The sequence below is a fragment of the Verrucosispora sioxanthis genome, assembly GCF_010560025.1.
Lineage (GTDB): Bacteria > Actinomycetota > Actinomycetes > Mycobacteriales > Micromonosporaceae > Micromonospora > Micromonospora palythoicola.
Window position 1 is genome coordinate 57,672 of record NZ_SAIY01000013.1, and the last position, 57,671, is coordinate 115,342.

The 57,671-nt window shown below is 70.9% G+C and carries 52 protein-coding genes and 2 pseudogenes (1 of these 54 only partly in view); 29 read left to right on the forward strand and 25 right to left on the reverse strand.

Annotated elements, in window-relative coordinates:
- On the forward strand, positions 1-135 hold the 3' end of the coding sequence (locus ENC19_RS27485) for an NAD(P)-dependent oxidoreductase (protein ID WP_164449962.1). Its footprint begins 765 nt before the window's first position; 135 of the gene's 900 nt are visible here — the last part of the coding sequence; the start codon falls outside the window, past its left edge; its stop codon occupies positions 133-135.
- Between the two features lie 87 nt (positions 136-222).
- On the opposite strand, the gene ENC19_RS27490 is transcribed toward ENC19_RS27485, so the two are convergent.
- Entirely contained in the window at positions 223-666 is a 444-nt protein-coding gene (locus ENC19_RS27490; protein ID WP_164449963.1) for a winged helix-turn-helix domain-containing protein, read from the reverse strand.
- A gap of 106 nt (positions 667-772) precedes the next feature.
- Here ENC19_RS27490 and ENC19_RS27495 point away from each other — a divergent pair.
- A pseudogene (locus tag ENC19_RS27495) lies at positions 773-2,003 on the forward strand (multidrug effflux MFS transporter).
- A gap of 85 nt (positions 2,004-2,088) precedes the next feature.
- Here the strand turns inward: ENC19_RS27495 and ENC19_RS27500 are convergent.
- From ENC19_RS27500 to ENC19_RS27515, 4 genes are all read right to left on the reverse strand, one after another.
- Complete coding sequence (locus tag ENC19_RS27500) at positions 2,089-2,889, reverse strand: hypothetical protein (RefSeq protein ID WP_164449964.1); 801 nt, start codon at positions 2,887-2,889, stop codon at positions 2,089-2,091.
- A 138-nt stretch (positions 2,890-3,027) separates the two neighbouring features.
- Positions 3,028-3,459 (reverse strand): VOC family protein, encoded by a 432-nt coding sequence (locus tag ENC19_RS27505; RefSeq protein ID WP_164449965.1) that lies wholly within the window; start codon positions 3,457-3,459, stop codon positions 3,028-3,030.
- 90 nt (positions 3,460-3,549) lie between these two features.
- Positions 3,550-5,766, reverse strand: a complete 2,217-nt coding sequence (locus ENC19_RS27510) for a choice-of-anchor J domain-containing protein (protein WP_309246186.1) — start codon at positions 5,764-5,766, stop codon at positions 3,550-3,552.
- Between the two features lie 215 nt (positions 5,767-5,981).
- Positions 5,982-6,962: an MBL fold metallo-hydrolase gene (locus ENC19_RS27515; RefSeq protein WP_208021038.1), complete on the reverse strand. Its 981-nt coding sequence runs from the start codon at positions 6,960-6,962 to the stop codon at positions 5,982-5,984.
- A gap of 194 nt (positions 6,963-7,156) precedes the next feature.
- On the opposite strand from ENC19_RS27515, the gene ENC19_RS27520 reads away from it, so the two are divergent.
- The 3 genes from ENC19_RS27520 to ENC19_RS27530 all read left to right on the forward strand — a co-directional run bounded on the left by ENC19_RS27520 (position 7,157) and on the right by ENC19_RS27530 (position 9,899).
- Entirely contained in the window at positions 7,157-8,197 is a 1,041-nt protein-coding gene (locus ENC19_RS27520; protein ID WP_164449967.1) for an ArsR/SmtB family transcription factor, read from the forward strand.
- A gap of 236 nt (positions 8,198-8,433) precedes the next feature.
- Entirely contained in the window at positions 8,434-9,327 is an 894-nt protein-coding gene (locus tag ENC19_RS27525) for a winged helix-turn-helix domain-containing protein (protein WP_164449968.1), read from the forward strand.
- A 14-nt stretch (positions 9,328-9,341) separates the two neighbouring features.
- Positions 9,342-9,899 carry a hypothetical protein gene (locus ENC19_RS27530; RefSeq protein ID WP_164449969.1) on the forward strand — a complete coding sequence of 186 codons (558 nt, stop codon included), beginning with the start codon at positions 9,342-9,344 and terminating at the stop codon, positions 9,897-9,899.
- A 238-nt stretch (positions 9,900-10,137) separates the two neighbouring features.
- On the opposite strand, the gene ENC19_RS27535 is transcribed toward ENC19_RS27530, so the two are convergent.
- Positions 10,138-13,206, reverse strand: coding sequence for a DUF3427 domain-containing protein (locus ENC19_RS27535; protein ID WP_164449970.1), 3,069 nt, complete (start codon positions 13,204-13,206; stop codon positions 10,138-10,140).
- A gap of 189 nt (positions 13,207-13,395) precedes the next feature.
- Here ENC19_RS27535 and ENC19_RS27540 point away from each other — a divergent pair, with 189 nt between their 5' ends.
- Complete coding sequence (locus tag ENC19_RS27540; protein WP_164449971.1) at positions 13,396-13,785, forward strand: nucleotide excision repair endonuclease; 390 nt, start codon at positions 13,396-13,398, stop codon at positions 13,783-13,785.
- A gap of 50 nt (positions 13,786-13,835) precedes the next feature.
- Here the strand turns inward: ENC19_RS27540 and ENC19_RS27545 are convergent, their stop codons facing one another.
- The 3 genes from ENC19_RS27545 to ENC19_RS27555 all read right to left on the reverse strand — a co-directional run bounded on the left by ENC19_RS27545 (position 13,836) and on the right by ENC19_RS27555 (position 16,000).
- The gene (locus ENC19_RS27545; protein ID WP_309246185.1) at positions 13,836-14,312 is read right to left on the reverse strand and encodes a flavoprotein; all 477 of its coding nucleotides are present in this window, start codon (positions 14,310-14,312) and stop codon (positions 13,836-13,838) included.
- Between the two features lie 75 nt (positions 14,313-14,387).
- Positions 14,388-15,194 carry an inositol monophosphatase family protein gene (locus ENC19_RS27550; RefSeq protein WP_309246184.1) on the reverse strand — a complete coding sequence of 269 codons (807 nt, stop codon included), beginning with the start codon at positions 15,192-15,194 and terminating at the stop codon, positions 14,388-14,390.
- Positions 15,191-16,000 carry a DUF5919 domain-containing protein gene (locus tag ENC19_RS27555; RefSeq protein ID WP_164449973.1) on the reverse strand — a complete coding sequence of 270 codons (810 nt, stop codon included), beginning with the start codon at positions 15,998-16,000 and terminating at the stop codon, positions 15,191-15,193. Before ENC19_RS27555 ends, ENC19_RS27550 begins: the two co-directional genes overlap by 4 nt.
- 223 nt (positions 16,001-16,223) lie before the next feature.
- Between ENC19_RS27555 and ENC19_RS27560 the strand changes: the two genes are divergently transcribed.
- The 5 genes from ENC19_RS27560 (at position 16,224) to ENC19_RS27580 (ending at position 18,773) form a co-directional block, all read left to right on the forward strand.
- Positions 16,224-16,478, forward strand: coding sequence for a hypothetical protein (locus ENC19_RS27560; RefSeq protein ID WP_164449974.1), 255 nt, complete (start codon positions 16,224-16,226; stop codon positions 16,476-16,478).
- The gene (locus tag ENC19_RS27565) at positions 16,475-16,759 is read left to right on the forward strand and encodes a DivIVA domain-containing protein (protein WP_164449975.1); all 285 of its coding nucleotides are present in this window, start codon (positions 16,475-16,477) and stop codon (positions 16,757-16,759) included. The genes ENC19_RS27560 and ENC19_RS27565 overlap by 4 nt, the downstream gene beginning before the upstream one ends.
- Positions 16,756-17,118: a hypothetical protein gene (locus ENC19_RS27570; protein ID WP_164449926.1), complete on the forward strand. Its 363-nt coding sequence runs from the start codon at positions 16,756-16,758 to the stop codon at positions 17,116-17,118. Before ENC19_RS27565 ends, ENC19_RS27570 begins: the two co-directional genes overlap by 4 nt.
- Positions 17,106-18,059, forward strand: coding sequence for an FAD-binding oxidoreductase (locus ENC19_RS27575; RefSeq protein ID WP_235945171.1), 954 nt, complete (start codon positions 17,106-17,108; stop codon positions 18,057-18,059). The genes ENC19_RS27570 and ENC19_RS27575 overlap by 13 nt, the downstream gene beginning before the upstream one ends.
- 87 nt (positions 18,060-18,146) lie before the next feature.
- Positions 18,147-18,773 carry a hypothetical protein gene (locus ENC19_RS27580; RefSeq protein WP_164449976.1) on the forward strand — a complete coding sequence of 209 codons (627 nt, stop codon included), beginning with the start codon at positions 18,147-18,149 and terminating at the stop codon, positions 18,771-18,773.
- Positions 18,774-18,813: 40 nt separating this feature from the next.
- Here ENC19_RS27580 and ENC19_RS27585 read toward each other — a convergent pair whose 3' ends face one another.
- Complete coding sequence (locus ENC19_RS27585; protein ID WP_164449977.1) at positions 18,814-19,701, reverse strand: cellulose binding domain-containing protein; 888 nt, start codon at positions 19,699-19,701, stop codon at positions 18,814-18,816.
- Positions 19,702-20,075: 374 nt separating this feature from the next.
- On the opposite strand from ENC19_RS27585, the gene ENC19_RS27590 reads away from it, so the two are divergent.
- Positions 20,076-20,588 (forward strand): peptidase inhibitor family I36 protein, encoded by a 513-nt coding sequence (locus tag ENC19_RS27590; protein WP_164449978.1) that lies wholly within the window; start codon positions 20,076-20,078, stop codon positions 20,586-20,588.
- A gap of 8 nt (positions 20,589-20,596) precedes the next feature.
- On the opposite strand, the gene ENC19_RS27595 is transcribed toward ENC19_RS27590, so the two are convergent.
- Positions 20,597-22,720, reverse strand: coding sequence for a hypothetical protein (locus tag ENC19_RS27595; RefSeq protein WP_164449979.1), 2,124 nt, complete (start codon positions 22,718-22,720; stop codon positions 20,597-20,599).
- Between the two features lie 612 nt (positions 22,721-23,332).
- On the opposite strand from ENC19_RS27595, the gene ENC19_RS27600 reads away from it, so the two are divergent.
- Entirely contained in the window at positions 23,333-24,274 is a 942-nt protein-coding gene (locus tag ENC19_RS27600) for an S-4TM family putative pore-forming effector (protein WP_164449980.1), read from the forward strand.
- 75 nt (positions 24,275-24,349) lie between these two features.
- On the opposite strand, the gene ENC19_RS27605 is transcribed toward ENC19_RS27600, so the two are convergent.
- Positions 24,350-25,252, reverse strand: a complete 903-nt coding sequence (locus ENC19_RS27605; RefSeq protein WP_164449981.1) for an alpha/beta hydrolase family protein — start codon at positions 25,250-25,252, stop codon at positions 24,350-24,352.
- 108 nt (positions 25,253-25,360) lie between these two features.
- On the opposite strand from ENC19_RS27605, the gene ENC19_RS27610 reads away from it, so the two are divergent.
- Positions 25,361-25,945: a TetR/AcrR family transcriptional regulator gene (locus ENC19_RS27610; protein WP_164449982.1), complete on the forward strand. Its 585-nt coding sequence runs from the start codon at positions 25,361-25,363 to the stop codon at positions 25,943-25,945.
- Between the two features lie 16 nt (positions 25,946-25,961).
- On the opposite strand, the gene ENC19_RS27615 is transcribed toward ENC19_RS27610, so the two are convergent.
- Entirely contained in the window at positions 25,962-28,613 is a 2,652-nt protein-coding gene (locus ENC19_RS27615; RefSeq protein WP_164449983.1) for an ATP-binding protein, read from the reverse strand.
- A 281-nt stretch (positions 28,614-28,894) separates the two neighbouring features.
- Here ENC19_RS27615 and ENC19_RS27620 point away from each other — a divergent pair, with 281 nt between their 5' ends.
- Entirely contained in the window at positions 28,895-31,303 is a 2,409-nt protein-coding gene (locus ENC19_RS27620; RefSeq protein ID WP_164449984.1) for an acylase, read from the forward strand.
- Here the strand turns inward: ENC19_RS27620 and ENC19_RS30735 are convergent.
- Entirely contained in the window at positions 31,282-31,602 is a 321-nt protein-coding gene (locus ENC19_RS30735; protein WP_164449985.1) for a GYD domain-containing protein, read from the reverse strand. The genes ENC19_RS27620 and ENC19_RS30735 overlap by 22 nt on opposite strands.
- A gap of 261 nt (positions 31,603-31,863) precedes the next feature.
- Here ENC19_RS30735 and ENC19_RS27630 point away from each other — a divergent pair, with 261 nt between their 5' ends.
- From ENC19_RS27630 to ENC19_RS27640, 4 genes are all read left to right on the forward strand, one after another.
- Entirely contained in the window at positions 31,864-33,474 is a 1,611-nt protein-coding gene (locus tag ENC19_RS27630; protein ID WP_164449986.1) for a DHA2 family efflux MFS transporter permease subunit, read from the forward strand.
- Between the two features lie 154 nt (positions 33,475-33,628).
- A complete protein-coding gene (locus ENC19_RS27635; protein ID WP_408058118.1) occupies positions 33,629-34,801 on the forward strand; it encodes a helicase in 1,173 nt (390 codons plus the stop codon).
- On the forward strand, positions 34,720-35,058 hold the full coding sequence (locus tag ENC19_RS31990) for a hypothetical protein (protein ID WP_408058120.1): 339 nt from the start codon (positions 34,720-34,722) through the stop codon (positions 35,056-35,058). The genes ENC19_RS27635 and ENC19_RS31990 overlap by 82 nt, the downstream gene beginning before the upstream one ends.
- Positions 35,059-35,220: 162 nt before the next feature.
- Positions 35,221-38,553, forward strand: a complete 3,333-nt coding sequence (locus ENC19_RS27640) for an ATP-binding protein (RefSeq protein WP_164449987.1) — start codon at positions 35,221-35,223, stop codon at positions 38,551-38,553.
- A gap of 73 nt (positions 38,554-38,626) precedes the next feature.
- Here ENC19_RS27640 and ENC19_RS27645 read toward each other — a convergent pair whose 3' ends face one another.
- The 3 genes from ENC19_RS27645 to ENC19_RS27655 form a co-directional block, all read right to left on the reverse strand.
- On the reverse strand, positions 38,627-39,484 hold the full coding sequence (locus ENC19_RS27645; protein ID WP_164449988.1) for an ABC transporter permease: 858 nt from the start codon (positions 39,482-39,484) through the stop codon (positions 38,627-38,629).
- Positions 39,481-40,497 carry an ATP-binding cassette domain-containing protein gene (locus ENC19_RS27650; RefSeq protein ID WP_164449989.1) on the reverse strand — a complete coding sequence of 339 codons (1,017 nt, stop codon included), beginning with the start codon at positions 40,495-40,497 and terminating at the stop codon, positions 39,481-39,483. The genes ENC19_RS27645 and ENC19_RS27650 overlap by 4 nt, the downstream gene beginning before the upstream one ends.
- 267 nt (positions 40,498-40,764) lie before the next feature.
- Positions 40,765-41,751 carry an aldo/keto reductase gene (locus tag ENC19_RS27655; protein WP_164449990.1) on the reverse strand — a complete coding sequence of 329 codons (987 nt, stop codon included), beginning with the start codon at positions 41,749-41,751 and terminating at the stop codon, positions 40,765-40,767.
- A gap of 194 nt (positions 41,752-41,945) precedes the next feature.
- On the opposite strand from ENC19_RS27655, the gene ENC19_RS27660 reads away from it, so the two are divergent.
- A complete protein-coding gene (locus ENC19_RS27660; RefSeq protein WP_164449991.1) occupies positions 41,946-44,078 on the forward strand; it encodes an NACHT domain-containing protein in 2,133 nt (710 codons plus the stop codon).
- The gene (locus ENC19_RS27665) at positions 44,054-45,121 is read left to right on the forward strand and encodes a hypothetical protein (protein ID WP_164449992.1); all 1,068 of its coding nucleotides are present in this window, start codon (positions 44,054-44,056) and stop codon (positions 45,119-45,121) included. The genes ENC19_RS27660 and ENC19_RS27665 overlap by 25 nt, the downstream gene beginning before the upstream one ends.
- 16 nt (positions 45,122-45,137) lie before the next feature.
- On the opposite strand, the gene ENC19_RS27670 is transcribed toward ENC19_RS27665, so the two are convergent.
- Both ENC19_RS27670 and ENC19_RS27675 read right to left on the reverse strand, forming a co-directional pair.
- A complete protein-coding gene (locus ENC19_RS27670) occupies positions 45,138-45,368 on the reverse strand; it encodes a Rho termination factor N-terminal domain-containing protein (protein ID WP_164449993.1) in 231 nt (76 codons plus the stop codon).
- A gap of 236 nt (positions 45,369-45,604) precedes the next feature.
- Positions 45,605-46,525 (reverse strand): ParA family protein, encoded by a 921-nt coding sequence (locus tag ENC19_RS27675; protein ID WP_164449994.1) that lies wholly within the window; start codon positions 46,523-46,525, stop codon positions 45,605-45,607.
- A 100-nt stretch (positions 46,526-46,625) separates the two neighbouring features.
- Between ENC19_RS27675 and ENC19_RS27680 the strand changes: the two genes are divergently transcribed.
- Positions 46,626-47,129, forward strand: coding sequence for an ArsR/SmtB family transcription factor (locus ENC19_RS27680; RefSeq protein WP_164449995.1), 504 nt, complete (start codon positions 46,626-46,628; stop codon positions 47,127-47,129).
- 87 nt (positions 47,130-47,216) lie between these two features.
- Entirely contained in the window at positions 47,217-48,689 is a 1,473-nt protein-coding gene (locus tag ENC19_RS27685) for a serine hydrolase domain-containing protein (protein WP_164449996.1), read from the forward strand.
- Between the two features lie 11 nt (positions 48,690-48,700).
- Here the strand turns inward: ENC19_RS27685 and ENC19_RS27690 are convergent, their stop codons facing one another.
- From ENC19_RS27690 to ENC19_RS27700, 3 genes are read right to left on the reverse strand one after another with little or no spacing between them, the layout of a single operon-like run.
- A complete protein-coding gene (locus ENC19_RS27690; protein ID WP_164449997.1) occupies positions 48,701-49,402 on the reverse strand; it encodes a YqeB family protein in 702 nt (233 codons plus the stop codon).
- Positions 49,399-50,187, reverse strand: a complete 789-nt coding sequence (locus ENC19_RS27695; RefSeq protein WP_164449998.1) for an ABC transporter permease — start codon at positions 50,185-50,187, stop codon at positions 49,399-49,401. The genes ENC19_RS27690 and ENC19_RS27695 overlap by 4 nt, the downstream gene beginning before the upstream one ends.
- Positions 50,184-51,113, reverse strand: a complete 930-nt coding sequence (locus ENC19_RS27700; RefSeq protein WP_164449999.1) for an ABC transporter ATP-binding protein — start codon at positions 51,111-51,113, stop codon at positions 50,184-50,186. The genes ENC19_RS27695 and ENC19_RS27700 overlap by 4 nt, the downstream gene beginning before the upstream one ends.
- Before the next feature lie 133 nt (positions 51,114-51,246).
- Here ENC19_RS27700 and ENC19_RS27705 point away from each other — a divergent pair, with 133 nt between their 5' ends.
- The 4 genes and pseudogenes from ENC19_RS27705 to ENC19_RS27715 all read left to right on the forward strand — a co-directional run bounded on the left by ENC19_RS27705 (position 51,247) and on the right by ENC19_RS27715 (position 53,989).
- A complete protein-coding gene (locus ENC19_RS27705) occupies positions 51,247-52,491 on the forward strand; it encodes a sensor histidine kinase (RefSeq protein WP_164450000.1) in 1,245 nt (414 codons plus the stop codon).
- The gene (locus tag ENC19_RS31150) at positions 52,467-52,592 is read left to right on the forward strand and encodes a hypothetical protein (RefSeq protein WP_268968104.1); all 126 of its coding nucleotides are present in this window, start codon (positions 52,467-52,469) and stop codon (positions 52,590-52,592) included. Before ENC19_RS27705 ends, ENC19_RS31150 begins: the two co-directional genes overlap by 25 nt.
- Positions 52,577-53,227: pseudogene (locus ENC19_RS27710) on the forward strand (response regulator transcription factor). Before ENC19_RS31150 ends, ENC19_RS27710 begins: the two are co-directional and overlap by 16 nt.
- Positions 53,228-53,320: 93 nt before the next feature.
- Positions 53,321-53,989: a hypothetical protein gene (locus tag ENC19_RS27715; protein ID WP_235945172.1), complete on the forward strand. Its 669-nt coding sequence runs from the start codon at positions 53,321-53,323 to the stop codon at positions 53,987-53,989.
- On the opposite strand, the gene ENC19_RS27720 is transcribed toward ENC19_RS27715, so the two are convergent.
- Positions 53,944-54,732: a D-Ala-D-Ala carboxypeptidase family metallohydrolase gene (locus ENC19_RS27720; protein WP_164450001.1), complete on the reverse strand. Its 789-nt coding sequence runs from the start codon at positions 54,730-54,732 to the stop codon at positions 53,944-53,946. The two genes, ENC19_RS27715 and ENC19_RS27720, sit on opposite strands and share 46 nt — an antisense overlap.
- Before the next feature lie 300 nt (positions 54,733-55,032).
- On the opposite strand from ENC19_RS27720, the gene ENC19_RS27725 reads away from it, so the two are divergent.
- Together ENC19_RS27725 and ENC19_RS27730 are read left to right on the forward strand one after the other, a co-directional pair.
- Positions 55,033-55,662: a DUF6642 family protein gene (locus tag ENC19_RS27725; RefSeq protein ID WP_164450002.1), complete on the forward strand. Its 630-nt coding sequence runs from the start codon at positions 55,033-55,035 to the stop codon at positions 55,660-55,662.
- Between the two features lie 19 nt (positions 55,663-55,681).
- The gene (locus ENC19_RS27730) at positions 55,682-56,146 is read left to right on the forward strand and encodes a PPOX class F420-dependent oxidoreductase (protein WP_164450003.1); all 465 of its coding nucleotides are present in this window, start codon (positions 55,682-55,684) and stop codon (positions 56,144-56,146) included.
- Between the two features lie 44 nt (positions 56,147-56,190).
- Here ENC19_RS27730 and ENC19_RS29690 read toward each other — a convergent pair whose 3' ends face one another.
- Positions 56,191-56,916: a M20/M25/M40 family metallo-hydrolase gene (locus ENC19_RS29690; RefSeq protein ID WP_208021039.1), complete on the reverse strand. Its 726-nt coding sequence runs from the start codon at positions 56,914-56,916 to the stop codon at positions 56,191-56,193.
- On the reverse strand, positions 56,856-57,551 hold the full coding sequence (locus tag ENC19_RS29695) for a PA domain-containing protein (protein ID WP_208021040.1): 696 nt from the start codon (positions 57,549-57,551) through the stop codon (positions 56,856-56,858). The genes ENC19_RS29690 and ENC19_RS29695 overlap by 61 nt, the downstream gene beginning before the upstream one ends.
- Positions 57,552-57,671: the final 120 nt, after the last annotated feature.

Below are 57,671 nucleotides of genomic sequence, written 5' to 3' on the forward strand. Positions count from 1 at the left end.
CGGACCAGCGAAGCGCTGGGTGTCGACGTCGCGCTGCCGAAGGCGGTCAGGTCGCACTACGAGCGGGCGGTGGCGGCCGGCCACGGCGACCAGGACTGGACCGCCCTGTACGAGGTGATCCGGGCCCAGGGCTGACGGGTACCGCTTCATCCGGCTGCCGTCCCGGCGCGCTCACCGCGCCGGTCCGCCACCCACCCGTCCCGTGGCGGGGACCGGCGTCGCTCAGGGCAGCTCGGCGGCGTGGTCGGCCAGGCGGGACAGGGCGGGCACGGCGGTGCGCAGCCGCTCCCGGTCGGTCGCGTCGAGGTCGGCCAGGGCGGCGGCGAGCAGCTCGCGGCGGTAGCGCCCGTAGGCGGCGATGCGCTCGTACGCCACCTCGGTCAACGCCAACCGGACGGTACGCCGGTCGGCCGGATCCCGGTCCCGGCGCAGCAGGCCCGCGGTGGTCAGCTCGCCGACCAGGGTGCTCACCGTGTTCGCGGCGGTGCCCAGACGCGCGGCGGCCTCCCGGACGCTGATCCCGGGCTGGCGCTGCACCAGCCGCAGCACCTCGACCTGCGCGTCCGGCAGGGCGGCCCGGCCGGTCCGCTGGAGGGCCCGGCGACGGAGCACCCGATGCAGGTCGCTGAGGGCGTCGCCGAGCTGGTCGAGCGTTTCGTCGGTCACAGTGCCGCCCCTTCACGCTGCAACACCTCTGTAGGCAGAGCTATCGTAGCCGGACGCCCCCGGCAGCCGGCCACGCCGTGGTGGCACCGACCGCCGAGGGGAACCGATGCCGCAGACCGACGTGCCCGTACGCCCGGCGGAGCGGATCACCCCACCCACCGGCCGCGCCGCGCTCGGGCTGCTGGTGCTGCTCGGCTCCCTCACCGCGATCGGCCCGCTGTCGCTGGACACCTACCTGCCGGCGTTTCCCGGGATGACCCGCGACCTGGCCGCCAGCCAGGCGCAGATCCAGCTCTCCCTGACCACCTGCCTGATCGGCATGGCGCTGGGCCAACTCGTCACCGGCCCGCTCAGCGACCGCTGGGGCCGGCGCCGCCCGGTGCTGGTCGGGGTCGCCGCGTACGCCCTGTTGTCGCTGGTCTGTGCCCTCGCGCCGTCGGCGGAGACGCTCGCGGTGGCCCGCTTCGCGCAGGGCTTCGCCGGCGGCATGGGCACGGTCGTCGCCCGGGCGGTGGTGCGTGACCTGTACTCCGGCCGGGCCGCCGCCAAGTACTTCTCCCGACTCGTCCTGATCTTCGGCATCGCGCCGATGGTCGCTCCCGCCCTCGGCAGCCTGGTGCTCAACGTCGGCGACTGGCGCACCATCTTCGTCGCGCTCGCCCTGGTGGGTGCCCTGCTCGCCACCACCGTCGCGCTGCGGCTGCCGGAGACCCTGCCCGCCACCCGACGCAACGCCGGCGGCCTGGCCACGACCGCCGCCGCCGGGCGCACGCTGCTCACCGACCGCATCTACCTCGGGTACGCGCTGACCCAGGGCCTCGCCTTCGCCGGCCTCTTCGCCTACCTGTCCGGTTCGTCGTTCGTCCTCCAGGACGTCTTCGGCCTCTCCGCCGGCACGTTCAGCATCCTGTTCGGCGCCAACGCGCTCTCCTTCGTCGCCGTCGGCCAGCTCAACGCCCGCCTCCTCGACCGTCACGATCCCCGGCCCCTGCTGGTCACCGGCCTCGGCCTCGGCCTGCTCGCCGCCCTCGCCGTGCTCGCCGGTGCGCTGCTGAACAACCTGCCCGTGGTCGTCGCCGCGCTCTTCGTCTTCCTCGGCTCGCTCGGCCTGGTGATGCCCAACGGGACCGCCCTCGCCCTGGACCGGCACGCCTCCCGCGCCGGCACCGCCGCGGCGCTGCTCGGCGGCATCCAGGCCGGTCGCGGCAAGCGCCGCCCCACTTGTCGGGCTCGGCGGAGAGGGCAGCGCGCTCCCGATGGCCGTGGTGCTCAGCGCCGCGGCCGCCGCCTCCCTGCTGATGCTGCTGACCCTCGCCCGCCCGGCCCGCGCCCGATAGCTCCGGTCGTCTCAAGGCTGCACGGCTCTTCCGACTCCGCCCGGACGCTGACCCTGCCGGCATCGTCACCACGGATCCCTGACACTCAGCCGGGCGGGGTGCTCTGGTCGCTCGGGTTGCACGGGTCGTGCTGGTTGGGCGGGACGGCCTCGTCAGGCCGGCGGGCGATCAGGCTCGACAGCTCGTCCAGCATCGAGTCCACCTCGGCGCGGTCGTAGCCCAGCTCGCTGGTGGGCAGCTCCGCCCGAGCGCGATCGAACATCGTCTTGGCTTCCGACCGCACCACCGACTGTTCGAGGAGAAGCACATCCTGTCCAATCTGGATCAGCTGGTTGACCCGCGCGGGCTCGTACCCTTCCGGCCGCATGGTGAACTGCGGCGAGTCGAAACGGGCACGGTGTAGTTGGCGGACGTCTGTGAAGCGGCTCCCGGCGAAGCGGGCCAGCACCGCCGCCACCTCTTTCACCGGCTGCCTGACATCGACGAGGTCGACCAGGACCAACGCCGGCCGACCGTCGAGCGGGCTCCGACCGTCGAACGGGCCGCCGATCGTCGAGCCCGCCGCCGGCACCAGCAGCAGAAAGGTGGAGATCCGGTGCTTCTCGCCCACCGTCGGCACCTGCGGGTCGAGGATGATCGCGTCGACCTCGGCCCATGGCACCGCCCGGCTGAACCCGGTCACCTGGACGACCAGCCCGTTCGGCCCGATGTGAAACTTGAACGGCCGGCGATGGGCGAGGACCATACCGCCGCCGGTCAGCAGGGTCATGAAGCCGAGGATCCACCCGAACACGGTGAGACCCTCGATGCAGCCCAGCACGAGCGCGCCGGTAACGAAGAGGAACAGGCCGAGCACCAACAGGGTGCGGTGTCTACGCAACTCCACATCGATCCCCTCGGATGCGAGTCGTTGGGGAGAGCATGGCACGGTGGATAGCCGGGCGGCGGCCCAGCGACGGGTAGGCGACCGTCGCGGACGGCGGCTGCCCGGCCCACCGTGCTGTCCGGGTGAAGCCAGGTCGGGTCAGGGTGCGCCGAAGTCCGGGACGGTGATGGTGCCGTCCGCGGCGATCGGGAAGCCGGGGTTCCAGGCGATCTCCCAGAGGTGACCGTCCGGGTCGGTGAAGTAGCCGGCGTACCCGCCGTAGGAGGTGTCGCGGGCCGGTTGGGTGACCACGGCACCAGCTTGGGCGGCGGCCATCAGATGATCCACCTCGGCGCGCTCGCGGACGTTGTGTGCCAGCGCGACCCCGGCAAAACCGCCCGCGGCCCGGTCTTCGACACCGGCGTCCTCGGCCAGTGACCGGCGCGACCACAGCACGACGGCGAGCCCGCCGGCCTGGAAGAAGACGGTGTGCTCGACCTCCTGGCCCTGCCAGCCGAGCTGCCGGTAGAAGTCGCGGGACCGGGCCAGGTCGGCGACGCCGAGCGTGATCAGGCTGAGACGCTGCTCCATGACCGCAACCTAGCCCGGGGCTGCGACAGCTTCCGAAACAGAAGAACTCCCGGTGCCGCGCCGGGCGGCACCGGGAGTTCTCTGCTCAGGTCAGCTCAGCGGAGCGCCGCCGGGCTGCGCCACGTTGTTCACCGTGAGGGTGTACGGGGCGTACTGCGTGACCTGCTCGGTCGGCTCGTCGTAGGCGACGATGGCGACCACCTTCGGGAAGGCGGACAGCAGCGCCGTCTGGATCAGACCGAGGGTGAAGTTCGACTTGCCGTCGACCTCCACCTGGTAGGCCAGCTTCAGCTTCTCGTTGATGCCGACGAAGCGGACGTTCCAGTTCGCCACCGGCGTCGGGTTGACCTCCGACGGCGAGTCGAACGGCTCCAGGCTCGAACCGTCGCTGACCAGCGTGCCGCCGACCGCGATGTCGTCGATCAGCAGACCACCCTCGTTGACACCGCCGTCGCTGACGTACCGGAAGCTGACCAGCACGTCCTGCCCGGCGTACGCGGACAGGTCGAACGAGTGCGGCTGGAAGCCGTCGGTGGTGCCGTTCAGCGCCGGGCCGAGCGGACCGGCGACCGTCTCCTCACCGGGGATGACGGTCCAGGTCTCGCCGCCGTCGGTGGAGATGCTCACGTAGCCGTAGTCGTAGCCGGCCTCGGCACCGTACTTCGCCAGGAAGGTCAGCGTCGGGTCGGCCGCCGGCACGGTCACCGGGGTGACCGCCGCGACGTCCAGGCTGTTGCCGTTGCCGGACCACAACACCGGGTTTCCACTGCGATCCGGGTCGTCGTTGACGATCTGCCAGGCCAGCGGGACCGGCGGCAGCGTCTTCGCGCCCTGGAACTTGATCGAACGCAGGTCGCCCAGGCCCAGCGGCTTGCCGTTGGCCTTCTGCAGGGTCACGTAGTCGGCGCCGTTGGGTGCCGCGCCGGCAGCCGCGTACGAGGCCGGGTTGGCCAGGTTCACCGTGGCGTCGAGGCTGGCCGTGGTGACCCGGCGCTTGTCCACCCCGAGCATGATGCCCAGCTTGGAGTTCCCGACGATCCGGTCCACCAGGTTCATCGTCTGGTAGTCGTGGATCACCTTGTACATGTCCTTGACGCCCTCGGCCTCCAGCGCCGCCTCAAGGCTGGCGAAGCCCTGCAGCTCACCGTCGCGGTGCAGCCGCGAGATGAAGTCCAGGCCGTAGCGGTCGTACAGGAACAGCACGAACGAGTAGACGTTGCCGTAGTCGGCCAGCACGCCACTCGACGTACTGCCCTCGTTCCACAGGTTTATCGAGTTCTCCGGACCACCACAGTCCCGTGGATTCGTGTTGTAGTCCGTCTGGACGGTGCCGAAGCCCTGGAAGCAGTAGAGGTGGCTGTCGGTGCCGGGCTCGTCGACCCGGGCGGTGGCGTCGACGTACCCGGCGAGCGTCTGCACGAAGTCGGAGAGACCCTCGTTCAGCCAGGTCGTCTCGAACGGGTCGGTGTAGTAGTGCGCCAGGTGCTGCCACTCGTGGATGAACGTGCCCTCGTACAGCTGCGGGCGCGCCGGCCGGCTGGTGCACAGGTCGTCGGTCGGCTCGTTCGGCGGGTTCGCGCCGGTGCGGTGCGCCCAGTCGAACGCGTCGACAGTCATGATGTTGCGGTCGAGCAGCTCGTTGAAGAGCGAGAAGTGGAACCCGGCGATGTAGCTGGGGGCGGCCGGGAAGTCGTAGAAGTTGTCGTCGCGTACGTTGTCGACGAGGGTGACCGTCCGGTTACCGGCACCGGTGAAGTCCCCGCCGATCTGCGCGTTGCTGCCGTCCCGCTCCGGCGGGGTGCTGAACGCGGCGGTCGACTTCGGGTACATGTTGGTGTCGAACTCGTTGACCAGGCCCGTGACCTGCTCGTCGGTGACCACCGTGGAGTTCGGGATCTGCCGGCGGCAGTCACCCTCCGGGAACTCCGTGTCGTTGGCGACCCACACCTCGATGTTGTCGCCCACGCCGCGCAGCGTGTAGTCCTTCAGGTAGATGATGCCCTGGTAGTCGTCCAGCGCCAGCCACTGCCGGACCGTGCCGACCGGCGGCGTGTCGGCCGCCGCAGCCTTCGAGCGGGCCTGGGTACGCGGCTGATACTGGGTCGGCGCCTCCAGGCGCTGCCCGTTGAAGGTGAAGTCCTTGCGGGTCAGCTCCCGCACATCACTGGCAAGCCCCGTGGCCGGTGCCGGCACCGGCTTGACGGTCGCGGCCTCCGGGGTGGCCGAGGCGGCGGTCGGCTGAGCGATGACGAGTAACGGTAGGACGATGGCGCTGGCTGCTATCCCCGCGAAGCGGCGTCGTGCCACGAAACCTCCTCATAGGTGGAAGACCACCGGCCCGGGGTGGCCCAGGCGCCGGTGGATCTACGCACGCTGATCGAGCGTCCCCGTATCCTGTGCACGTCGCTACCGATCAGGCAACCCTCTACCGCCATCGATCAGCAAGAACGAGTCGATCGACCACCTTTTGCGGAATTCGAGACCGGGTACTGCGGCGGGTGCCGATCCGGATGGTCGTCGACTCAATGGAGTTCGACGAAGGGGCGGTTGAGGTGCGCGGTGGCGAGGACCGCGCGCTCGCGACGGGCCGTGTCGAGCAGGCCGCGGCGGGTCAGCCGGGCCAGGTCCGGATCTGCCTCGTACCGGTAGGCCACGTCCGGGTCGGCGACCTGGACGGCGTGGACGAGCACGTCGCCGGTGACCACCACCTGGTCGTGACGGCCACCCTCCACCAGCACCGACTGGTGCCCCGGGGTGTGGCCGGGAGTGGGCACCACCCGGATGCGGTCACCACGTCGGCCGGCGAGGGTACGACGGCCAGCCTTCGCCGGGTCGCCGCTCAGCACCACCGGACCGTCCACCGGGTGCAGTTGCCCCGCCGCGCGCAATGGCCGCACCACGTACCCCAGCATCTCGCTGCCGCCCGCTTCCAGCGCGTCGAGTTCACGCTGCTGCACCACGTACCGTGCGTGCGGGAACATCGGCACGCCCTCGGCCGTGACCGCCCAGCCGGCGTGGTCCTCGTGCAGGTGCGTCAGCACCACCGTGTCCACCCGCCGCACGTCGATCCCGTTGCCGGCCAACACGTGTGGCAGCGCGCCCGGCACCGGCGCCCAGGCCGAGGCCGGGCTGCCCTCCGGCCCGACACCGGTGTCCACAAGCGTGTACCGGTCGCCGGGACGGCGAATGGCGTAGCAGCGGAAGTCCAGGTGCCACGTCCGGTCCGGCCCGAATGCGGCCGGGTCGATGCGCCGCGCCGCCGCCCAGTCGTTTCCCGACGCCCCGGAGAAGGCGTCGTCGTAGCTGAGGAAGAACGGGCCGGCAGCGTCGCGCAACGCGAGCACCTCGAAGCAGCCCACCGAGCGGACAGCCGGCTGGCCCACCCGCGCCTGCGCCGGCCGGGCTGCTGGATGCGCGGGCGGCGCCTCCGCCTGCGCGGGCCGGGCGGCGAGGACACCGCCGCCCACGGCCGCCGCCCCCAGCAGCAACGTCCGCCGCCTCACCAATCCTTCGGAGTACGACACAGAGATCCCCTTTCCACATTCCACGCCGACCGCTGTGGCAGGGCCGGCTGAGTGCAACTTCGGGGAAGGTGCCCCCTCGCCGCGACGGGAGGCGACTCTTTCCCCGTAGTTGTCAGGAGATCAGCGGCGCGAGGACGGGTGCCAAGGATTCGAGGGGGTTCTAATGTTGGCGAGTGTTGACTCTGCACGTCGACGCGGAGCGGCTCGTCCGGTCACGGTTCGCGCTGTCGCGGCTGACGGAAGTCACAAACGCGCTGGAGGTGCTCGCCCACCCCGAGCGGGCGCCGTACGCCCGCAGCTGGGTGACCCAGACCCGGCGTACCCTCGACCCGGGCTCGGTCGACGTGCTGTTCGCGCTGGTCAACGGGGCCACCGCGTACATCCCCGACTTCCTGTCCCCGCTGCCCGGCAGCTACCAGCCCACCCTCGACGAGGAACTCGCGGCCGTGGCGACGACCACCGCCGAGGACGTCCACCGACAGCTACGGACGGCGTTCCGGATCGGCCCGCCCCCACCAGCTCTGCTGGAATACAGCCTGACCGGACGCGACCCCCGCCCACCACTGCCGGCCACGGTCGCCCGGTTCCTTGCCCGACGCGGCGAGACAGCACTGATCACCCGGGTTATCGACCAGCTCGCCCGCTGCTGGCGACACACCCAGGCCGAGCTTTGGCCGACCCTGCACCGGGTGCTCGACGAGGACATCCGGCACCGCGCCACACTGGCCACCCGGACCGGCCTCGCCGACATCGTCCGTACCCTCGACCCGAGGCTGACCTGGGACGGCCGCCAGCTCACCCTCGACTCACCCGCCGACCTGTCCCTCGACGCGGCGCGGGGGCTCATCCTGTCCCCGTCGGCGTTCCTGCCCCGCCCAGCGGTGTACCTGGGCGCCCCCGGCCTGGTCATGGTCGGCTACCCGGCGCGGGGGCGAGGTCAGGTGTGGTCGCTGCCCGCGCAGGCCAGCGAGGAGACCGGCATTCTCGGTGCGCGTCGGGCCGCTCTGCTGACCGATCTGGCTACGCCGCTGACCACCACCGAACTGGCGGCGCGGCACGGGATCAGCCCGGCCACCGTCTCGTACCACCTGGGGCGGCTGCGCCGGGCCGGGCTCGTCGTGTCCCGGCGGGAAGGGCATGAGGTCCGGTACGAGCGGACGAGAGCAGCGGTGGAACTGCTGCGGGCGCTGCGCGGTGACGGCCGGCGCGGCTGACGACCGGTGAAACTCGCCCGCTCCGTCAGCCTGACCTAGCACGCACCGATACTTGCGAACTCGCCACTGCAACTTGGTGGAGACGCAGGTGAGCAGGGTGTATAAGTATTAACCAAGGGGGTTGGGTAATGCTTATATCGTCGTCCGTCTGGCGCGCTCTGGCTGAAGCGGGGGTCACGCTCGTGCCACGCGGAGCCGACCGGGCTGAGCTGGGCTACGTCGATGCCCGAGTCACGGTGACCGTCATCGCCTCCCCGGTTCCGCTGACCCCGCGCGACATCGCCACGACGATCGACCGCCACCCCGGACCGTGCCTGTTCATCATGCCGACGGCGACGGCCGCAGTTCGGGAAGCAGTCGAGGCCGCCGGCTGGTCCTGGCTGATCGACGGCGAGCGGCAGGTCACGGGTGTGCTGCGCCTCGGCGGAGAACAGGTCACGCTGCGACCCCCAACGGAGGCGGTAAGGCGATGGGCCAAGCGCGGCCGGGTGCCGTGGGGCACCTTCACCCTGGTTCGCCGGCTGATTCAACAGCCGTACGCAACCCAGCAGGAACTGGCCGCCCTTGTCGGCGTCTCCCAACCACGCGTCTCCCAGGCGCTGGCCGCGTTAGCTGACTACGACCTGGTTAGCCGCATGCCTACCGGCTGGATCGTGCGGGACCTCGATGAGGCGATCCGGTGGTGGCTGTCGACCTATCCGGGGCCGGGGGGCATCAGCACCTACTGGTACGGCCTGGCGTCAGCGGTCGAGCAGGCCCGGACGGTCGTCGAACTGGTCGCGGAAACAGATGCTTCTGGCGTCGTCGTGTCCGGCGACGTCGCGGCGGACACAATGGCTCCATGGCGTGCCCCGACGCGCGCGATCCTCTACGTCCGCGATGGCGTGAACCTGGCCGATGTGGGCTTCGTTCCCGCTGGCGACGAGGAGGCGACGCTCGAACTCACGGTGCCGAGGGATCCAGGCCTGTGGCCGCCGCCCGGCAAGGCGGCACCCGGCCTTCCACTCGCCGATCCGCTCCAGGTCCTCTGGGACGTCCGGCGTTCGCCAGGCCCCGACAACGAAGAGGCGGCACAGCGAGTGTGGAACATGCTGCGTCAACGCCACCATGATCAGAGGCACGCGGCATGACCGGGGCGACCCCAGTGACACCGCGTTCCGTCTCGCTCGTCTCGACCAGCCGGGCCGCAGACGCCGGATTCCTCACCCTTGCCGACCTGGCGGAGATCACCTCCGCGCTCGAACTCGACCACCGGATAGTCGGCGGTCACATGGTCACTCTGCTCGTCGCGCTGCACGGAGTCTCCGCACAGGTGCCACTGCGCGAGACGGCGGACGCCGACTTCGCCGCCCTGCCCACCGTCGTCGCTGACCCTCGCCTGCCAGCGGAACTCGTCGAGCGCGGCTACACATCTCGGGAGGCAGCCAACCGTTTCATGCGTGAGGTTGAAGATTCTCATGGGCCTCTGACGCTGGTGGTCGACATCCTTGCGCCGTCCTACCGGGGTGCGTTGGTGCCCAACCAACGACACGGTGAGCTGGTGGTCGACGAGGTGCCCGGCCTCGTCCTTGCGCTGCATCGACCTGCCGAGTTACTCGACGTCCACGTCCAGCTCACCAGCGGTGAGCCGCTCGGCATGCGCGTCATGCTGCCGGACGTGGCCTCAGCGCTCTGTCTGAAGGCCCTCGCTTATCGGGGATGATTCGCGGCGAAGGACGCGGTTGATCTGTGGCGACTCATCAACGCGGCCTATGCGGCCGGGCTGCGAGTCGGGAACTGGCCGGGCAGCGTTACCGGCCGTCAGGGCGCTGAGGTACTGCACCGCTTCTTCGGTGCGCCCCAAGCTGCCGGCCTGAAGCAGATGTCTACCAGCACGGCAGATCGCATTCGGATGCAGGCGTTGGTGAGAGAAGTCGTGCCGGTTCCGTAGCAACACAGGCTTACGCGGCGATGGCGCGGGCGGCGGCGTACATGTCGGCGGGCAACGGGTTGTGCAGCCGCCACATGATCCGCATCGGACGGTCGCCGGTGTGCTGCTGGTACGTCATCGGGCCGGCGTACAGGTAGGCCGGTGCACCCAGGTCACGGTCCGGTACGCGGGCCTCCCGCACGAAGAGGTGCACTGTGGAGCCGCGAGAGACGTGATTGATGTAGCGCTGCCCGGTCGCTGACGCCGACGACGTGGTGCTCTGGGACTCCCACTGGAACAGCGTGTCGGTGATGGCCCGGTCGGCGTACATCGTGGTGGGGGAGTAGTGCTGCTCGGATTTGACCAGGGTGACGAAGAAGATGTCGGCCTTGGCGTCCGGCAGCCACTTCACCCCTTCCCGCAGCGATCCCGGGTTCGGCATGCCGAAGGCAGCGCATGCCTCGTTGCGGCTGTACCGGGCGTGCACCTTCAGCGGCAGCCCGTCAACCGGCACCGTCACCCGGTGGATCCGCTCGCGGAGCACCTCGGCGACCTGTCGCAGCTCGGCACAGCGTGCCGGCTCGGCCCGGAGCCGCGCCAGCCGTTCCCCGCGCTGGCTCAGTGACGCGTTCGGCCCCCACAGGTCAAAGTGCAGCATGTCCCACAGCCGTCCGACCTCCGGCATCTCGCCGGCCGCCACCCGGGCCAGCAGGTCGAGCCGGTCCGGGTCGTCCAGGTGCAGCATCCGCCCGATGGCCCGACCCAACTCGCGGTCATCCGTCCCGCCCGGCGCGGCTTCCAGCCCGGCGAGCCGACGCAGCCCGGTCCACCCGCCGATGCTCGCCGACCGGTAGACGTCCTCGATTTCCACGCCGGCCTCGCGCAGGAACTCGCCCAGGCTCACGTCCCCGAGCAGCCGCAGCTCCTTCACCAGCCCGGTCTTCGAGGTCGGCATAGCCGAGCGCAGGTTGGCCAGCACGATGTCCTTGGCCACCCGGTCGAGCTGGATGTGGCAGCCGCTCGGCAGGGACGGGAAGTCGTCGCGTACCGCCTCGGTTATCGCGCGGCGGCTGACCCCGGTCAGAGCGCGCCAGCGTAGGTCGAAGCGGAAGTTGGCGTGCTGCCCGCCGATGAAGTCGAGCACGGTCAGGCACGGTTTGTCGTCGTCCAGGCGCAGCCCACGGCCGAGCTGCTGAAGGAAAATCGTGGCACTCTCGGTCGGCCGCAGCATCAGGATCGTGTCGACCATCGGCAGGTCGACACCCTCGTTGAACAGGTCAACGGTGAACAGCACCTTGACCGTGCCATCCCTGAACTCCTTGAGCAGCGCCTGCCGGCCGGCCGCGTCGACGCGGGACGTGATCGCCGCCGACGGCACACCATGCCTGCTGAACCAGTCCGCCATGAACTCGGCGTGCCCGATGCTCACGCAGAACCCGAGCGCCCGCATCCGGTCGACGTCGACGCTGTCCCGTACCGCCCGCAGCACCATCCGCGCCCGCGCGTCGTTGCCGGTGTAGACGCCGTCCAGCTCAGTCGGGTCGTACCCCTGCCCGCGCTTCCAGCGCAGCTGCGACAGGTCGACATCGTCGTGCAGCCCGAAGTACTGGAACGGCGCGAGCAGTTGCCGCTCCAACGCCTCCCACAGATGCAGCTCCACGGCCGCGCGGCCATCGAACCACCGCCGCACGTCGCCGCCGTCACTGCGGTCGGGCGTCGCCGTCAATCCCAGCAGTACGCGCGGCTTCAGCCGCTCCAACAGTCGGGCGTACGTCGGCGCTTCCGCGTGATGGAACTCGTCGACGATGACCATGTCGTACGCCTCGGGGTCGATCTCCCGCCGGTGCAGCGACTGGATGGAGGCGAAGACGTGTCGCCAGTGCTGCGGCTCCCGGCCCCCGACGAGCGTCTCGCCGAAGCTACCGTCCCCCATGACCTGCCGGAACGTCGCCAGGCTCTGCCGCAGGATCTGCTCCTGATGCGCCACGAACAGCAACGACTCGACGGTCTTCTCCCGGTGCAGCCGGCGGTAGTCGAGTGCCGCCACCACCGTCTTGCCGGTACCGGTGGCCATCACGACGAGGTTGCGCCAGCGGCCGTGGACCTTGCGCTCGGCGTCGAGGTCGGCCAGGACCTCGGCCTGGTACGGGTACGGCCGGACATCAAGGTTGGCGATCTGCGTCGGTGCTTCGTCGCGCCGCTCCCCGTGCAGCGCGGTGCGGAGCCGCTCGGCGTCCCTGCCCGGCTCGTAGCCCTCGAACGCCGGATCGTGCCAGTAGTCCTCGAACGTGGCGGTGAACGTGTCGATGACGTACGGCTGCTCGACGTTGGAGATCCTGACGTTCCACTCCAACCCGTCGACAAGCGCTGCCTTCGACAGGTTCGACGAGCCGACGTACGCGGTGGTCATGCCGTTGTTGCGGCGGAACAGCCACGCCTTGGCGTGCAGCCGCGTGGTCCTGGTCTCGTAGGAGATCTTGATGTCAGCGCCGAGTTCGGCGAGGCGGTCGAGGGCGCGCTGGTCTGTCGCGCCGAGGTAGGTCGTCGTGATGACCCGGAGGCTGCCACCTCGGTCGATGAGGTCGCGGATGGCCGGCTCGATGATGCGCAGGCCGTGCCATTTGATGAACGCGCAGAGCAGGTCGACCTGGTCTGCGGACGCCATCTCGTGGGTGACCTCGTGCCCGATCCTTGGCTGATGGCGACCGTTGACGAGGAGCGCGCCGGACGAGAGTGGGGTGGTGGGGCGTGCCGGGAAGACGGGCACGGCCGGTGGGGTCGGTGGGGCGGCGATGGCGTGGAGCAAGCGCTGGGCGTCCGTGATCTGGTCGGCGCTGTCGACCGCACGCGGCTCGGCCCGGCCGATGTTCTCGGCGATTCGATTGGCCAACTCAACCTGGCGAGCTAGCTTGTCGTCGCCACCGCCGACTGCGAGCAGCGCTCGCCGGGCCAAGCCTGCGATATGCCGAGAGAGCACGTCGGGCGCATCGGCCAATTCGATCTTGTCGTGTTGGACCAAGGCCGGGGCAACCTGTCGAAGTCGCTCGGCGAGCTGTTCGGTGATCAAGTGCTCATAGATACCTCGGTCAAGGTCGGCCACGCCGGGAACCTAACAATTCCCGCAGGCGGACGCCGCCCCGCACACGCTGAACCCTGTAGCTGACTTTGCGGGTTTGATCGCCTGTCGGACATAAACCACGGGTGACCACCCCGAATTGCTCCCAGCCCGCCCAGCAGATCATTAGCCGATCCGGGCATGCTCTGCCCGGGCGCGAGTAGCCTCCCGGGCATGCCCGAGCCCTTGAGCGACGACCTGCTGGCCGGCTTTACGCCTCCCGTGCCGTACACGGTGGAGGCTGTGGCCGAAGCTCCCCGCGCGCCCGGCGTGCACGTGGTCCTCGACGGCGGCACGGTGATCTACGTGGGTCGGACCGGGAACCTACGCAACCGCCTCCGGCAGCACCTGACCGGCAATCGCGAGTCGTCGGTGCTGCACGAGCAGGTCGGCCAGATTCTCGACAAGCAGGGCCCGGTGGCGAGCGCGCACGACATCGCCGACTGGCTGGGCCGGCGGGAGATCCGCTGGCAGGAGACCGACAACCCGGAGGGTACGAAGGAGGCGCTGGTCTTGGCCCTCAAGCCGCGCTTCAACCGTCAGGTGCCGCATCCGCGCGGCTGAGCCGGGTCGTGCTGCCTGCAATACACCGACGGACACTTAAGTGCCGCAGGTTACGCGATACGGAGACGGTGAACGGCCGTATGCCAATCCAGTTCAGCAGGTAGGGGTGACACGGCGACGGCCGCGTCCTGTAGCAGTCGCAGGTGTCGGGCGTAGCTCGGGTGTGCGGCCAACTGCTCCTTGACGTTCGGAAACGCGTAGACGGGGATTCCCGCACCGAGCGCTTCGTTGAGGATGCCGAGCGCGAGGGTGTCGTTGATGCCCTGAGCCCACTTGTTGATCACGTTGAAGGTGGCGAGCACGACGGCGACGGCCGTGGCTGGCGGGTGCGGCTCCGGCTCGCCGGGCTTCCGCCATTCCACCCGCACGGGGTAGCCGGTCTGCGCTGCTAGCGCCTCCCGGTCGATCCAAGTCGCGGCGGTCGGGGTGGCGGTGAGACAGACAGCCCAGCCGTCTTCCTGTAGTAGATCGATCAGCTCAGCGATCCGCAGCACCGGAGGAGCGGCACAGACGACGAGCGCCAGCACACCGCGACTGTTCATACCGAGGCACCGGTCTGGTTCAACTGCCCGAGCCGGCTCTCGGCTTCGTCTACCACCACCTCACCTTGCGTCCGGCGTGACGGCGAGGGTCTTCTCATACGCCGCCAGGATGGGGCTCATGAGTTCGGGTGTGACGGCGAGGGTCATCGTGGAGGTCATGTCGTGGCGAGCACCGTTGCCGTCGATGACGGCGGCGCCCGCCTCTCGCGCGATGATCACGCCGGCGGCCATGTCCCACGGATGGTTGGACAGGGTCAGGGCGGCGTCGAGCCTGCCCTCGGCGAGCCATGCCAGGTCGAGTGCGGCGCTGCCGGTCATCCGAATCCGCTGGACCTCGGCTGCCAGTTGGCTGGTCAGGGCGAACCGCAGGCGGTTCCGCGCCGCCGCCCCAGGACCCACCGCGTAATCCCCGATGGCCACGAGTGCCTGACTCATGCAGGTGGTGCTACTGACCGTGATCGGCCGCCCGTTGACGTGTGCACCTCCGCCACTCGCAGCGGTGTAGGTCGCCGAGAGGAACGGCAGTTGGATGACACCTGCCACCGCTTCGTTGCCATCCACGAGCGCGAGCGACACCGCGCACAACGGCAGACCGCGCACGTAGTTCGACGTGCCGTCGATCGGGTCGAGAACCCATCGCCTGCTTGACGATCCGCTCGGTCCTTCCTCTTCACCGAGGAAACCGATGTCCGGAGTCTCGGCGCTCAGGAAGGTTCGCAGGTCTCGTTCAATCGCGTAGTCCAGCTCGGAGACGAGGTCCCGATCACCCTTCGCGGTGAGCACTCCGGGTGATTGCCGCCGCATCGCGTCCGCCGCTCGCCGGGTAGCCTCGGCCGCGATCGGCAGATACTCCTGGTAGTCGCTCACAGCGCCCGCCTGCCCTGCCACTGCGACTCGAAGACCTGTTCGAACACCGGGTATAGCCCGGCCCCTGGCTGTCCCCGGTGCATCACGAAGGCGGGAGAGTCGACGCCACGGTTGCCTCCCAGATAGGGCTGGGCCACGCACAGGTCATCCACCAGGATGATGTTGAAGCGGAGTGTCTCGTCGTACGTCGCCAGTTCCAGCCTTTCCTGCAGTGTGACGGGAAGGCGGTCGCGGACCCGAAGCAAGGTCTCGATATTCAGCTTGGTCAACGCTGAGAGCTGGCCAATCGGGAAGCCTTCCTCCCGCTCCCGCGACTGGATCGACGTGCCGTCCGGGTCGAGGAACAGGCAGCGGACATGGACGTCCCGCTCTAGAAGTTCCTGCCAACGTCGGTCGGCGTAGTCCTGACAGAGCAGGTTGAGTGACAGGCCGACTGCCCGCACGACTCGTGCGCTGTCGAACAGTTGATCCGCGGGCATGGCCGCAGTGAGGTCACATCGACTCTGGTAGACCGCAGTCAGGCCACCCAACGCGTCGGCCGCAGGAGGTACTGCCGCGTTCTGGCCTCGGGTGGGGGCGATAGCAGCATCGAAGCGGGCACGTACATCCTCGGCGGACTTGTCGAGCACAGTGTCGAGCGCGGCCTGCATCTCTGGCCGTGGGCGGACCGCCTCCTGGCCGGCTTCCCACTTGGACACAGTTCGCTCGGCCACCCCTAGGTGGGCTGAGAAGTCCCGGATGCTCATCCGCAACGCCTGGCGGAGCGCTCGCGTCTCCCGACCGGTCCACCGGTGCACCGTGGTCATCGTGCCGCCTTCTGTCGCGTCGGCATCGGTTGAAGTGCAGCCTATCGCCAGAGCGTGCAGTGCAGTTACCGCCAAGGTGCAGTGCGTAGTCATGTCGGTGGCGCGGCCTCCTGGCCAGGGTGAATGCATGGCCCGGGGCGGGTGCTGGGCTCCGGTGGTGCCGACCCCCGACGGTGCGCCGTCCCCGCCCGCCTCGGTGCCGCAACCACAGCAGGGGAGGGACATGGATTCGATCGACGAGGTGCTCGGCGAGCTGCCGATGCCGCCGTACGTGACCGCAGAGGATGTCGGTTTTGCCGTGCGGGCGGTGACCGTACACGCCGCCGAGCAGTGGCCCGAGGGGCCGCGCTGCCGCAACGATCGTGCGCCGCATCCGTGCCGGCTGCACCGGTGGGGGCGGCGGGTGCTGGACCGGCGCGGCCTCAGCGACCGGCAGGTGCAGGCGCTGATCGCCGAGCAGGAGGCACCGCGGCGATGATCTACCTGTCCGGGGAACGCCTGCACCCCCATCACATCCGCACCGCCGACTTCGACAGGCGCTGGCGGGGTCTCGACCCGCACCAGGTGTACGACTACCTCAACCGGGCGGCCGACGAGATCGACAGGCTGCACCGGGAGTTGACGACCGCGAACACCGAGGCCGAGCGGATCCGGCAGGCGTTGCGGCAGTGGCAGTCCCGGCACGCCGACTTCCGGCAGGCCCGGCACGCCGACTGTCGGCCGGCAACCCACGACCATCAAACGGGGGAGCGGCGGTGAGCCGGGAGGCGGTGACCCGTTGGCTCCGGCTGGTCGAGGCGGACGCGGAGCTGTCGGCGTACCTCATCGGGGTTGATCGGGACCGGCTGGCCGCGCACCTGGCCCGGCAGCTCGCGGCTCGCGGACCGGTCCTGGATGGCTGGCCGGGGCTGCCGGAGGCGCAGCGGCGGCGGGCCGCCGGCTACCTGGCCGGTCCTCTCCACCCGCGACCACCCGGTCATCGACGAGGCCGCCGCGCGTTTCGGGCCGAGCTGCGCTGCCCAGGGCTGCTGCGGAGCGGGCGACGGCGCTCGTCGTCGCCGCGCTGGTCCGGCTGGTCGGCGGCGGCGGTGACCGGGCCGGGCGGTTGGCGCTGCTGACGGTGCTCGGCCGGCTGCACCGCCGGTACCGGCTGCGGCGGCGATCGCTGATCGGTGCCGCGCTGGCACCGGTGGCGCCACGACTGTGCCCGCAACCGATCGGTTGGGGCGTTCCGGTGGCGGTGGACCTGGGCGCTCGTCGAGCCCGCGCCGCCGGGCGGATGGGCGACGGGCCGGCGTTCTGGCCCGCCGAGGTGGTCGGCCGCGACCTGGCCGCCGAGGGCATCGCCATCCTGACGGTACGGCCCTGGTTGCGGCTGCCGTTCCGTCCCGGCCAGGCGGTGCCGGTCTGCGTGCCGCAACACCCGGGCCGGTGGCGCTGGTACTGCCCGGCCAACGCCCCACGTCCCGACGGCACCGTCGAGCTGCACGTCCGCGCCGTCCCCGCCGGCACCGTCTCCCACAGCCTCGTCCACGAGGTACGCCCCAACGACCTGCTCCATCTCGGCCCACCCGTCGACATCGGCCTGAGCATGCCCGCCGTCCCGGAGCCGCCCCCTGCTGGCGGCCCCGAGACGGCCTCCGCCAAGGCGGCGCCGGCCGGGGCAGGACGAGCCACTGCCCGGGACCTGTTGCTGGTGGCCGGTGGCACCGGCCTGGCGCCGCTGCGCGCCCTGGTCGAGCAGGTCGCCGCCGCGCCGGACGGTCGCCGGGTGACCCTGATCGTCGGCGCCCGTACCGTGGCCGACCTCTACGACGCGATCACCCTGGACAAGCTCGACCAGGCCCATCCCTGGCTGAGAGTCGTTCCGGCCTTCTCCCATGACCCATTCGTCGCCCCCGCCGAACAGGGCGACGCGCTGACCGTCGCGCTCGACCACTATCACCCCGGCCAGCAGGTGCACGTCTGTGGACCAGCCGCGATGCTCGACCTTGCCCGGGGCAGACTCACCGCCGCAGGGATACCGGCCGACGGGATCCACCTGCCCGCGATCTGGTGACGGCAGTCGGCCGGGGCTGTTAATCGCATCGACAGATGTGAGACCTTGTATCGGTCAGTGACCGCCTCGATACAGGGGGTAAATGACGTGGGGGTTGATGGCGATCCGTCACAGTGGTCGGTCGAGAAGTTCGGCCCCGACCTGGCCCGTGACCTACGCGCACGCATTCCGAAGGCGCTGCAACGGGCCGTCGAGTTGGCCCAGAGTGCGCGGGAGGCGTCGGCGTTGGCCACGGATCATGCCTTCGGTCCGACCCGCTGGAAGCAGCAGTACGAGTCGCTGCACGAGCAGCTCCGGGAACTGCCGGACGTACAGGACGTGCATCCACCCGGTGCGCAGGTGCGCGTCACCATCTGCCGCAACCACCTGCTGTTGCCCTGGATGTACGCCAAGCGCCGCGGTCTCGACATGCGGCGTGTCCGGGGCCGGCTCAAGAACCACCTCGTGCGCGACCTGCTGATTCTCTTCGGTCCGGCGCCCGGCTACGACGAACCGACCCTGCCGGGAATGCCCGCGACGCCGGACGAGGCCCGGGACCGGACGCTGCTGCGCGCGGCCATCGAGGCACTCACGCCGCAGCCGAGGACACTGCTTGTCGGCTTCGCCTGCAACTCAGACGAAGGGCTGCTCGGCGTCTCCTGGGGCGAAGCCGCTCTCGCTCCTGGTGGCGGGCTGGACTGGGGACCGGTCGAGGAGTTGTTCCGGCTCGCCTGACCGGTCCGCACCTGTTGGCCGTGCCGCCACTGGCGACAGCTCAGGCGTTGGTGTCGCCGTACTCGCGGATGTCGTTGACGTCGAGGGTGATTCGGCTGTTGTCGGCCCACTCGCCGGTGGCCTGTTGCCAGCTGAGGTCGTCGCGTTCGTCGATCGCCGTCCAGTTCGGCCGGTGATGGCGGAGGTAGATGGGGCCGGTCGACTCGCCGGGGGCCAGTTCGCCGCCGGTGAAGGTCAGCTCGATCCAGCCGGGGATCGGGGTGCCGGGCGGCGGGAAAACCGTGGGGGTTGGCGTCGGGGTCGGCGGGCCCGGCGGCAGGGGTGGTGGGAAGAACTGGATGTGGCGTTGCACGTTGGCGCAGCCGATCGCCGCCCAGTCGCAGTTGGTCACCAGCGAGGTGTTTCCACCCTCGAAGGTCAGGTGGTAGCGGATCCGCACGTCCGCCAGGTCGAGCGGGGCGGTACCCGTGTTGACGACCTGGAGGACGTGCTGGATCTGGTTGTCCGTCGGTGACCAGCTCAGGTTCCGGTAGCTGATCCGCGCCTTCCCGTACGCGGTCCGGACCGGGGTCACCGGCGAGTCGAGGGAGTACCCGGCGTTGGTGTATGCCCACACGGTGAGCCGATACTCGGTGCCCGGCGCGAGATCGGTCAGCGTGAGGTCGGTGCCGGTGGTGGTGCCGAGGCTGCGGTACACGTTGGGGCCCAGCCACGCCCGGACCTCGTGCTGGATGGGCGTTGCGCCCGGCTCGCCGATCCAGGTCGACGGCGACCAGGTCAGGGTGAGCCGGTGTGGCTCGTTGGCCACCACCACCGGGGCGCCGGGAGTGGTCAGCACCGGATCGTCGGCCGCATGGGCGACGGCGGTGCCGGACAGCCCGAGCACGATGCCGAGGACTGCGACCAGGGTGACGCGGCGAGCACTCATGGTGCGCATGGTATAGGTCAACATCTACCTCTATCAATCACTAGAGGTTCTGGTGCGCCTGCCGCGCTACACGGCCACCGATGATCCTGTTGTTGCGGCGGCGAGACTTCCCGTCGCCGGGATATCCGCCGCGCAGATCCATCGTTCCGTTATTTGGCGATATAGCACGTGTATTTGCATCCAGCAATTGCCTGGCCGGATCAAATTGAGGCAATTCGAGAATGGCGAGGAGCTGTTCTTAGGGCGGCTTCTAGTGATCTGAGCTGGGTTTTCCCTAGGCTTGTTTTGGGGTGCCGGCGTCCTCGACGGCGAGGGCGCGGCTCTCTCATCCGGGCTGCTGTCCGGCAACGAATGCTGTGCTGCGGGGGGTTCGAATGCTGATCGTCACCTCTTTCCGTACGCTATTCATGGCGATCGTCGCCGTACTGCTTCTGGGGGTGACGGTGCCCGCGCCGGCTCTGGCCGGGTCAGCCGGGCGATCCGCTGTGCGTACGGAGCTGGCACGTTACCTCGCCGCCCATCCGGGCGGTACCGTGCTCAACGACAACGAGATCAGTTACCAGGGCGGCGACGTGATCGTCACCCTCGAAGCCCCAATCGGCACCTACGGAGTGGCCGACTGCCCCTCGGGTTGGTTCTGCTTCTACGAGTGGCCGCACTACGGCTACCCACGCGGCAAGCTCTCCTCCTGCGGCTGGCAGAACCTCGCCAACTGGAACTGGCAGTTTCGCGCTGAGTCGGCGCACTACAATCTCGGCAGCGGCTATGTTGCCTTCTACTACCACCAGAGCCGGGAACTCTTCCGCGTCGGCGTCGGCAACCGGGTCCGCAGTGATGCCGCACCCTATCGGAACTGGGCCAACTACGTGTACCGATATTGCCCGTAGGTGGACCGCTACCCGCAGGGATCGTCCATGGTGTTCGTGCGGGTGCTGACGAGATACCGGTGCTGGCTGAGGAGCACGTCATCGCGGCTCAGTTCATAGCTGAGCAGCCGGCCGGTGGCGTCGAACAGCAGGGTGTCCTGCCGGCCCTCTCGGTCCTCGGCCCGAAAGGCGGCCCCGCGCTGCCCGGCCTCATCAACGTACCTGCCGACGAAGTCGATCCCCGGCGTCCTGGCGAGTTCCCGCAGGAGCACCGACCGCTGCATCGGATCGAGCGGATGGAACTGGTAGAACCCGACGACGAGCCGCATCAGGCCGGCAGCGTCGCGCAACTCAGGTGGTTGCTTCTGGAACTCCTGCCGTAGCTGGTCGCGCAGCGCTTCCGGGCCGTCGGCCGGCATCGGCATGACGTCGGTCATTCTCCTCTCCGAGAAGACGGAGGTGATGGTGCCGACCGGCGTACCCTCCCTGAACTCGGTCTCGACCCGCTTGCCCGACCGCTCGGGAGTGAACCACAACTCATACCGGTGGTAGCTGATCAATTCGGGATCTTCCGGGTCGCCGCTCCACGACTTCACCTCGTACTGCGCGCACGCGTACCTGCCCTGCGGGGGGTCCTCCGGCAGCGTGGCGACGTAATCGGCGAGCTTCTGGAGGGTGTCGGGCAAAGGAGCGCTACGGGCGCCGCTGTTCCGTGACGAGGCGGACGAGGGTGCCCGCGACGGAGAGATGGTCTGAGTGGGAGCGTCGAGATTGTCGTTGCGCCGATCAATCAGCGGGACCAGCCCTACCGCACCGGCCACGCTCACCAGACTGGCGAGCGGGACCGCCAAGGTGCGGAGGTGGGGCAGCCGTAGTCTGCGGCGCGGCGGCTGGGCAGGGCCGGCTGAACGGCCGTCGTGCGGTTGCCGGGGCCGCGGAGCGGGGTTGCGAGGAGTGGAACGGTCAGGCAGGGACTTCGTCTCCGATCCGACGACGCCGGTGCCGACCGGGGCCGCAGCGACGGCATCCGCGCCGACGGGGCCGGCGATCGGGTTTGTCGGCCAGCGAGCGGAAGCGTCGCCCACGGTCGGATGAGGGAGCCCGAGGTCGTGGTATGCCGATTCGGGTGTCGGTCCTGCGGGCGACGCGAGGGGACGCTCCGGCCGGGACTCGTGGATCCAGAGTGGTCGGTGACCGATGGTCAACAGCTGCTGGTCGAGCCCGCTTCCCGGGGTGCTCATGCCGTGTGGGCCGGTCCGGGCGGCGGGTGGTGAGAAGACCGGCGGTACCGTGACCGGCGGTGGGATCACCGTCGCGCTGTCCTCCTTCGGCAGAGCCTGCTGATACGCCTCCAGCGCCTCCACCGCCAGATCCCAGCACCACCGACGTCCCGGCTCGCCGAGGTTGGTGAAGGTGAGGCAGACCAGTGCGTGGGCGACCAGCGCCAGCTTCCGCTGTTGGCGCCACTCCAGTCCGCAGTCCGCTTGCCGCGCGTATTTCAGGCCGACCCCGTGCACCCCCTCGATGAGCTGAGCGAGCCACGGCAGCAGACTTCCCGGGGGCGCGTGGTCGGGGTCGATGAGGTAGCGGCGCAGTGCGTCGGCCTGGTTCCGGGGCATCCTGTCGCCGGACTCTCCGTCGGGGGTGTGCGGTGTGATCGTCCGCAGGAGAGTGGTCAGCAGGAGGAAGTACACGTCCCGGGTGAGCGCTCCGTCGTCCCGGTAGCCGCCACAGTCAACGAGCAGGAACTGCTCGTACTGCGATTCACCGCCGTGGCGCGGCACGAGCACGTTGCCGCCGTGGGCGTCGCCGTGGGTGTGGCCGGAGAAGTAGACCATCGACTGCCCGCTCAGCGGTGAATCGGAGCAGGTGAGCAGGTGCAGCGGGTTCGGTCGACGGACGCCGTCGAGGTCGAGCCACGCGTCGGTGGTAGCCGACACGCCGAGTTCACGGACCGCCGCCAACACCGACTCCTCGGTGGCCATCGCGGTCACCTCCTGCCGGACGAACCCACCTACGGTGCTTTCGGCTGTCGGTACACCGGCTCCGTTCGGTCCCGTGTCGGCGGCGTTCCAGTGGTTGAGCAGCGCCGCGGCGATCTCCGGGATCGCCTCCGACTGCTCGTCGTCGGTCAACTCCGCGAGGCTTCTCACTTCGTCACCACCATTGGCGACGCGTTGGATCAACAAGCTGCGGTCGTCATCGACGCGACAGAAGCCGACCTGCTCGACGATGTGCCGTTTAGCGAAGTCCGGATGTGACCGCTGTGCACGGCGGTGCCCGTCTGCCTGCTCTCGCGCCGAGTTGGCCGGCACCACCTTGACGATCCGCTTCTGCATCAGGGATCGGCCTCGGTCGGTGCTGGTCAACGCGAGGCAATAGAGAAGGGCGTCGCTGTACTGTGGTCCGGGTCGAAACTCTCGCACGACTCGGACGTTGCTCGCGCCGGTGAAATCCGCAACGGCCGCGGTGATGCGCTCATCCGGGAGCCGATGGTCGTCGGCGGGTCTGTTGCCCATGTCCCTCGTTGGACCTTCCAGGGTGCGGGCGGGCGGGCCAGTGGGGGTCGCCCGTCCGGACAGCGACACGTGCCTGTGTGCCGGCTCAATCTAGCTGACTGTCGGACCAATCAGCACGTCACCCTCATCCGATCCAAAAACCTACTAAAAGGTAACTAGTTGATCACCTCCTGTGACCTTCGCGGAACGATGGGTCACATTTAGTCCTCTGGATTTAGAATCGGTTACCGGACCCGGGAGGCCGCTGTGACCGACCCCGCCAAGTCCCTGCTCAGTCGCCAGACCGAACCCGAGATGATGGCCTTGCTGCGGGCCATGTCGGTCTGCCACGCCCGGGCGCAGCGGCTCGACAACCTCCGGATGATCCTCTCTATCCTGCTCGGCGTGACCGGTGCCGTGGTAGCCCTCACCGGCGTGTCGTCCACGCTGGTCACCGCCGTCGGTGCCCTGTGGGCGTTGGCGAACGCGGTCGGCTTGGGCGTCTGGTCACGCGGTCAGCTCGGCCGCGCCGCCGTGCTCCAGGAGATGTTCGACGTACGGCTCTTCGGCCTGACCTGGAATGCCGTGGCCGCCGGAGGCGAGGTGAGCGCCGCCGAGGTGAGCCGCCTGCACCGGGCGTACCGAGGCGACGAAACCTACCTGCGCGACTACTACGAGGTGCCGCCGCTGCCCAACCCGTACGACGTGCTCGCATGTCAGCAGCAGAATCTCGGCTGGGGTGCCCGGGTTCGCCGCCGTTACGCGCACACGGTGCTCGGCGGCACGGCGGTGTGGGGTCTGCTCGGAGTCGTGTTCGGCGTGACTGCCGAGCTCACCGTCTCGCAACTGCTGCTCCAGTGGTTTGTGCCGTCACTTGGTGCTCTGCTGCTCGGCCTGGAGATCTATCGCAGCCAGCGGGACGTGGTGGCCGAGCGAGAGCGGGCCTTGGCCGTGATGCAGGAGCAGATCGCCGCCACGGTCGGGCGAGGTGCCGACGCCTCTTCGGCGGAACTGCTCACCCTGGCCCGGCAGGTCCAGGATCTGATCTTTCGGAGTCGGCAACGGCAGGCCCGCGTACCCGACTGGTTCTTCCGTCGGTTCCACGCGGCGGACCGGCATGACTTCCAGGTGGCCATGGCCGCCCTCACCCGACTGCTCCAGGACGCCCGGCTCGTGACGCCTGCCCGTACGGAGGGGTCACTCACGTGACCCGGCGACCGATCGGATGGCCGGGGGCGCCTGCCGGTAAGCGGCACAGGCCGGCCATGCTGGCCGGCGAGATGCTCACCGGGACTCGATCCGGCCCATCGTGCCCGGCTCCACCTGCGACCAGGACAGGTCGCCCGGGATGAGCGCGCTGCGCAGGTACGCCGTGGTGACGCGCTGGACCAGGGTGACCCGTTCCGGGCTCTCGTCGGTGGTCTCGGTGACGTCGTAGCCGGGGATGCCACCCAGCGAGTGCTCCCCGCCGGACACGACGAGCAGGCTCTTCGGCCCGGGGCTCAGGAAGTACGGGTCGGTGAACCAGTCCGGTCCGCGTACCGACAGATGTGACTTGTCCTGGTCGCCCGCGACGACCAGGGTGGGCGTCGTCATCTGCGCGAACGTCGGGCTCATGAACGGGAAGTGATCGGCCGCGAACGGGGTCAGATCGGCCCCGCCGGTGCCCGTGGTGGCTAGCAGGACGCCCGCCTTCACGCGAGGATCGGACATGTCCTCGCCCGGGGTGCCGTCGGCGTCGAGCACCCGGGCGCCGAGCAGCATGCTCGCCGTCTGGCCGCCCCAGGAGTGGCCGGCCACCGCGATCCGGTCGTGGTCGAGTCGCCCGGCGAGCCCGGGGACGACTGCCTCGATCGTGTCGAGTGAATCGAGGACCTGGACGAGATCGGCGACCCGGATGCGCCAGATCTCCGGGTACCGAGGGTCGTCCGGTCCGACGGCCAGGGTCCGGGAGTCGAGGTGGGTCGGCTGGAGCACCGCGAAGCCGTGGGCCGCCCAGCGCTCGACGAGCGGTGCGTACATGTCCATGTTCGCGCCGAAGCCGTGCGCGAACACGACGATCGGCAGCCCGGACCCGGACAGCGGGGCGGTGACCCGGACCTGGAGGTCGGTGCCCCGGGCCGGTGCCGGCAGCACCACCGGTCGTACCGAAACCACCGGGGTGGGCTGTTGCTCTGGGATGCGCATTACTGTTGCTCCTCAGCAGGAGAGAGGATAGAAGTGGAACCTCGTTCCGCTTAAACGATACGGAACATCGTTCCGTTTGCCAGGCATCGTGACGGAGGCCACAGGACCGTGCCGGCCCGCGACACCGATCCACCGACTCCCCGGAAGAGGGCAGACGCCGAGCGCAACAAGCAGGCGCTGCTTGAGGCCGCCGCCGCGGCCTTCGTCGACTCCGGCGTCAATGCCCCGGTCCGTGACATCGCCGTCCGGGCCGGCGTCGGCGTGGGTACGATCTACCGCCACTTTCCGGCCCGGGCCGACCTGATCGTCGCCGTCTACCGGCACCAGGTGCAGTCCTGCGCCCAGGCCGCCCCCGCACTGCTGGCCAACAGCCCCACTCCGCACGACGCGCTCACCGCGTGGATCGACCTGTTCGTCGACTTCCTCGTCACCAAGCACGGCCTGGCCGAGGCGATGCACTCCGACGCCGCCGCCTTCGAGCCACTGCACGCGTACTTCCTCGACCACCTGCTCCCGGCGGTCACGTTGCTGCTGGACGCCGCTGTCGATGCCGGCCAAGTCGACCCGATCGACCCGCTGACCCTGCTGCAGGGCGTCGGCAACCTCTGCATCGGCGCCTCGGCCGACTCCCGCTACAACCCCCGCCGCCTCGCCGCCATCCTGATCCGAGGCCTCCGAACCACCCCGGTCTGACCGGCCGCGGTCGGTGTCAGGCAGCCGCTGCGAGGATGGCTCTGTTCAGGGGAACGTCTCGGAGGAAACGGACACGGGCGTCGCCGTCCAGGCTGTCGGCCTTGCGGTTCACCTCGGACGCGGCACGGATCACGGATTCCCGTGCCCCCTGCTCGTCGCCGAGCGCCTCCTGGATGCGGCTGTGTCGGTACAGCACTTCCTCCACACAGACGGCCGGGATCTTCCAGCCAGCCGTCCTGATGTGGTCGACGGCCAGCTCGCTGAACGCCATCGCCTGCGGAAGCATGTCCTCCAGGAGGTGCCACTCGCCGAGCAGTGACAGGGCGGCTATCTCACTGCGCCGCATGCCGGTGCGCCGCGTCTCAGTAAGCGTCTCATTGAGAACACTCAGTGCCTTCCGCATCATGGCGGGGGCGCTGGTGGCCAGCGCGATGAGACTCGCTGCGTAGAGATTCGCGACGAGCGGGGCAAGGTTCGCCTGCCACGTCGCCTCTGCCTCGCTCCGGGCCTGTTCCAGAAGCGCGAGTCCGCCGGAGTCGTGCTGGTCCAACGCCCTCCGACTACCGAGATACGCGAGGTTGACCGCGTGCCAACCGTCCGGCTCGCCGGCGTCGTGTAGCGCTGTCGCTTCGGTCAGCAACCGTTCCGCCTCTGCGTAGTTGCCGACAGCGGTCTCCACCTGCGCCAGGTAGTTGAGGCCGATCGGTAGTAGACCGAGCGCCGGCCTGCGGCGGACGTCGGGCACCGCGGCCCGCAGACGGGTGAGGGCTGGCCCGAGCCGGCCCGCATCGAGAAGGCTGACCCCCAGCTGCAAAGCGGTCATGTGCCGGGCACGTTGCAGGACGGGATCGTCCCCGTCGTCGGCGAGGGTGTCAGCGGCCTCTTCGGTTCGGCGGAGTACGTCGAGGCCAGCCTCGACGTTCACCTTCGGCAGTTGCCGTCCGTACTCACAACCGGCCAGGAGGATGTTCTTCGGATCGCCACTGTCGAGTGCGGTCTCCCAGGCGTCCTGGAGTGGGCCGATCGCGGCCGGGACGCCACGGGTGTAGAGCAGAACCTTGCCGTGCAGATATCGCACCCGGACCTGGAGCGCCTCGTCGTTGGCGGTGCGGGCGGCCTCCAGCGCCTCGGCCGACAGCGCCTCGAGACGTACGGTGCCATCTGCCTCCGGCCGGGTACGCCAGCTCAACTCACTTGCGGTCAACAGCAGCTCGATCAGCTGGGCGCGTAGCCGGTCGGCATCCGGCACCGGTGCCGCGTGCCTGACATCGTGCAGACCCTGCTCGGCGATCGCGATGACCTCGCGGGTGGACGCACCGGTCCCAGCCAGGCGGCAGGCGGTATCGTGCGCCACCTTCGCTGCCGACAACCAGTCGCCACCGAGCCGGTGATGCCGGATCAGGTCCAGCGCGAGCTCCTGGTTCATGTCGGCGAAGTTCCTTGAATGCTGGTACAGGATGCGGCCCACCTTGCGATGCCGCTCGCGGCGCTGCCGCTCGGTCTGGTCTCGGTAGAGGGTTTCCTGGAGCAGATCGTGCTCGAAAGAGTAACGATCGGCGTTCAGCACGTCGTCCCAGTCATCGGCTCCGACCGGGTACAGCATGCCCGTCTCGGTCGCCAGCCGGTGTAGCCGATGCGCCACCACGTCGTGGTCCTGTCCCGCGATGTGTGCCACCACACTGCTGTGGAATGAGCGGCCCTGTACAGCCGCGATGGACAGCAGGCGTAGGTCCTCCGAGGACAGTCTCCGCAGTCGGGCCTGAATCACCAACCGGACGCGGGTGAGCAGGGCATCTGCGTCGTCCTCCGCTCGCAGGCTCACCTTTCCGGAGACATCGTCAGCGGCGGGTAGCGCGGCAAGCGGTCGTCCCTTGCCGAGGCAGTAGTGCAGTAGAAGGGGATGCCCGCCGGTCTGGTCAACGAGCCGCCGGGTCACCTGGGCAGACGTCGACCCGGCGAGCAGGCGACCGAGCTGTTCGACGGCGGCAGGCGGTAGACCGCCGAGCCGGACCTGACGGGCACCTTGCAGTTGCAGGTCGTCGATCAGTTGCTGGGCAGCGGGATTGTCGGGTGTCTCGTCGTGGCGCAGCGCCAATACGAACAGCACCGGCTCGCTCTGCACGGCGCGGGCAAGGTAGGACAGCGCAGCACAGGAACTCCCGTCGATCCGATGCACGTCGTCGATCATCACGACGGCAGGGTGCTTCGCCCGCAGTAGCGCAAGCGTTGCCTCCGCCATCGACCGGGCAGCCGTGCGGTGGTCCACCAGCGGCGCGCCGGGCACTGGTCCCGACAGGGATTCAGCGACCATCTTCAGCGCTTCCCCCACGCCAGGCACCATGGTCAGCAGTTCGGGCCACCGGGTCTTCATTCCTTCGCCGGAGCGGCGCAGCAGGCGGCGGTGGCGCGGTGTGCTCTGCTCGATGAGCCACGCGAGATCGACCAGAGGTCCGTAGGCGGCAAGGTGTCCTACCTGGGCGTGGCAACGCACCGACAGGAATGTCGGCGCACCTCCCGACTCGGCGATTTTCGCGAGCAGTGCGCTCTTGCCGATGCCCGCCGAGCCGTCGATGACGAGGAAACCCCCACGGCCTGCGCAGGCCGACTGCACCTGGGTCATCGCGACCTCGAACTCGCGTTCGCGATCGACGAAGGTGTCCACCGGCATCGGACCCCCTATGCATCAGTTTCGCCTCCTCAATCCTGTCAGCACCGGTGCAACCTGGACCTCCTCCGGCCGGCTCTCCGTCATGGCACTACTGTCAGCCCGCACTCGGCCGCGGTGATCAATGTGGCGGGGTTGGGCGCGCACTCTCGGGGTGAACCCCGAGGCGGGTGGCGTTGATCCCCGATTGCCGGATCGGTCAATGTCGTTAGCCTCGGTTGGGCAACGAGTTGACCGGGCACAGTCGACACCACGGGGAGACGTCCCATGAAGAGAGCTGTCCGATGAGGGGGCGACGGATCGTCGCCACCGCCACCGCCACCGTACTGGTCGCCGCCGGCCTCGCCGTGACCGGCGGGACCGCAGTCGCGCGCGGCGGCGGCTACTCGGCCCTGATCCAGCGGGCCTCCTACGGCGTACCGCACATCACCGCGCGCGACTTCGCCAGCCTCGGCTACGGCGTCGGGTACGCGCAGGCGGAGGACAACATCTGCCTGATCGCCGAGCAGATGGTCACCGTGAACGGCCAGCGGTCCCGCTGGTTCGGCGCGGACACCGACAACGTCGCCGGCGACCTGTTCCACCAGAAGGCGATCGACGACCGGGCCGCCGAGCGCTGGCTCGTCGGCCGGCGCGACGGCCTGAGCGCACCTTCCAACGAGGTACGCGACCAGATGCGCGGCTTCGCCGCCGGCTACAACGCCTACCTGCGGGGTGCCCGGAAGAAGATCAACGACCCGGCCTGCGCCGGGCAGGAGTGGGTGCGTCCGATCACCGAGCTGGGCCTGTGGCGGGCCAACCGGGCCCGGATGGTCCGGGCCAGTTCCGGCGCGCTCGCCGACGGCATCGTCGCCGCCGCGCCGCCCGCCGCCACCAGTAAGGGAAGCAGCGCCAACGGACGCAGCACCGGCGGGAGCAGCACCAGTGGCACCAGCATGAAGGTGACCGCCCCGGGGGCGGAAGCCGTGGTCACTGCCCGCGACGGGGCGCCGGCCGGGGTGGGTAGCAACGCGTACGGTCTGGGGCGCCGCGCCACCACCGGCGGCGCCGGCATGCTGCTGGCGAACCCGCACTTCCCGTGGGACGGCGACGAGCGTTTCTACCGGATGCGGCTGAAGGTGCCCGGCCGGTACGACGTGGAGGGCGCGGCCCTGATCGGTGACCCGCTCGTCGAGATCGGGCACAACGGCAAGGTGGCCTGGTCGCACACCGTCTCCACCGCCCGCCGCTTCGTCTGGCATCGGCTCACGCTGGTGCCCGGCGACCCGACGAGCTACCGCTACGACGGCCGGACCCGGAAGATGACCGCCCGCACGGTCACCGTCCGGACTCCCGCCGGGCCGGTCAGCCGTACCCTCTACGACACCCACTTCGGCCCGGTCGTCGTGGTGCCGGGCCGCTTCGACTGGACCACCGACACGGCGTACGCGATCACCGACGTCAACGCCACGAACAACCGTGCGCTCGACGGCTGGCTCGCCATGGGCCGGGCGCGCTCGGTGGGTGAGCTGCGGTCGGTGCTGGACCGGCGGCAGTTCCTGCCCTGGGTCAACGTCATCGCCGCCGACCGGCACGGACGGGCCCTCTACGCGGACCACTCCGTCGTGCCCCGGGTCACCGACTCCCTCGCGGCCGCGTGCATTCCAGCTTCCTTCCAGAGTTTGTACGCGACGAGCGGCCAGGCCGTCCTCGACGGATCCCGCTCCTCGTGTGAGCTGGGCCGGGACCGCGACGCGGCGGTGCCCGGCATCCTCGGGCCGGCGAACCTGCCCACCCTGGTCCGCGACGACTACGTGACCAACTCCAACGACAGCTACTGGCTGGCCAACCCCGCTCGCCCGCTCGTCGGGTACCCGCGCATCCTCGGCGACGAGCGGACCGTCCGCAGCCTGCGGACCCGGCTCGGCGTGCACCAGGTGCGGCAACGTCTTGCCGGCACCGACGGGCTGCCCGGCCGGGGATTCACCACCGGCCGGCTGTGGGACGTGACGCTCGGCAACCGGGCGTACGGCGGCGAACTGGTCCGCGACGACCTGGTCCGGCTCTGCGAAGCCCAGCCGACGGCCACCGCCTCGGACGGCACCACGGTCGACCTGACGGCCGCCTGCGCCGCGCTACGTCGCTGGGACCTCCGGGTCGACCTGGGCAGCCGGGGCTCGCACGTGTTCACCGAGTTCGCCCGCGCCGGTGGCCTGCGGTTCGCCGACCCGTTCGATCCGGCCGCCCCGCTGACCACGCCGAACCGGCTCGCCGTCGACGACACGAGGGTCCGCACGGCACTCGCCGACGCCGTGAAACTGCTCGGCGGCATTCCGCTGGACGCCCGCCTCGGCGACATCCAGACCGAACCCCGTGGCGCCGAACGCATCCCCATCCACGGTGGCTGGCCGGAGGCCGGCGTCTTCAACATGATCATCAACCAGGTGCAGCCCGGCGTCGGCTACCCGAAGGTGCGGCACGGCACGTCGTACCTGATGGCCGTCGAGCTGGGCCGCGAGGGGCCGTCGGGCCGGCAGCTGCTCACCTACTCGCAGTCGGCCAACCCGAACTCGCCCTGGTACGCCGATCAGACCCGGCTGTACTCGGCGAAGGGGTGGGACACCATCAAGTTCACCCAGCGGCAGCTACGGGCCGACCCGAACCTGGTCACGTACCGGGTGGGGGAGCGCCTTCATGCGGCCGGCGGCTGGTAGGTGATGGGCAGTCGGACGGCGGCGTCGACCTCCGCGGTGGTCAGCAGCGGCACGATGCGGGCGTCGACGCCACCCGCCGCCCGTACCGCGATGCCGAGCGCGGCGGCGGTCACGTTGTCCGGCACCTCGCAGAGCACGTACAGGTCGAACTGGCCGAACGCGTAGTACACCGCCTCCACCTGCCCGCCGGCGTTCTCGATGAGGGCCTCGACCACCTCGGCCCGCGCCGTGCCGCCCTCCTTGGCCAACCCGGCCATGCCCGGGATCGTGTAGGTCGCTGTGACCAGGAACTTCGCCACGCTGGCACCACCTCTCCCGCCGTCTGCCGGCCCTGACCGCGTGCCGCGCGTACCCGTTTCCCGTCCGGTCACGCCTGGCGGCGCAGAGTCACCGTGGCCGTGCTCACAGAAAGCTCTGCTGGTCGCTAAACGGGCGGCGGAGTGTCGTTGGCGGGAGCTAATGTGCCGTGCGGGCTTCACCTCCGCCGTCGCGCCGGCCAGTGGGCGCCACGTCGGCCACCACCGCTCGCCTCATGGGCAGTTCCAACAACGGGAGACCTCGTGACACAGCAATCTGTCGCGGCACCGCAGCCTGTTCCGACCTCGGACAAGCTCGACGCCGCGGTACTCAAGGTGGCCGGCGTCGTGGTGCTCGGTGCGCTCATGTCGATCCTCGACGTGACGGTGGTCAGCGTCGCCCTGCCGACGTTCCAGAGCGAGTTCGACGCCTCGTACGCCCGGGTGGCGTGGACGATGACCGGCTACACGCTCGCCCTGGCCACGGTGATCCCGCTCAGCGGGTGGGCCGCCGACCGGTTCGGCACCAAACGCCTCTACATGATCGCCCTCGCGCTGTTCACCATCGGCTCCGGCCTCTGCGCCACCGCCGACACGATCGGCCAGTTGATCACGTACCGGGTGTTGCAGGGCCTCGGCGGTGGCATGCTGATGCCGATCGGCATGGCGATCATGACGCGGGCGGCCGGCCCGAACCGGATCGGCCGGCTGATGGCGGTGCTCGGCATCCCGATGCTGCTCGGCCCGATCGGCGGCCCGATCCTGGGCGGCTGGCTGATCGACGTGGCGAGCTGGCACTGGATCTTCCTGATCAACCTGCCGATCGGCATCGTCGCGCTGGTGTACGCCCAGATGGCCCTGCCGAAGGACAGCCCGCAGCCCTCCGAGTCGTTCGACTTCCTCGGCATGCTGATGCTCTCGCCGGGTCTCGCCCTCTTCCTCTACGGCGTCTCCACGCTGCCCGAGGCCGGCACCTTCGCCGACCCCGAGGTGTGGGGGCCGATGCTGGTCGGTGCCGCACTGGTGGTGGCGTTCGTCGTCTACTCGTTCAAGCCCCGGCACCCGCTGCTCGACCTGCGGCTGTTCCGCAACCGCAGGCTGACCGTCGCGGCGTTGACCATGTTCGTCTTCATCATCGCGTTCATGGGTGCCGGCCTGCTGTTCCCGAGCTACTTCCTGCAGGTACGCGGCGAGTCGACGCTGCACGCCGGCCTGCTGATGGCGCCGCAGGGCCTCGGTGCCATGGTCACCATGCCGATCGCCGGCATGCTCGCCGACAAGGTGCCGGTCGGCCGGACGGTGCCGTTCGCGCTGCTGCTCATCCTCGCCGGGTTCTTCACCTTCACCCAGCTCGACGCCGACACCTCGTACGTGCTGCTCTGCGGCTCGCTGTTCGTGATGGGCCTGGGCATGGGCGGCACGATGATGCCGATCATGACGTCGGCGCTGAAGACGCTGACCGGGCACGAGGTGGCCCGAGGTTCCACGCTGGTGAACATCCTCCAGCAGATCGGTGGATCGGTCGGCGCCGCGGTGATGTCGGTGATCCTGACCAACGAGCTGAACGGCTCCCGGCAGATCCCCGGCCTCACCGACGAGAACGGCAACCCGGTCACCGAGGCCGGCCTGGCGATCGCCGCCCAGCAGCGGCCGGAGCTGGCCCAGCAGATTCCCGACCCGTCGCTGATCGAGCGTGGGCTGGACTTCGCCGCCAACTCCTTCGCCACCACCTTCTGGGTGGCGTTCGCCCTGGTGGCGGCCACGTTCATCCCGGCCGCGTTCCTGCCCCGGCGGCGGGAACGGTCCCACCTGCTCGACGACCAGCCCGGAGATCAGCCGGGCGACCAGCCGAAGGTCCCGGTCATCGTCCACTGACCGCTCCGCCCGTCGAGGCGGCGCCGGACCGCTCGCGCTTTGCGGCATGTTGGGGCTTCCGGCGCGCGGGAGGCCGCGACATGCCACATCTCGTGGCTGTGGCCGAGCGAACGGGCGGGCGCGGGACAGGGCAGCTGGCGGTAGGGTGCGGCCGGTGGGGAAGATCGGGTTGACGCCGGAGCTGGTGGTGCCGCCGGCGGTCGAGGCCGAGCGCGTGATCACTGCCGTGCTGGCCGATCTGCGTTCCGGTGAGCACCGGGGCGTGGTGGTCGACTCGCCCCCGGGGGCCGGCAAGTCGACCCTGGTGGTACGGGCCGCCATCGAGCTGGCCACCGGCGGGTCGAGCGGTGCCGGGTCGGTCGACACCGGTTCGGGCGGTGCCGGGTCGGGCGGTACCGACTCGGGCAGCGGCGGGCCGAGCGATGGCGAGCCGTTGATGATCATCGCGCAGACGAACGAGCAGGTCGATGACCTGATCGACCGGCTCGCCACGAAGGCGCCGCGGCTGCGGATCGGGCGGCTGTCGGCGGGTGACTACCGGGCGTCGCCCCGGGTGCGGGCGCATCCGCAGGTCCGGGTCGCCGCGAAGGCCGCCGACCTGGCCGCCTCGGCCGTGGTGATCGGTACGGCCGCCAAGTGGGCCACGGTCACCGAGGGCTGCTGGCCGTGGGCGATCGTGGATGAGGCGTACCAGATGCGCTCGGACGCTCTGCTGCGCGTGGCCGGCAGGTTCGAACGCGCCCTGTTCGTGGGTGATCCGGGGCAGCTCGACCCTTTCTCCACGGTGGACGGTGGTCGGTGGGCGGGATTGACCTGGGATCCGATGCAGTCGGCGGTGGCGGTGCTGCTGCGGCACAACCCGCACCTGCCGGTGCATCGGCTGCCGGTCTCCTGGCGGCTGCCCGCCTCGGCGGCGTCGGTGGTGTCCCGCGCGTTCTACCCGTTCACCGGCTTCCGCGCCGGCACCGGCCCGGACGATCGGGGCCTGCACCTCACCGCGCCCGGGCCGGGTGACGCCGTCGACCGGGCGGTGGAGTCGGCCGCCGCCACCGGCTGGGCGCTGTACGAGCTGCCGGCCCGGCACACCCTGCGTACCGACGGGAAGCCGCCGCCGCGTGCGCCGCGCTCGCGCTGCGGGTGCTGCGGCGCGGAGCGGTGGCGGTCAGCGAGCAGGTGCCCGGTGGCGCGCCGGTCACCGCGGACCGGATCGCCGTCGGTGCCGCGCACCGTGACCAGGTCGCGGCCATCCGCGCGCGACTCGGCGAGGCCGGTGCGGACATCACCGTCGACACCGCCAACCGCCTCCAGGGCCGGGAGTACGACGTGACGATCGTGCTGCACCCGCTCTCCGGTCGGCGCGACGCGACCGCCTTCCACCTGGAGTCGGGGCGGCTCTGCGTGCTCACCTCCCGGCACCGGCACGCCTGCCTGGTGGTGGCCCGCGCCGGCATCGGCGACCTGCTGGACGCCCACCCCTCGACCGAGGCACCGCAACTGGACGTGCCGGTCCGGTTCCCCGACGGCTGGGAGGCCAACCAGGCCATCCTCGCCCACCTCGCCACGGTGCTTCCGCCGCCGGGTTGACCAGCGGCGACGGCATCACCGCCGCACGACTGGCCGCCCCGCCGGCGCACCTGTCGCTGGCTCGCCGGACCGGGGCCGGCCGCCTGCGCCCACGTCATCACCGACGCGCGCTGAACCCGCGACGGCACGCGGTGTCGGTCCGGTCGGCTACCGTCGGTTGCCATGAGCGGGCGGGCGGGCGGATTCATGATCGGGCGGGATCATCCGGCCGGTCTGTTGCGGGCCGAGGTCGACCGCGCCACCGCCAGCCACGGCGGGCTGGTCCTGGTCGCCGGGGAGCCCGGCATCGGCAAGACCACCCTGGTGACCGCCGCCGCTGACGAGGCCCGTCGACAGGGTGCGCTGGTGCTCGGTGGCGCCTGCTGGGACTCGGCCAGCGCACCCGGCTACTGGCCGTGGACACAGGTGTTGCGCCGGCTGCGCCGGTCGCCGGAGGACTGGGCGGTGGCCCGGGAATCGGCCGAGCCGGCGCTCGCCCTGCTGCTCGGCGAGGCGAGTCCTCTGGTGTCGGCCACCGTGCACGGTGAGGGCAGCGTCCTGACGTCGGTCCGCGGCGAGGGCGACGCGGCGGAGCAGGAGGCGTTCGCGCTCTACGACGCGGTCACCACCGCACTGGTCGCCGTCTCGCAGCGCCGGCCGGTCGTGGTGATCCTCGACGACCTGCATTGGGCCGACCCGGCGTCGATGCGACTGCTGCGGTTCGCCGCCCAGCACACCTGGTTCGAGCGGCTGCTGCTCGTCGGCACCTACCGTGACGCCGAGGTGGAGGCCGCCGACCACCCGCTGCGGCCGCTGCTGATGTCCCTGGTGGCCAAGGCCACCTCGATCAGCCTCGCCGGCCTGACCCGGGACGAGGTCGGCGAGCTGATGACGCGTACCGCCGGTCGGACACCCGATGCGCACTGCGTCGACGACGTGCACCGGCGCACCGGCGGCAACCCCTTCTTCGTGGAGCAGACCGCCCGGCTCTGGCACGCCGACGGCACGCTGGCCACCATCCCTCCCGGCGTACGGGAGGTGGTGCGGCGGCGACTGGATCATCTGCCCGCCATGGTGACCGACGCGCTCACCGTCGCCGCCGTGCTGGGCCGGGAGTTCCACGGCGAGGTCCTCGCGGCCGGTGTCGGCCTGCCCCCGCCCCGGGTCGGTGAGTTGCTGGAGGTCGCGGTCACCGCGCGACTGCTGCTCGGTCTGGGCGACGACCGCTACGCCTTCGTGCACGACCTGGTCCGCGAGACGCTCTACGACGCGCTGACCGAGGACGACCGCAGAGCGCGGCACGCCGCCGTGGTGCGGGCCGTCGAGGAGCACGACACGCTGGACCGGCTGCTGATCCCCGCCGACGTGGCCCGCCACGCGTGGCTGGCCGGCGCACATCTGGACGAGTTCCGCGTCACCGAGCTGCTGCTCGACGCCGCGCGGGACGCCAGGTGCCGACTGGCGCTCGACGAGTCCACCCTGCACCTGCGGCGGGCCTTGGAAGTGGTGCGGGACGAACTCCAACAGTTCAAGATCGTGACAACGTTGACCGACCAGCTCTTCCACTGCGGTGCCCGGGAGGAGGCGCGCCAACTGCTCAGCGAGGCCGCCGCGTTGGCCCTCACGGTCGACGACCCGGCGGTGCTGGCCCGCTTCGCACTCAACGTACGTCGCCACTGGCAACTCGATCCCGTAGCCGGCATCGACGGCGAGGCACTGCTGCGCGAGGCGTACCGGCGGCTCATCGGTGAGCCCGACGACAGCGTCGGACCGGCCGTCCTGGAAGCCGACCTGATGACCGCCACCGAGACGCTCGCCCGGTCGGCGCGGGACGACGAGGCGCTGACCTTCAGCCTGTGGGTGCGACACGACTCCACCTGGGGGTTGGGCACCGCCGCCGATCGGGCCGCCCTCACCGGCGAGATCCGCGACGTCGCGCGGCGCAACGGCGACCGGGAGACCGAGCTGTGGTCGACCTCGCTGCGCTGGGTCGCGCTGCTGGAACTCGGTGACCCGGACTACCTCGACGAACTCACCGCCTTCGTCACCGGTGGACGACAGACCGGCAAGCCCCGGCACCAGATGGCGGCGGCCATCGACGGCGGCCTCATCGCCGCCTTCCGCGGCGACTTCGCCGGTGCGCAGGCCTGCTACGCCGAACTCGGTGAGTTGGACGAGTGGGAGCACTCCGACCACGCCTTCCTCGGGCACCATCTGCGCTGGGCGTTGCTGCTGTTGCGGGGCCGACTCGACGATGCCGACGCGTTGCTCGACGGGCTCGCCAAGACTGATCATCCGCAGCTCGGCCTGCTGCGGGCGATCACCGCCGCCGAACGCGGTGACCACCGCACGGCGGCCGACCTCGTCGCGGAACTCGAAGCCGCGGGTACCCGCTTCGCCGGGTCGATCTCGCCGATGTGGTTGCGGTTGTGCGCCCAGGCCACGGTCGCCGATCCGAGCCGCTGCGCCGAGGTGCGTCAGGCGCTGTTGCCGTACCGGGGCCAGTGGCTCGTCTCGCTGTACGGGTGCGACCTCAGCGGTCCGGTGGATCACTGGCTCGCCGTGGTCGACGCCGCCGAGGGGCGTTGGGACGACGCCGTCGCCGGTTTCTCCGCTGCCCGCGCCGCCGCCGACCGGATGGGTTCCCGGCCGTGGTCGCTGATCGCCCGGACCGCGCTCGCCGACGCCCTGACCGCCCGGGGTGGCCCGGGTGACGCCACGAGCGCCGCCGCCCTGCGCGTCGATGCCGAGCGCGACGCCGGCAAACTCGACATGCCGCAGATCCTGGCCCGACTCGCCGCCGTCGCACCGACCCTGCCGGCCACCCGGGCGCCCGAGGCGCCGGAGCGGCCCGCCGAGGCGGGCCCGGTGCTCGGCTCGGCCACGGTCGCAGCCGGGTGGGCGTCGGACGAGTCGGCCGTGGGCTCGGTGCCAGCCGGTACGGCCGGCAACGGTGGTGCGGTGGGCCCGGCGTACGAGTTCCGGCGCGACGGGGCCGTCTGGCGGCTCACCTTCGACGGCAGCACGGTTCATCTACCCGACGCCAAGGGGCTGCACGACCTGCGCCTGCTGCTCGGCCGTCCCGGCGTCGACGTGCCCGCCGTCGAGATGCTCGACCCGGCCGCCGGGCCGGAACTCGTCGCCGCCCGCCGGATGGGCGGCGATCAGGTGCTCGACGACGAAGCAAAGAGCCGCTACCGGCGCCACCTGGCACGGCTCGACGACGAGATCGACCTGGCGGCCGGGCGCGGCGACGAGGACAGGGTGGCGGCGCTGGAGGCCGAGCGGCAGGCCCTCATCGACCAGTTGCGGGCCGCCGCCGGGCTGGCCGGCCGGACCCGTCGGCTCGGTGACGAGGCGGAACGGGCCCGCAAGACGGTAACCGCCCGCATTCGCGACACGCTCCGCCGCCTCGACCAGCGCCACCCACCCCTCGCCACCCACCTACGCGCCACGATCTCCACCGGCGCCGCCTGCCGCTACCTCCCACCCACCCCCCACCCCTGGCACCTCTGACCAGGAGCGATCTTGGTCCGAAAGCGCCCTCCGAGGGGCACCTCCGGACCAAGATCCAGGGCTGCGGACCAGGTCAGCGGCGGTTGTAGCGATGCATGGTCAGGGGTCCGAAGACGAGGATGAAGGCGGCGCTCCAGAGGGCGATCCACATCATCGCCGAGGCGTCGGTGGTGCCGGCCATGGCCGCGCGTACCGACGAGACCAGATGTGTGATCGGGTTGGCCTTGACGAACGCCTGGAGCCAGCCGGGCATCGTGGACGGGTCGACGAAGACGTTGCTCAGGAAGGTCAGCGGGAACAGCACCATCATGCTGACCCCCATCACCGACTTCTCGCTGCGCAGGATCAGCCCGAAGAACGTCCACACCCAGGAGAACGCGAAGGAGAAGACCACCAGCAGGCCGATCCCGGCGAGGACGCCGACCACGCCACCGTCAGGGCGGAAGCCGAGCACCAGCCCGACGGTGAGGATCACCAGGGCGGCGAGGACGTAGCGCAGCACGTCGCCGACGATCATGCCGACCAGCGCGGCGGGCCGCCAGACCGGTAGCGTCCGGAACCGGTCGAAGACGCCCTTCTCGATGTCGGTGTTCAACCCGACCCCGGTGTACATGGTGATCATCACGACGCTCGTCACCATGATGCCCGGCAGGAAGAACTGCAGGTAGTCACGAGGACTGTCGGCGAGCGCGCCACCGAACAGGTACGTGAACATCAGCACCATGATGATCGGGAACGCGGTCACGTCGAACAGCTGCTCCGGCACGTGCTTGATCTTCAGCAGGGCCCGCCAGCTGAAGGTCAGCGACGCCGACAGCGGGCTCGGCCGTGGCGGTCGGGCACCCGGCGCGAGGACCGTCGCCAGCGCCTCGGAGGAGGGTACGAAGACCGTCGGCGCCCGGCCGGTCGAGGTGGCGGTGTCGCTGCTCATCGGGCTGCCTCCAGCTCGTCGTCCCGCTCGTCGGTGGCTGGCACGGCGGGATGGTCGGTCAGGGCCAGGAAGACCTCGTCCAGGCTGGGCTGACCGAGGGAGAAGTCGTCGACCACGATCCCGGCCCGGGACAACTCGCCCAGGGCCCGGGCGGCCTGTGCGCTGGCGTCCAGTTCGCTGCCGTCGCCACCCACCCGGGCGGTGATCGCCACCGGGTCGGCCTCCAACTGCACCGGTACGCTCAGCGTCGCCTGCAACACCCGCTCGGCCTCGGGCCGCTGGTCGGCGTTGCGCAGCCGCAGGTGGACCGTGCCGGAGCCGACCGACGACTTCAACTCGCCCGGGGTGCCCTCCGCGATCACCCGGCCGTGGTCGACCACCGCGATCCGGCTGGCCAGCTTGTCGGCCTCGTCCAGGTACTGCGTGGTCAGCAGCACGGTCGTGCCGTGCGCGACCACCGCCCGGACGATCTCCCACACCTGGTTGCGGCTGCGCGGATCCAGCCCGGTCGTCGGCTCGTCGAGGAACAGCAGGTCGGGGGTGTTGAGGATGCTCGCCGCGATGTCGATGCGTCGCCGCATGCCGCCCGAGTACTTCTTCACCTGCCGTCCGGCCGCCTCGGTCAACCCGAACGCGGCCAGCAGTTGCTCCGCCCGTTGCCGGGCGGCGGACTTGGGCAGCCCGAGCAACCGGCCGAGCAGGATGAGGTTCTCCGTGCCGGTCAGGTCCTCGTCCACCGAGGCGTACTGACCGGTCAGGCTGACCCGGGCGCGTACCGCGTCGGCCTCAGCCACCACGTCGTGACCGAACACCCGGGCCTGCCCGCCGTCCGGACGAAGCAGGGTGGCCAGCACGCGTACCGCGGTGGTCTTGCCGGCCCCGTTCGGCCCGAGCAGCCCGTACACGGCACCCGCCGGAACCTGCAGGTCGATGCCGGCGAGCGCGCGGGTCTCGCCGAACGACCGGGTCAGACCCTCGGCCTCGATGGCGAGGCCGGTGGTGCGTCTACTCATGATTGCGAAGTGTCCTTCCGTTCGTCACGTCTGCGAGCCGGGCCGCCGCGACCCGGCGACCCACCACACCCCACGGGTACGACAGAATGCTCCCTCCCGTGGCCGCCCGCCAGCTACAACGACGCTGGCCGACGGGAGTGGTCGGCTCACCGCACAGGCGCGAGACGGCGGACAGCCGCCGCTAGATCGGATCTAGCGGCGGCTGTCCCGACACCACCTGTCGGCGGTGCTCCGGGCCGTGGCCGGCCCGACGCGCTGCCGGCCCCGTCACCAGGCCGTGTCGAGCCGGTGCCGCTGCTCGGGTGTCAGCGCCAGGTCCACGGCGGCGAGACTCTCGTCCAACTGCGCCACCGAGGAGACCCCCACCAGCGGGATGGTGGGGATGTCGCCGTCGATCAGCCAGGCCAGCACCACCTGGTTGGCCGTCGCGCCGGTCTGCTGGGCCACCTCGCGCAGCGCGGCCAGCCGCACCGGCGCGCTCGGCAGGTCGTACTCCGGCCCCAGCGGCTTGTCCGAACGGACGTAGGCACCCCACAGCAGTGAGCCGTACGACACCAGGGTCAGGCCGGGTTCGGCGCGCAGGTAGCTGGTCAGCTCGCCGCCGACCGCGCCCACGTTGCCGTCGACGTCGAGGTCGCTCGGCCCGTCGAGTCGGGCCGGCAGGTAGCTGCGGTGGTACTGGAGCACCTCGTACCCGGGCAGGCCGGCCGCGGCGGCCAGCGCGCGGGCCCGCTCCACCCGCCAGGTGCGGTGGTTGCTCGCGCCGAGCAGCCCCACGGTGCCCTCGGCGACCAGCTCGGCGAACCCCTCCACGGTCTCCCGCAACGGCACCCGGTGATCCTCGATGTGGGCGTAGAGCAGGTCCAGCCGGTCCATGCCGAGGCGTTCCCGGCTCCGTTCGGCGGACTCCCGGATCACCTTGGCCGACAGCCCTTCCGGGTTGTCGAGGTAGCTGGTGCCGGGGGCGAGCGGCCGGGCGCCGAGTTTCGTGGCGACGACGACCTCGTCGCCGATGCCCCGGCTGCGCCGCCACCGGCCGAGCAGTTCCTCGCTCTCGCCGCCCTGCCCGCCGGTCATCCAGAACGCGTAGTTGTCCGACGTGTCGATGAAGGTGCCGCCGGCCTCGACGTACCTGTCGAGGATCGCGTAGGAGGTGGCCTCGTCGGTCTTCGTGCCGAACAGCATCGCCCCGAGGCTGAGCACGCTGACCTCGCGTCGGGTACGCGGGTCGCTGCCGATCGTGCGGTACCGCATGGAAACTCCTCTCGTGCGCCCGAACCTGTGGACGCGGCACCAGCCTGCGTCTTCGAGCGCACTCGAGGTCAACCCCTTGACCCTGTCCGCTCGTCCGAAGATCCATCGACGCTGACACCTGAGCCCGGTGCGCCCGGACAGCGCCACCCATACGGTGTGTTCCTGTCCGACGTCACACAGTGGAGGATTCGCCAGTGCCGCAGCTACCGGACCTGCCTTTCGGTGTGGACTACCGGGCAGTCGGGGTCTTCCTGTTGGCGGTGCTCGTCGCAGTGATCCAGCAGTTCTTCGCCGACTGGATCAAAGCCCAGCTGGCCCGGCTGTGGGGACTCGTCGCCGGCCGACGGCGCGGCATCCGGGCGGACGAGTGGCGCCGCTACCGCGCCTGGGTCGCCCGCACCTACAACCGGATGGAACTCGGCTTCGTGCGGGATGTCTCGGTCACGCTCGACGAGGTGTACGTGCCGCTGGAGTACGAGCAGGACGGCAGGCGCGTCGACGTCTACCGCGACGTGCAGGATCGGCGGCGCACGGTGATCCTCGGTGCGGCGGGAGCGGGTAAGTCGATGCTGCTGCGGCACTCGATGGTGCGCTGGGCGGCGGCGCCCGAACGGTTCGAGCGCGTACCGGTGCTTGTGGAGCTCGCCCGGTCCAACCGGGACGGCCGCACGATCCGGCAGCTCATCACGGAGGCGCTCGGCCGGCTCGACGACGAACCGGATGGTCGCCGCCGGCACCGGCGCGCCCGTCCGCTCGTCGCCGACGCGGCGCAGGTCGTCGAGGTGGCGTTGGCCAGTGGCCGGCTCTGCGTGTTCCTCGACGGGCTGGACGAGGTGGTCACCGAGCGGCGCGGTGCCGTCGCCGAGGAGATCAAGGAGTTCGCCGAGCGCCACTCGACGACGCAGATCGTGGTCACCTGCCGCGACGCGGTCTACGACGGTGACCTGCGGCCGGTCTTCGACCGGGAGATCCGGGTGGCCGGCTTCGACGACGCCGGGATCCGGCACTTCCTGCGGCTCTGGTTCACCCGGCGGGACGCCGGGGGTGCCGAGCACCACGCACCGGGGCGGGAACGCGACGAGGCGTCGGCCGACTCCCGGCACGTCGTGGAGCAACTCCTGGCGGAACTGCGATCCAGCCCGACGGTGATGCGGCTGGCCCGCAGCCCGCTGATGCTCACGATGATCACCACCTTGTACGAGGCGGACGCCGGTGCCGGGCCGATGTTGACCAACTCGCGGGCGGAGTTCTACCAGCAGGCCGTCGAGCACCTGCTGCGCCGGGACCGGGATCTCGGCCGGCACCGCAACCTGGCCCGATACCAGGCCGGCCACAAGCTCATGGCGCTGCGGGCGATCGCGCTGGCCGCCCAGGGCGGCCGGTCCCAGGGCACCGACCGCCGGGTGATTGGCGAGGCGGAGGTGTACGCCGAGCTCGCCCGCATCCTGCCCCGGTTCCGGCTGGCCGAGGAGCACCTGCCGCGCATGGTCGACGAGATCGTGGAGCGCAGCGGGCTGTTGATCCGCATCGACGACAACAACCTGCTCTACGAGTTCGCCCACCTGACCCTGCAGGAATACCTGGCGGCGGTGGAACTCGCGGACGACCCCGACCGGTTGCTCGGGCTCTACCGGGAGAACCCGAGCCGGTGGCGGGAGACGGTGAAACTATGGTGCGCCGGCGCCAATCGCGACGCCTCCGGGGTGGTCCGGCAGATCTTCGGCGGTGACGGCCGGGACCGGCTGCTCGCCCTGGAGTGCGTCGCCGAGGCCCGACAGCTCGACGAGAATCTTGCCTCGACCATCGTGGACAGTCACGTTCGGCTGCTCGGTACGCCGGCCGCCGACAAGCATCTGGTGCTGGCGGCGCTCGGTGCGGTGGCCGGTAATTCGGGGCCGTTCGGTCAGCGACTGTTCGACAGCCTGGCGCGGCAGGCGCGCTCCGGCGGCTCGGTGGCCGAGGACGCGGTGGTGGCCCTCGCGGAGTCCCGTCGCCGCGAGGCTATCGAGCTGCTCAGTGAGATGGCGGTGCGGGTGCCGGCGGCCCGTGCCGCCTTGCGGGCCACCGGTGAGCTGGCCATCCCGACCCTCGCCGCCCGGGCCGGCGCCGGCTCGGTGGCGGCCGTCGACGACCTGGCTGCCATCGGCACCCCGCCGCCGCGGTCGCCCTGGCGGAACAGTTGTGGGCCAGGAACCGGCAGGTTGCCCTACGCGCGGCGTGGCGGCTGGCCACCCTGGTCGACGCGCCGGACGTCGAGAACGAACTGCGCACCTTCGACCCCACGGCGGCGGAGGCGGCGTCCGTGGCCGCCGGGGCGGCGCGGCTGACCGACCGGCGGTCGGGACGGGTGCCGGGCGCGGAGTGGTACGACTGGCTGTGGGCACCCTTCGAGCCGGGCACCCCGATGGCCCGGACGATGGGTCGCCTCGGCTGGCTGATCCTGGAGTCGACCGACGACGCCCCGAGTGATCTCGGCACCGTCGACGTGCGTCTCGCGATCGGCCTCGTCGCGTGGGCCGGCGCGTTCGGCACCGGCAAGGTGCCGAACGAACTGACCGAGGACCTGACTCGCAAGGCGCACGGCTTCGGCCACAAGCGGTTGCTCTCCGGTGCCTTCGGCGCGTACGAGATCCGCGACATGCTCGACGTGGTGGCCCGGCGGGAGCCCGAGGTCGCGCGCGGGATCGCGGTGCGGGCGCTGACGGCTCGGGTGTCCGGCTGGCGGGCCGCGTTGGCGAGCCGGCTGCCCATGCCGGTGCTCACCGAGTTGGCCAGTCGACTGTGGAGCAGCACCAGCCTCGACGCCGACCTGCGGGACTGGCGGACGCTCAACGAACGGCCGGAGAAGCCGACGGTGCTGGTCTTCCTGCGCAACGTCGCCGGCACGCTCGGTGCGCTGGCCGGCGTGACCCTGATCGGCATCGCGATCACCCGCTCGTTCGGCACGCTGATCGACTGGTGGGCGTGGGGGCCGGTGGAGATCGCGTCGCTCGTGGTGGGGTGCACGCTCCTGGCGGTCATCTGCTTCGTGGTCGCCCTGCTGATGCCGGCCGACCACGACCTGCTGTGGGTACCCGCGGTCTTCCTGTTGATGAGCGGGGTCGGGGTGGTGGGCGCGGGAGCGCCGGTCGCGTTCGCGACCGTGGCCGGCTGGCTGGGCGTCGTCTCCACTGCCGTGCTGAGTGCGGCGCTGGTGGCCGCGATCGTCGTGCTGGTGCGCTGGACCAGCCATCGGGAGCGGGCGTTGCGCAACCCGTACCGGGCCCTGCTCGACCGGGTGCCGACGGCCCGCAACCACCAGACCGTCATCGGTCGCCAGGCCACCGGCGGCAGTGCCCGGGTGCGGCCGACGGTGCGTACCGGCGGCTGACAGGTGCCGCGCCGGATCAGCGTTGGCGTAGCGCGGTGGAGGTGAGGCGGTAGCCGATGGTGTGCTCGACCAACCGCTCGACCAGGTCCGCCTTGCGCAGCCCGCCGACGCCGCGCAACCCCAACTCCGCGGCCAGTTCCCGCAGGTCGCGCAGCGGCCAGGGGGAGAGGTACGCGGTACCGTCGGCGCGGCTGCTCATCGTCGCCAGCCGGTCGACGGCGACGGTCAGATCCTCCCGACCGCTCATGTCGGCCCTCCGCTTCGCTGCGGGCCGCCATGAGGCACCAACGCGCCGAGTTGATGATTCGCTCGCTGCCGCTCGCTCATGTCGGCCCTTCGCTTCGCTGCGGGCCGCCATGAGGCACCAACGCGCCGAGTTGATGATTCGCTCGCTGCCGCTCGCTCATGTCGGCCCTTCGCTTCGCTGCGGGCCGCCATGAGGCACCAACGCGCCGAGTTGATGATTCGCTCGCTGCCGCTCGCTCATGTCGGCTGGAGGTGGTCGAGGAACTCGGTGGCGAGGCGGCGCAGCTCGTCGCGTACGGCGGGCACCGTGACGCGGTCGCGCAGCACCACCGGCACGCCGCGCGGGGTGTTCGTCGCGTAGAGCGTGACGTTCTCCCGCAGCGCGGTGGGGAAGACCGGCAGACCCAGGTTGCGGACCTGGTCCATGTAGGTCTGGTGGGTGGCGATGGGTTGCTGGGACAGCAACTGGACCATCGTGAAGACCACGCCGGCCACGCCGGGAGCGACCTTCTGGTGCCGGCGTACGGTGGCGAACCGGCGCGCGTCGGCGTTGTACTGCTCGACCAGTTCCCGCACGTTGCCGTGCAGGTAGTCGATGCCCAGGGTGGACAGGTAGTCGGCGCGGGCCGGGATGACCAGGTGGTCGCTGGCGATGATGGCCGACTGGGTGACCACGTTGAAGTTCGGCGGGCAGTCGATGAGCACCATGTCGTACGGGTCGAGCCCGTCGGCGAGCAGTCCTTCGGCGAGTGACCCGCGGACCCGGAACAGTTCGGCGTCGTACTCCTCGCCACCGGCGACGCTGCGGGCCAGGGCCAGGTCGATGTCCACGAGTTGCAGATGCGACGCGATCAGGTCGAGCCGGCCGGCGCCGCTGAGCCGGGAGTTCGCCGGGCCGGGCGACACCACAAGTTCACTGAGCGTGACCGACGGGCTGCCCTCGCGCAGGCCGTCGTACCAGCGTTTCACCGTCCGGGTGTCGCGTAGCCGCTCCCGCCAGTCGTCCGGGTCGTAGAAGCCGAAGGTCAGGCTGGCCTGTGGGTCGAGGTCGATGAGCAGCACCTTCATCCCCCGGTTGGCCAGTTCGGCACCGAGGTTGGCGGTCACCGTGGTCTTGCCGACCCCGCCCTTGTAGTTGATCACGGACACGACGTACATCGACGTACCTCCCCAAGACGACTGACGGTAGCGGGCCGTCCGGCGAAAAGTCGATCATCCTCGGCTTGCACGTAAGTACGTAAGTTCGTACTATCGAACTATGGCGGAGGTGGAGGAACGGTTGGCGGCGCTGGAGGCGCAGGTCGCCGAGCTGATCGAGCGGCTCGGCGGCGGCGATGGTCCGGCTCCGCTGCCGGAGGGGGTCTTCTGGGCGCTCGACGGGCTCAAGCAGCGACTGCCCGCCGACGGTGCCGGCGCCGTGCTCTACACCGGCACGGTCCGGGTCGGCGGGCAGCACTACGACTGGCAGTACGGGCGGGGCGTCGAGGACCTGCTGGCCGACGACTGGGCCGACCTGCCGGTCGTCCTGTCGGCGCTGGCCCACCCGGTACGCCTGCGGCTGCTGCGGGAGATCCTCGGCGGCCGGCAGGGCACCGCCGAGCTGGCCGGGATCGAGGACCTGGGCACAACCGGCCAGCTGCACCATCACCTGCGCCAGCTCACCGGCGCCGGCTGGCTGCGCAGCGCCGGCCGGGGCCGGTACGCCATCCCCGCCGAGCGGGTGGTGCCGCTGTTGGCCATCCTCACCGCCGCCGGTCGCTGAGCACACCCACCAACCGTCGCGCCAGGAGGCCACCGTGGCCGGCACGACCGGCCCGCGTCGATCCGGCAGGAACGGAAGGAGCACGTGATGCGCAAGACCTCCGTCATCGCCCTGGTCGCCGGCATGGTCGCCGGTCTGGCCGGGCTCGGCCTCATGCCCCGGCAACCTCGGCTGACCGCACAGACGACCGGCGACGCCGACCTGGCCGCCGCCGCCCGGGCGGCCGTGGCCGACCCCGCCGGCTACCGTGGCCTCGCCGTCGCCCTGGTCGACGGAGGGCGGATCCGCACCGCCGGCCTCGGTGACCGCGACGGCGCCGGCAACCCGGTCCGGCCGGACACCCCGTTCGAGATCGGATCGGTGCCCAAGGTGCTCACCGGCATGCTGCTGGCCCATCAGATCAACGCCGGGGCGGTACGCCCCGACGACACCCTCGGCGCGACCTGGCCGGCGATCACCGGTGCCGCCCGGGACGTGACCCTGGCCGAGCTGGCCAGCCACCGCGCCGGGTTGCCCCGGATCGTGCTCAGCTCGGTCACCGACTGGGCTCGCACGATCTGGGCCAACTACGCGGCCGGCAACCCGTACGCCGGGCAGGACGTCGACCGGGTCCGCGCCGCCGCGAACGACCAGACACCCGGCGACGGCCGGGGCGAGGTCCACTACTCGAATCTCGGCATGGCGCTGCTCGGCCAGGCTCTCGCGGCCGACGCCGGCACCGGCTACCCCGAGCTGCTCGACCGGGAACTGTTGACCCCGCTGGGCATGACCGCGACCATCCAGGTCACCAACTCGGAAGCGTTGCCCGCCGATCGGGCCGAGGGTGCCCGGGGCAGTGGCCGCACCCCGGACCCGTGGATCGGCACCGGATACGCCGCCGCCGGTCTCGGCTACTGGTCCACCGTGGAGGATCTCGCGCGACTCGTCGCGGCCACCGCCGCCGGTACCGCGCCCGGCGCCGAGGCCCGCGATCCGCGCTTCGACGACACCGACGGCACCCGCATCGGGTACGGCTGGCTCACCACCCGCTACGGCGACCGGGAGATCACCTGGCACAACGGCGCCACCGGCGGCTTCCACTCGTACGTCGGCTTCGACCGGGCCACCGGCCGGGGCGTGGTGGTGCTCGGCAACACCGACATGGGCGTCGAGCCCATCGGGCTGCGGCTGCTCGGGGTGCCCCGCGATTCGGCCGGTACCGCCACACCGGGACACCCCACCTGGATAGGGGTCGGGATCGCGCTGCTGTTCACCTTCATCGGTGGCCTGTCGCTGCTCGGCACCGCGCTGCGTGGCGCACCGGACCGGCTGAGCGTGCTGTCGGGCGCCGTCTGGGCGGTTGTCTACCCGGCCCTGGGCCACCAGCTCGGCGACTGGTCGGCCGTGCCCGGCTGGCTCTGGCCGCTCGGGCTCGCGGCCTCCGGCGCCGGGCTGGCCCTGGCCGGGTACCGCTGGCGACGCCTGCCGGTCAACACCGCACCCCGGCGGTGGTCGCGGGTGGCGGCGACGACCGGCTCACTGGCCGTCGCCGCGACACTGACCGCCGCCCTGCTCTCCTGACCGCCAGCGGGTCAGGCCGGCGGCCGGGCGGCCCGGGTCAGCCGGAAGTGCTGCTGCTTGCCGTCGTCGCGGACCACCACGCCGTAGCGGGACAGTTCGGCGCGCAGCTCCCCGGCCTCGCCGCCCCGGTCGTGCTTCAACGCCTCCTGCCGCGCCCGCAGCAGCGCATCCGCGCCCGCCGGCAGGCCGGGCAGATCGGGCACCCAGAGCCGGTACGCCGCGCGGTGCGGATCCGCCTCCGCCCACGGCCAACCGTGCTCCCGGAAGGCTTCGGCCAGCTCCCTCGCCGGCAGGTCGACCGACTGCCGGGCCAGCTCGGCGTCGTCCGCGTCGAGCAGCACCAGGTGCTTGCCGTCCAGGTGGACAACCCGGGTGTCGCGCCGGTCGATCTCCCGTTCGGAGCTGCCCTCCCGCAGCCGGACCTCGGCACCGGACACGGTCACCCGTACCCGCTCGGCGGTGCCGATGGCGGCGATCACCAGCCCGACCAGGATCCCGACACCCACCCCAACGGGTAATGCGTACCGGTCGGGCAGGCCGTCGAGCGCTCGGAACAGGCCCTGCACCGGAGCCCAGGGCAGGTCGGCCACCCAACCGGACCCGGCCACCAGCAACCCACCCAGCGCTCCGCCGACCAGCGGGATCCCGCCCCAGAGCACGACCAGCTCGGTGATGCCACCACTGACCACGGTCGGTGTTCCGTACGCCCTCACGTCACCTCCCGCCGCAGGGTCCGGACCAGCCCGGCGACCAGCGGCACGACCAGCCACACCAGCAGCGACACCGCGAGCCTTCGCCATTGTCCAGCGGTCACCTCGGCGGTGAACAGCGGCTCCATGGTCAGGTTCGTGTCCAGCCAACCGGCGACGCGGTGCAGCGGCCGGACCAGCTCGCCCAGCACCGACCACACGATCGGCAGCACCAGGTAGACCACGATGGCCAGCGGACTGTGCAGCAGCAGCAGACCGAAGCCGGCCCCGATCAGCGCGGTGGCCACCTGGAACACGGCGGCGTGCACGAGCAGCATCCGGTCGAACTGCCAGCTTCCCGCGCCGCCGGTCGCCGACGAGACCAGCGTGCCGACGGCGGCCACCGCGAGACTGGTCAGCACCGACGCCAGCGCGGCCAGCACCACCGCGACGAGCTTCGCCGCGATCACCCGTTCCCGCCGGGGCACCAGCGCGAAGGTGGTCAAGGCGGTGCGCTGGGACCACTCACTGGTGATCGACAGGATGCCCAGCACCGGCAGCAGGAAGCCCACCGGCACCAGCGACGGCGTGAAGAAGTTGGCGAAGGTCTGCTCGTCGTCCGGCGCGTACACCAGTTGCAGGGTGACGATGACGGCGCTGACCAGGCCGATGGTGATCAGCAGCCAGCGACCTGCTCGGGTGTCGACGAGTTTGCGCAGCTCCACGGCGGTCAGCCGGGCCAGCGACGGCCGCTGCTCGGCCCGGCGGTGTGCCGGAGCGGCCTCGGGCGTGGTGGTGACGGTGGTCATCGGACGACCTCCCCGGTCGGTTCGACGGTGGTGGTGGCGGGCACGACCGGGTCGGGCGCGGTGGCGGTCAGGGTGAGGAACAATTGCTCCAGGCCGCCGCCGGCCGGACGTAGCTCGGTGAGGGCCACCCCGGCGGCCAGGGCGACCTGCCCGACCGCCTCGGTGTCGGCACCGACCAGCAGCCCTTCGGAGCCCTCGCTTACCGTCAGGCCGGCCCGGTGCAACGCGGCGCGCAACGCCGCGTCCTCGCGGGCCCGTACCACCGCGCCGTCGCCGGCGAGCAACTCGTCCTTGCCGCCCTGGGCCACGATCCGGCCGCCCCCGATAACCACCAGCCGGTCCGCGACCGCCTCCACCTCGCGCAACAGGTGGGAGGAGAGCAGCACGGTGCCGCCCCGGTCGGCGAAGTCGCGCAGCAGGCCGCGCATCCAGAAGATCCCTTCCGGGTCCAGGCCGTTCGCCGGCTCGTCGAGGATCAGCACCCGGGGGTCACCCAGCAGCGCGTGCGCCAGGCCGAGCCGCTGACGCATGCCCAGCGAGTACGCCCGCACCCGCCGCCGGGCCGCTGTCGGGCCCAGCCCCACCCGGTCGAGCAGCTCGCCGACCAGGCGCCGGTCGACGCCCATCGTCGCCGCCGCCACGGCCAGTGCCTCCCGGCCGGTCCGCCCGGCGTGCTGGGCGGAGGCGTCCAGCAGCACCCCGACCGTACGGCCCGGGTTGGGCAGCTGCCGGTACGGCCGTCCGTCGACGGTGGCGGTGCCGGCGGTCGGCGGGGTGAGCCCGCAGATCATGCGCATGGTGGTGGACTTGCCGGCCCCGTTGGGGCCCAGGAACCCGGTGACCGTGCCCGGTTCGCAGTGGAACGACACGTCCTCGACGGCGGTGTGCCGCCCGTACCGTTTGGTGAGCTGATGTACGGCGATCATGGCTGCCAGCGTGTCCGAGCCGGCCGGCCATCCGCAGCGGCCATCGGTCTGCCCCGCGCAGACCAAGGTCGATGCCGAGGTCGCGACTTTGGTAGCTGGTCCGGTGCCCGACCGGCTGCCTACCATTGCGCCTGTGACCAGCGCCGTCGTACTCGATCACCCGGGTCTGCTGCCCGGGGCGCTGGACCCTGGGGCGGGCCGCCGGTCACGGCGCACCCCCCGTGACTGGCTTGTCGACAGCCTCGCCTTCCTGGTCTCCCTGGCCTGGGTGGTGCTGGCCACCTTCGACGCCGCCTCCCCGAACCCGACCTTCGCCGACCGGCTGCCTTACGACTGGATGATCGCGGCCGACGCCCTCTTCGGCCAGCTCTGCACGGCGGCGCTCTGGCTGCGGCGTCGCTGGCCGGTGGGGGTGGCCCTGGCGACGCTGCCGTTGGCGATGTTCTCCGTCGCCTCCAGCATCGCCCTGTTGATCATCTACTTCACGGTGGTGGTGCACCGTCGGACGGCGGTCGCCCTGGCCGTCACCGGAGCCGGGCTCGTCACCAGCTTCTTCTTCGCCCTGCTGCGTCCCGATCCCGTCAGCGGGTACTGGATATCCACCCTCTGGGGCGTGGTGATCACCCTGCTGGTGCTGGCCTGGGGCATGTTCGTGCGGGCGCGCCGGCAACTTGTGCTGTCGCTGCGCGAGCGCGCCGAGCGGGCCGAGGCCGAGCAGCAGCTGCGCGTCACCCAGGCGCGGCAGTTGGAGCGGACCCGCATCGCCCGGGAGATGCACGACGTGCTCGCCCACCGGATCTCGCTGCTCAGCCTGCACGCCGGGGCGCTGGAGTTCCGCCCCGACGCGCCCGCCCCGGAGGTGGCCCGGGCGGCCGGGGTGATCCGGGACAGCGCGCACGCCGCCCTCCAGGATCTGCGCGAGGTGATCGGCGTGCTGCGCGCCGAGACCTCGCTGCCCGACGACCCGGAACGGCCCCAGCCGACCCTCGACGACCTACCGGCCCTGATCGCCGAGTCCCGGGCGGCCGGAACCCGCGTCGACCTGCGGGAGCAGGTGTCCGCGCCGGACCGGCTACCGGTGGCCGTGGGACGCAGCGTCTACCGCATCGTGCAGGAGGGGCTCACCAACGCCCGCAAGCACGCCCACGGCGCCGCCGTCACCGTCGGCCTCGACGGGGGGCCCGGTGACGGGCTGCGGGTGGAGATCCGTAACCGCAGGCCGGTGGGTGAGCTGCCCGGGACGGCCATCCCCGGCACCGGCACCGGTCTGGTCGGCATCGCCGAGCGGGTCAGTCTCGCCGGTGGGCGGATGGAGCACGGCTGCGACGAGCGGGGCGACTTCCGGTTGGCCGCGTGGCTGCCGTGGCCGGCGACGTGACCGGCCCGGTGCCGGCCGCCGCCGAGGGCGGTGGCGCGGCGTCGGCGGAGGCAGCCGCCGACGCCCCGCTGCCGGCGGCGAGCAGTTGGTGCGGGTCCTGATCGTGGACGATGACGCGCTGGTACGCGCCGGTCTGTCGATGATCCTCGGCGGTACGCCGGACCTGAAGGTGGTCGGCGAGGCGGCCGACGGCAGCGAGGTCGTCCAGGCCGCCGCCGCGTGCCGGCCGGACGTGGTGCTGATGGACATCCGGATGCCCCGGCTGGACGGGCTGGCCGCCACCGAGGCGCTGCGCGGGCTGCCCCGGCCGCCGGAGGTGCTCGTGCTGACCACGTTCGACGCCGACGAGCACGTGCTGCGGGCGCTGGCGCCGGGGCCGGCGGCTTCCTGCTGAAGGACACTCCGCCGGTGGAGATCGTGCGGGCGGTGCGCCGGGTGGCGGCCGGCGAGGCGACGCTGTCGCCGACGGTCACCGGACCCTCATCGAACACGTCACGGCCGGACCGGCGGCCGACCCACGGCGGACCGGGCCGCGCGCCTGATCGGGGGCCTGACCGAGCGGGAACGCGCCGTCGCCGTGGCGCTCGGTCGGGGGCGCACCAACGCCGAGATCGCCGCCGAGCTGTTCATGAGCGTGGCCACCGTCAAGGCGTACGTCTCCCGGCTGCTGACCCGGCTCGGACTCAACAACCGGGTGCAGGTGGCCCTGCTCGTCCACGACGCCGGGCTGGTCTGAAAACCGGTTTGAACCATCCCGTCGCGGTGGCCGTACCACTGCTCGAGGTGCGGTGCTCAAGCGCACCGCTACCGGAGCTGCGGGAGGTCTGCCGTGCGAGTTGATGAGCAGTCGACGGATCCCATCGATCAGATTCTGGGCGAGTTGCCGGTCCCGACGCCGTTGACCCCCGAGGACGTCCGGCTGGCCGTCCGGGCGGTGGTCGTGCACGCGGCCGAGGAGTGGCCGTCCGGGGCGCTGTGCCGCAACGACGGTGCCCGGTTCCCCTGCCGGCTGCATCGTTGGGGTCGGACGGTACTGCTGAACCACGGGCTCAACGAGCGACAGCTCGACGCCCTGATCCGGCACGGCAATCCGTTCGTGCACGTGCCGTTCCCATTTCTGATCAATGGGCCGTCGGCGGGACGTACGCCCGCCGCGCGTCCGGCGGGCACTGACCGCGCCGCCGGTTACCCGCCGCGGGCCGCCGGTCATCCGGCACGACCCGACCGCGCCCCCGGGTACCCGGCGCGTGGCCCGGCGCCCCGGGTGGCCGCCCCGGTTGGGCGTACCGGTGTGCGGGCGCCCGGCTCCGGCCGGCCGGTGGCACCCCGCCACCGCGCCGCGCTGGCCGCGGGCGAGCTGAGCGGGCTCGCCCGCCGGCGGTACGACGCCGGCCCGGAGCGCGCGGTCATTCCCCTCCCGCGCCCGGGCCGGCGTCGCGATGCACCGTGCGATCAGCGGTTCCCGGCCGGGATTCCGCAGCTGGGTGCCGCCCAGTAGGTGTTGTTCGCGCTGCGGTCCTGGTTGTTCTCCCGCCGCGAGTCCACGTGGACGTGGCTGTTGTGGCCGGACACGCCGGGCCCGATGATGCCGCTGAAACCGTGGTTGCGCGCCTGTCGGGCGATCTGGCACAGCGACCTGTCCCGGGAGATGAGGTCGGCGGCGTTGCCGTAGAGGTGCTGGCTGTCCGACGCCCCACCCACCCGGTTGTTGCAGGTGCGGCTGCGGAACCCGCTGGTCACGATCAGCGGTTGGTCACCGAGGCTCTTGCGCAGCGCCTCCAGCTTCCACATGGTGCGCAGCGCGTTCTGCCGGGTCTGCCCGGTGCTCAGCGGGCCACCGTCCCACCCGCTGCCGCCGCAGCCGTCGTCCATCTCGGTGTAGGCGAAGTGCCGGGGCGTGCAGTTGTTGTCCTGGAGCTGGTACAGCTTCCGGTAGGTCTGTGGCCCGGCGACCCCGTCGACCTTGAGGCCGTACGCGGACTGGAAGCGGCGAACCGCGGCGGCGGTCTTCGGGCCGAACCGGCCGTCGAGTTCCACGACGTTGTTGTTGCCGGCCCAGCCGGCTATCCGTAGTTGCAGCTCGCGCACGTCGCTGCCGGAACGCCCCTGATAGAGGTTGCGGTTCCAGGTGTAGCAGCCGTCGGCATGGGCCGCTGGCGCGGCGACCACCGAGGCGATCGCGGCGCCCGGCAAGGCCAGGGCGAGGGCGACGACTGCCCGTTTCAAGGTGTGTACGCGCACAGAAGTCCTCCCGATAGGAGAGTGAATGGGATGCATCCGGGACTTCGACCAGGCTGTCCCGTGGATCCACCCTCGCACCGGAGCAGCCGATTGGAGGGGATAAACGAGAATTGTCCTCGCAATTCGCCTTACCTGGGCATTGCCTGTGAATTAGGCCCGTTTTGGAAACCGGCATTCGGTGGTGAGCAGCCGTAGAGCAGCCATTTCGGTGCGGAAGGTCGCAGCCGGTGCCACGGAGGGTGATGTTCACCGGGTCAACCGGCCCGGTAACGTCAGCGCCGGTGACGACGGGAGGTGGGCGTGGCGCGTGGTGGCATCTTCTGTGTCGAGGGCCAGTGGCACCGTGACCTCAACGAGCGCGGATCCGTGCTGCCCACCCTGGAACTGCTCGAACGGCTGGGCAAGGTCCGCTTCATCCACAAGGACGCGGCCACCCGGGACGAGCTGTTCTACTTCATCGACCGCTGGCTGCTGAAGCAGTACGCCGACCACCGGCTCGGCTTCTTCGCCATGCACGGCGAACCGAACCGGTTGTGTCTCACCGACTGGCATTCGGTGGAACTCACCGAGGTGGCCGAGCTGATGGCCGGACGCTGCGAGGGACGACGCCTCTACTTCGGCAGTTGTTCGGTGCTACGTGCTCCCGAACCGGTGCTGCGGGACTTCCTCGCCGTCACCGGCGCCGCCTTGATCTGCGGCTTCACCCGCGAGGTGGACTGGGTCGAGTCGGCGGCGTTCGAGACCGTGCTGCTCGACGTGCTCGCCAACGGCCGCCGCCACAACGCCGCCGAGCTGCGGATGGGCTCGGCGCACTGGGCGCCGCTCGCGTCGTACCTGGGTTTCCGGATCATCTACGCCAACGGCCGGGCCTGGCGACCGTCGCTGCGCCCGCGCGTACCCAGCCAGCCGTCCGTCGGTCAGCACGCCTGAGTGCTGGTAGAAACGAGCGATGGCACGCATGATCGCGCGTAACACCCGGGTCGACCGGGACGCACTGCTCGAGTTCCTCCGCCCCCGGCACCGGGTGGTGCTGCTGACCACCCGCGCCGACGGCCGCCCACAGTCCTCGCCGGTCTCGGCCGGGCTGGACGCGCAGGGCCGGCTGGTTATCTCCACCTATCCGGAACGCGCGAAGGTCGCCAACATCCGCCGCGACCCCCGGGTGTCGGCCTGTGTGCTCTCCGACGACTGGAACGGTCCGTGGGTGCAGGTCGACGGCACCGCCGAGGTGCTCGACCTGCCCGAGGCCCTCGAACCGCTTGTGGAGTACTTCCGCAGTATCTCCGGCGAGCATCCGGACTGGGACGAATACCGGGAGGCGATGCGGCGGCAGGGCAAGTCGCTGATCAGGATCACCGTCACCGGCTGGGGCCCTGTGGCGACCGGAGGCTTTCCCGCTCGACTGGCCGAGTGAGCCCCGCGACGGGGCGCGGCGCAGGTGCCGCGCCCCGCCGGGGTTCAGCACCGAGCCGTCGCGTACGCGGCGCAGCCGATCAGTTCCATCGACACCTGGAGCCGTTCCAGGCTGATGTTCTTGGCGATGGTGTCCTCGGGGCTGTGGTACGGCGGTTCGAGCAGCGCCGGTGACTCCTCGCCGCGCCAGGAGAAGTTCGCGCTGGCGATACCGACCTCCTGGAACGACTGGTGGTCGCTGGCGCCGCGTTGGGTGACCGGCGAGATCCGTGGTTCGTAGCCGAGCCGCCGGGCGGCGGCCGCGACCTCGTCGGTGGCCCGGTTGCTCTCGCCGGTGAACGACAACAGCCAGTACCGGGTCGCCGGGTCCCAGCTGGTGGCGACCATGTCGTTCTGGTAGACGGCGAGGATCCGGTCCCGCTCGGGCTGCGGCAGCTGGGCCACGTAGTAGCGGGAGCCGATCAACCCCTGCTCCTCCGAGCCCCACAGGGCGAAGCGCACCGTGGCGTTCGTCGGCACCGCCCTCAACACCCGGGCCAGTTCCAGGCAGAGCACGGTGCCCGAGCCGTCGTCGTTGGCGCCCGGCGCGCCGATGACCGAGTCGTAGTGGGCGCTGACCATGACCACCGGCCCATCGCGGCCCGCCCGACCGCGCCGCTCGGCCAGCACGTTGTGCGAGGTCAGTCCCCGGTGGGCGGTGGTGACGATGGTCAGGGTGAGCGGCCCGGCGGCCAGCAGCGCGCGCAGCCGGTGCTTCTGCGCCTGGGCCACCCCGACCACCGGAATCGGCAGCGGCGTGGCGGCGGAGCCGGGCAGCGTGGGGAGAACGCCGACGCGCGACGCGGCTCCACCAGGTCGGCCGGCAGGAAGACCACGGCTGCCGCACCGGCCGCCACGGCGGTGGCCGCGAGCTGCTCGCGCTGGGCCGCGACGTAGTCCACGAGCACGATCCGGCCGCTGACGTCGGCCGGGTAGTCGCCGGGCGCACCCGCGCCGACGTCGACCACGGGTGCGGAGACCCGGGTGTCCAGCGCGGCCTGTCCGCTCGCGCCGGCCTGCCAGTTCAGGTCCCGGGGCAGCCCGGACGGTGAGCTGAGCTGGGCGAGGAACTTGTCGGCGACCGGGAAGGGTTGCAGCGTGGTGTCGTAACGCAGGCGGTCGAGCTGGCCGGCGATGTAGTGCGCCGCCCGGCGCTCCGAGTCGGTGCCCCCGATGCGCGGGCCGATGTCCTCGGAGAGCACCTTCAGGTGGTGCAGGGCACGCTTCGCCGACAGCTGGGCGACGACGATCCGGTCGGACGGGGTGAGGGTCGGGGGGCGGTGCGCTCCCGGACGCCGGTCGGCGACCGCCCAGGCGGGGGCGGGCAGCGCCACGGCGGCGGCACCGCCGAGCGCGACGGTCAACATCCGTCGCCGGTCGAACGAGGCTGATCCGGTGGAGCGGGACGATTCGTGCGGGGATGTCACGGTGTCGTCGTGCGAGGCCAAGACGGCGCCCTCCTGATTCGAGGTCCGACCCGCGCGTCA

Bases quoted from the DNA above. Each gene is read 5' to 3' on its own strand.
- ENC19_RS27505 (WP_164449965.1), bottom strand. From the start codon at position 3,459: ATGGAGCAGCGTCTCAGCCTGATCACGCTCGGCGTCGCCGACCTGGCC.
- ENC19_RS27540 (WP_164449971.1), top strand. From the start codon at position 13,396: ATGCCCGAGCCCTTGAGCGACGACCTGCTGGCCGGCTTTACGCCTCCC.
- ENC19_RS27555 (WP_164449973.1), bottom strand. From the start codon at position 16,000: ATGACCACGGTGCACCGGTGGACCGGTCGGGAGACGCGAGCGCTCCGC.
- ENC19_RS27560 (WP_164449974.1), top strand. From the start codon at position 16,224: ATGGATTCGATCGACGAGGTGCTCGGCGAGCTGCCGATGCCGCCGTAC.
- ENC19_RS27565 (WP_164449975.1), top strand. From the start codon at position 16,475: ATGATCTACCTGTCCGGGGAACGCCTGCACCCCCATCACATCCGCACC.
- ENC19_RS27585 (WP_164449977.1), bottom strand. From the start codon at position 19,701: ATGAGTGCTCGCCGCGTCACCCTGGTCGCAGTCCTCGGCATCGTGCTC.
- ENC19_RS27590 (WP_164449978.1), top strand. From the start codon at position 20,076: ATGCTGATCGTCACCTCTTTCCGTACGCTATTCATGGCGATCGTCGCC.
- ENC19_RS27605 (WP_164449981.1), bottom strand. From the start codon at position 25,252: ATGCGCATCCCAGAGCAACAGCCCACCCCGGTGGTTTCGGTACGACCG.
- ENC19_RS27615 (WP_164449983.1), bottom strand. From the start codon at position 28,613: ATGCCGGTGGACACCTTCGTCGATCGCGAACGCGAGTTCGAGGTCGCG.
- ENC19_RS27620 (WP_164449984.1), top strand. From the start codon at position 28,895: ATGAGGGGGCGACGGATCGTCGCCACCGCCACCGCCACCGTACTGGTC.
- ENC19_RS27640 (WP_164449987.1), top strand. From the start codon at position 35,221: ATGAGCGGGCGGGCGGGCGGATTCATGATCGGGCGGGATCATCCGGCC.
- ENC19_RS27645 (WP_164449988.1), bottom strand. From the start codon at position 39,484: ATGAGCAGCGACACCGCCACCTCGACCGGCCGGGCGCCGACGGTCTTC.
- ENC19_RS27650 (WP_164449989.1), bottom strand. From the start codon at position 40,497: ATGAGTAGACGCACCACCGGCCTCGCCATCGAGGCCGAGGGTCTGACC.
- ENC19_RS27655 (WP_164449990.1), bottom strand. From the start codon at position 41,751: ATGCGGTACCGCACGATCGGCAGCGACCCGCGTACCCGACGCGAGGTC.
- ENC19_RS27670 (WP_164449993.1), bottom strand. From the start codon at position 45,368: ATGAGCGGTCGGGAGGATCTGACCGTCGCCGTCGACCGGCTGGCGACG.
- ENC19_RS27675 (WP_164449994.1), bottom strand. From the start codon at position 46,525: ATGTACGTCGTGTCCGTGATCAACTACAAGGGCGGGGTCGGCAAGACC.
- ENC19_RS27680 (WP_164449995.1), top strand. From the start codon at position 46,626: ATGGCGGAGGTGGAGGAACGGTTGGCGGCGCTGGAGGCGCAGGTCGCC.
- ENC19_RS27685 (WP_164449996.1), top strand. From the start codon at position 47,217: ATGCGCAAGACCTCCGTCATCGCCCTGGTCGCCGGCATGGTCGCCGGT.
- ENC19_RS27695 (WP_164449998.1), bottom strand. From the start codon at position 50,187: ATGACCACCGTCACCACCACGCCCGAGGCCGCTCCGGCACACCGCCGG.
- ENC19_RS27700 (WP_164449999.1), bottom strand. From the start codon at position 51,113: ATGATCGCCGTACATCAGCTCACCAAACGGTACGGGCGGCACACCGCC.
- ENC19_RS27730 (WP_164450003.1), top strand. From the start codon at position 55,682: ATGGCACGCATGATCGCGCGTAACACCCGGGTCGACCGGGACGCACTG.
- ENC19_RS29695 (WP_208021040.1), bottom strand. From the start codon at position 57,551: ATGTTGACCGTCGCGCTCGGCGGTGCCGCCGCCGTGGCGCTGCCCGCC.